Source organism: Paenibacillus sp. JJ-100 (assembly GCF_948329825.1).
In the GTDB taxonomy this organism is placed as follows: Bacteria; Bacillota; Bacilli; order Paenibacillales; family Paenibacillaceae; genus Paenibacillus.
On the sequence record NZ_CAOJCM010000001.1, the window covers coordinates 112,408 to 170,078 of the forward strand.

A 57,671-nucleotide genomic window follows, 5' to 3' on the forward strand; every position below is an offset into this window, starting at 1 on the left:
CCGGTTGACACATCCACGCTTTCTGAAAAAATACATTGAGCTATTGAATGCAAAAGGTCAGATTCATTTTAAGACGGACTCAGAGACCCTGTTTGAGTTTTCCTTGAACGCTATTGCTGATTTCGGCTTGCAGATGACCAATCTGTCATTGAATCTGCATCGCGATGGATTGAATGAAGAGCATGTGATGACTGAGTATGAGCAGAAGTTCATGGGCAAAGGCATGAATATTCACCGGGTTGAAGTGATCGTAGGGGAAGAAGCTTTGCGAGAGTATAACGAAATGCGTCTGGATAAGTATAAAGTGCGTGAAGCGACAGACGAGTCTGGAGATATTCAGGATCAGCAATAAAAACGGGAGTACATTCATACTTCATATAAGAAGAGCGACACGTGAGATGATGATATCTCAAATGTCGCTCTTTTTACATTATTTAATGATCACAAGGTTTGATGTACTGATATTAAAAATCATCCACCTTTTTTCTTACCTTCTTCCGAAATTTAAAGCCAAAACTATTGGTGTATATATCATTTTTGGCCAATAGTTTATATGCATCCATTAGAGCCGATGTGTGGACTGTAATGTAGATGCCAAGTGCAATCATTCCAATACAGACGGGGTAATAAGGTACCAAAAAATCGGAATCAATATACTTTTTTTCAATGCCAAAGGCTAAGAGTCCCGCAACAAATAAACAAAGACCTACTATATTAATAACGACATATCTTTTTTTAATGTTTTCATATCTGAGAATCAACTCTTTAAGATACTTTTCATCAAATAATAAAGGTTCTGCTTTTAGTACTTTATATTGATTTTCTTCCAAAAAAGATACGGACACAAACATACCTATTCCCAGTGTAGCTAAAATAATGGTTGGGATCATATATATAGCAGGATCTTGTTTAAAAATGAAATAAGGTATACAGGATAGAGCAATTAGAAAAAAACCTAATGCCGTAACCTTAGAAACTTTGTGTGCAGACAATAAATATCCCTCAGCTAATTCTTTGCTAACATAATATCCTGACTCTTTATCACGGTTAGTTTCGACAGATTCCTTTAACAAATAGTCCATAGAAACCCCGAAAATGTCCCCGATGATAAGTAGTTTTTCTGTTTCAGGATAACCTTGACCATTTTCCCATTTACTAATCGCCTGTCTTGTTGTGTTTACTTTTTCAGCTAATGCTTCCTGAGAAAGTCCTCTTTCCTTTCTCAATTGAAAAAGTTTCTCGCCAAATGTCATATTGTGTACTCCTTATCGTTACTAGCTATGTTCCCTTACTTATTGAAACTAATTAGTACGGTTAAACTTCCATATCCCATAATATCAATTTTTCATCATATCCACACTATGATCTACTTATTCTTTTTTCTAAGTTGAGATGCACCATAGAAAATAGCAAAAATGACGAACCCTATAAAGATAAGTATATTTGTAATTGGCTCATTGATTCGTGGTATGGAATCCTGAAAAACCTTTAAAAGAACTAATAATCCTACGGTTAAAATAATTCCAACGATCGATACTTGTTTCATCATTCATTTCCTCCATCTGTAGTCGTTTAATGTTACCTCTTTTGTGTTTCCGCACGATGTTCCGTGCAAATATGTCACCCTTTGCTTATGGCTATCTATATCTTAGTAAAACATTGCTCTACGCTCTACCATGTTGGGGTTGCGCTTTGTCAACTTAAGGTTGCAACTAGGTTATACACTGTATTTTTTGTCTGGAAAAATGAAATAGATGTAATCAGATTGGATATCCAACATGATAACTCAGATACCCCTAATGATGATTCAGAAATTCTCTGAATGGAGCTGTTTGCGACGATAATCATTCGGTGTCACACCGTTTAATTTCTTGAACATGCGATAGAAGTAGGAACTGTTGGTGAATCCGGTTCTCTCGGCAATATCGGCTACAGAGTTCTCTGTCTCAACAAGCAAATGCTGTGCTTTGGCAATGCGTGTCTCATTAATAACATCCGTGAGTCCTTTCAACGTGAGCTGTTTATATAGCCGGCTGACGTAGATCGGTGACATACTTAGTTCCTCTGCAATTGAGGTTAGACACAGATTTGGGTCAGCATAATCCCGCTCAACAATATCGTTGATTCTCCGAATGAGTTCCTCATGCTTGAGTGTGCGTTTTTCCTCTACCTTGGAACCGAGCTCATCAAACATCCGATAAAAATGTCCATGTACCTCGCTGAGATCCTCAGCATTTTTCACGGGAAGCATCAAGCTGCCTGTAACGGAATCGAGTGTAAGTTGATTGTTCTTCTTGAGCGTATTGCGAACATGATTAAGAGTCATCGTCAGATGGGACAGAGCGAGCTGAAAGACGGTGAATGGATAGGCTGCAGTTTCACTGACGATATCTGCGTAGATTAGCTTGGCTTCCTCAGTCTTGCCTGTCATCAAACACTCGATAAGCTGTCTTTCTTTACCTGCCGGGAAAGTGTATTCCTTGCTCTGATACGCCAGAATGTCTGAGGTATGAATCAGACATCCTGGCCCCAAGAACAGGCGATGAAGCGATGCTTCAGCGGAACGAGCATAACCTTCAATACATTCTGCAAGTGAATTTTCTTCTGGACCCAGCGTACAGGAGATGGAACACTTCAGATGAGTCATGACTGCGGCCTGCATCATGCGTAGCAATTCTTCTATTGGATGCGAAGTCCCATTGTCTGACAAAGAATTATTTTCTGATTTTTCATTAAACAGAAGCGTAATCAGGTCACCGCCCATATCCACAGCTTCCGCATAATAGTGAGGATCTGCAGTCTCTGTGCAAATGTTCATCATGGCGTATTTTACAAGTTGGGTATCTTCCCGGTATGTTTCGCAAAATTCTGTATACTGGTCGATGCGCAAAAGCACGAGTCTTGACGATTGGTGTACATCAACAGGAGAGCCGTAGAACCTCATTCGATCTTCAAGCATATTGCAGGTTATGGTTTCACGCCCTTGAAGTGCACCTCTTAAAAAGTCTTGTCTTAGCAGTTGTAGACTGCCCCGGCGTTCGGCTTCCATCACACGCATGCGGACGAGCACATTATTAATCGGACGATACAGCTTCCGGGATACAAGATAAGAAAGAATCAAACCCGCAGCCAATAACCCAAGGCAGAATAACAGGGTATGCATGCGCATATCGCGAATATCAGCTGTAATCACGTCATAGGGGGTAATTCGCACGTAACGCCATCCTAGGTTGTCTGGTGCGGTGTAAGTGATGAGCGAGTTTTCCCCATCCACTTGTTCGGTAAAATAAGCAGAATGCTCCGTATCCTGCATGATCGGCCGCATGAAAGCTTCATTGGAGAGATTGTTAAGCAGTGGGCGATCTCCAAAATTGGACAACAAGTCTCCTTGTTCATTTACAATAAAGGTTTTGCCTGGCTGGTCTGCTGCATTCATATTGGGACTAAGCCAATCATCCTTAATGTTGACGATAACAGCGTAATTGAGCTTGGCGTTGTCGTTGATGGTGTCATAGCAAAGATAAGTATAACTGTCTACCTCACTGGCTTCGGTTGAGCCAACCTTATAGGTACGCGGGATAGGAACAAAGGGTTTATAGTCATGGAAACGATCCAGAATATGTTTGATCCCTTGGTCATCGATCTCGGATATAGATTGCTGTCCATTGCGAACCCCATCGGAGCTGATAAAAAATTCATTGCTTTTGGAGTTATATACATAGATGGATTCAATAAAAGGAAGTGACATGCGGTAATTATCGAGCTGCTCCATAGCCGATGTAATCTGATAGATACTTGGTTTGGAGTAGAGCATCAGGGAAGAAATGGTGTAGTCCTGATAAATCTGATAGGAGAGTGATTTGGCGCTTTCAGTCATCTTGGCCACTTCACGGCTGGTCTGGGTGAGGCTATTCACATCTGTACGATAGACTTGACGTAGTGCAATTCGATTGTAGTTAACGTACAAAATGGCTGAGGCCACAAGTAGAGTTGCTGCAGTGCTGATAATAATACCCATCAGAATCCGCGCGAATACTTTCTGGCTTTCCTTTGAACGTTTGCGCATTCTTTTTCCCCCTCGAACCTCCTGATATGAGTGAACTTATGTATTTTTCATAAGAAAACTGAATTTCATATGTAGCCAGACAGAAGAGCAAGGTAACTTGAATTATATATTATGTATACGCTTACCTCAATGTGAGACAACCGTTTTGGTTCCTTTTCCCTAGATAAAGTTCAATTTTCGCGTGATTGTTCATAAGGTTGGAGCTATGCACGATATCAACTTTTGTGAACGTATATGTGTTCATTTCATAATTAGTACATATTGTTCACTTCTGATTTCGCAGTATCGTTCACGAATGGGCAGGAAGCTTCAGTATTCAGAAACGCAGAGGTCAGTCTACAATCAAATTCAGAGCTTCACCGCCATATTGGGAGGGATCGAGCCATGCTCAAAGAATTGAACAAAAACAAAATCATGTTTCTGATGCTGCTGCCCACGCTGATCTTTTTTCTCATTAACTCGTATTTTCCGATGGTCGGTATTTACTACGCATTTACCAGCTATGATTTTGCAGGCGGGTTATTTGGAAGCCCGTTTGTAGGGCTAGACAACTTTAAGTTCCTCTGGCAATCTGGCATGCTGTTGAAACTAACGACGAATACCGTAGGGTACAACCTGGCTTTCATTATACTGGGGAATGGTCTTGCGATCTTTTGTGCGATTATGCTCAGTGAAATCCGGGGAAAGTTGTTCAAAAAAATAACCCAATCCGTCATGTTTCTGCCGTACTTTATCTCGTTTGTTCTATTAAGCGTAATCGCTTACAACATGTTTAACTATGAATCCGGGTTTGTGAATACCGTGCTCAAACGTTTTGAGGCAGGGCCTGTTGATATCTACAATACACCATGGATTTGGGTGTTTCTGATCATTATCTTTTATCTGTGGAAAAATCTTGGATACAGCATGGTCATCTACTTGGCGGCAATAACAGGCATAAGTGATGAATATTATGAAGCGGCTCGCATTGATGGTGCGAACATCTTTCAGCGGATCTGGTACATTACAGTGCCGATGCTGAAACCAACGTTTGTGATTCTCCTGTTATTCTCCCTTGGCAGCATTATGAAAGGACAGTTTGATCTGTTCTATCAATTGATCGGAAATAACGGCGTGCTCTACAACGCTACGGATATCATTGACACGTATGTCTATCGTTCACTGAAAGTCACCTTTGATATTGGTATGGCAACAGCAGCTGGCTTGTATCAATCGTTATTCGGCTTCATCCTGATCATGACGGTCAACTACATCATTCGCAAAATAAACGAAGATTACGCTTTATTCTAGAATAAGCACGCCTTTAGGGCAGAAGGGAGAACCCTTATGAGCAACCAAATGCCAATGCAGACGCAAAGACGATTCCGAACCCGCACTCGTACCAAAGATTCTGAATTTAACCTGGCGTTTCAGATCATCGCTTACAGCGTCATCGTTGTTTTGTCATTAATGTGCCTGCTGCCATTTCTGCTTATCTTGTCGGGGTCATTCACCAGTAACGAGTCCATCGTGCGGGACGGCTATCATCTCTTTCCGACGCAGTTCTCGCTTGAAGGTTACAAAATGGTATTCAAATTCCCGACCCAAGTTTTGAAAGCGTATGGGGTAACGGTATTTACAACGGTAGTTGGCACGACGCTGGGCTTGTTTTTTATTACGATGGCGGGATTTGTCCTTCAGCGCAAAGATTTCAAATACCGGAACACGTTTTCCTTTTTCATCTACTTCACAACTTTGTTTGGCGGAGGTCTTGTGCCTTGGTACATTATGCTCGCGAACTACTTCAACCTGACAGATACGTATACCGTATTGATTTTTCCAGGGTTGATGACTCCATTTCTGATCATTCTGATGAAAAATTTTATTCGCTCCGCTGTACCGGATGAACTGATTGAATCGGCAAAGATTGACGGTGCCAACGATTTCCGGATCTATTGTAGCATTGTGTTGAAACTGGCGATGCCGGGCATAGCAACCGTTGGACTGTTTCTTGCCCTCGGATACTGGAATGACTGGTTTACATCTTCCTTGTTTATTAACAACCCGGATATGTATCAGCTGCAGTTTTATCTGTACAACACGATGAATACGATTACCTTCATTGACCAGATGGCCATTGGTACGGGCGTCACACTTAGTCAAGACGTTCCAACAGAGTCGACCAAGATGGCGATGGCGATTATCGTAACTGGCCCAATTTTGTTCCTGTATCCGTTCGTTCAACGGTATTTTGTCAAAGGACTCACGATCGGAGCAGTAAAAGGTTAGAACGTGCACACGCTGGGGACATCAGGCTACTAGGTATGTGGATGGTCTGATGCATAGCGGGTCTGCGCTAACATATAGGTTTAACACAAAAAGGGAGGATGCATATGCGTAATAAAATGATTCGGCACCTGTCTGTGGTACTTGTTATGATGTTATTTGCTGGCGTTCTGGCTGCATGTAATGGCGGCGGTTCAAGTGGGAATACACAAGGTAATGCTCAGGGAGGTTCATCGGTTAATAAAGGCGAAAAAGTAACTCTGCAATTTTACATGCTTGGAGATGCTCCGAAAGACCTACCTGTAATTGAGTCGGAGATTAACAAGCTTGCTGAAGCCGATCTGAATGTGAATGTAAAATTCAACTTCACGTCCTGGACGGATTGGGATCAAAAATATAAATTGCTGCTGTCTTCCGGACAGCCGATTGACTTAATTTTTACGGCCGACTGGACCAATTACCAGTCTTATGCCAAAAAAGGTGCTTTTTTACCGCTGGAAGAACTGTTGACAAAAACACCGAAGCTAAAGTCTCATGTCCCTGATGATATGTGGAATGCGGTTAAGATTAATGACAAAATCTACACTGTTCCATCGACATGGATTGAATACGTTACCGAGGGTATTGCATACCGCGAAGACTTGCGTGAGAAGTATAATCTGCCGAAGCCGGAATCGCTGGAAACGCTCGAAGCATACCTGGACGGGATCAAGGCGAACGAGCCAAATATGATTCCGATTGCAGACAGTAATGCGAATCACACACATGGAGTGCGTCAATTAACTTCCAAGCTGGTAAATACAGCTGGTCAGCTTCCATATGGCCTGGATATTATGTATGAAACACCGTCCACCGTGGCGTCCTACTGGGGATCATCGCAGCATCTAGAGGACCTGAAAACATACAAACGCTGGATGGATAAAGGCTTTTTCCCGAAAAACGTATTGAACGTGAAGGATACATCCAATTCCCTGTTGCAAAATGGTAAAGCTGCTGTCGTTCTTGCTGGGGAGAATCCGAACAAATTCAATTCCGATGTGATCAAGGTTCAGTCCACTCACCCGGACTGGAAGCTGGGTTATTTCCCATATCCGAATGCGAAAGGGTTTGCACAGCCGGTGCATCCGATTCATAACGGTTTTGCCATTCCGCGCAGCAGTAAAAACCCGGAAAGAGCACTGGAATTCTACGAGAAACTCGTGACCGACAAACGTTACAACTGGCTAACCGAGTATGGTGTGGAAGGGAAAAACTTTGAAGTAAAAGACGGCTACTATCATATGATCGGCGATGCACAAAGTAACGGATTCCCGCGTGAAGGTATGAATGGCTGGGCATGGCGTAATCCAGAATTTATGCTGTATGATAAGAGCTTTGATGATGTACTGGCTATGTTCAAAGACCTTGATCAGATCAAAAAGCCGGATATTTTCACTGGTTTTGCGGAAGATTGGACACCTTATCAGGCTGAGAAAGCGGCTTTGGAGCAAGTTGAGAAGCAATATCTGTATCCGCTTAACGTAGGTCTTGTTGCGGATGTAGAGGGTGGATTGAATACGTTTATGGAAAAAGCAAAACAGGCCGGTTTGGAGAAAATCCAGTCCGAGTATACAAAACAATGGCAGGAGTATCTGAAAACTGCTGGTTTACAATAGGCAGTGTGGTTCATCTGCAGACTTAAGATCAAGAAAAAAAGGTGCCTTCGGTTTCGAAGGCGCCTTTTCATTCATGAAGAAAGTTTATAAAGGACGATATTGCTCAGGTTAAGTTATTCGAATTAGACATGTGTTTCCTCTGAAGATAAGGGCTGCATATTTTGCAAAAGATTTATGATACACTGAGCGCTTTTCATCGGATGTACTTTGGCGATGTCGGACAGATGACGCTCTCGTTTTTTCACCACGTCTGGATAGTTATTAAGCAGTTTGTTCATCCATTTTACAACCACATCAACTGATGTAATGAGTTCGCCTAAGCCTCTGGCTGTGAAGTAATGAACATTTTCTTCTTCCTGTCCAGGAATCGGATTATGAAAAAGCATTGGAATTCCTTTGGCCAAACCTTCACTGCAAGTGATACCACCAGGCTTGGTGATCAGCAGATCGGAAACTTCCATTAACTTGTCAATCTCTGTTGTATATCCGATGATGTGGATATTTTCTTGCTGAAATAATGGGTCCTGTTCCATGCTATGGCGTACTTTGTCATTTCGTCCAAGACAGAAAATGATCTGAATATCCTCATGCCAGCCTGCGAGCAACTGATGCAGAACCTTGTCATTAAGCATACCCCAGCCGCCGCCCATGACAAGCACGGTTGGCATATTTTTAAGATTAAACCTAGTGCGGACCTCATCATGCCCAGGGTGCTCCCAGAAGTTCGGATGAACCGGGATACCCGTTACTTTAATTTTTTCTTCAGCTACGCCTCGGAGCATCAGTTTACCTTTTACTTCGTCCGAGGACACGAGATACAGATCCACCTCTTGACTAATCCACGTGCCGTGAGCGTCATAATCCGTTAGGACGTTACAGAGAGGAACCTTCGTACCTAAACGTTTTAAACGGGATATAACAGCACTTGGAATCGGGTGTGTGCACACGATGGCACTGGGATTGAGCTGACGAACGACGCTGCGGGTATGGGTGTAGAACAATTTGTGCAGTGCAAGAGTCGTCAGTCGATTCAGTGGCTTTTTATATTGCTGTTTATACATGTATCCGACAAGTTTCGGTTGAGTGGTCACCGTTTTTCTGTATGCATTAATAATTAGTGGTGCTACTTTAGGGTTAAGAAAGCTTCCTAGTTCAAGCACTTTCGTCTGAATATTAGGAGACAGCTTTCGTAAATGACTAGATAATGCATAAGCAGCTTGAGTGTGTCCAGCACCAAACCCCTCTGATAATAGTAAAATTCTCTTTTTTTCCACGCCTGCCTCACCTGTTCCTGCTAGGTATTCCTGAGTCTAACATATCGGCTTTAAGACCAGAATGCAACTGTAGCAAGTGCGACTAAGGTGCCGATTGTGGCACCCGCCAACACATCAGACGGATAGTGCAGCCCCAGATAGATTCGAGAAAATCCGACAATAACAGCCACGGGCAACAACGTTAGAAATAGAATGGGTTCAGCCGCCATAAAAGGCACTGTAACCGAAAAAATAGCAGTCGTATGCCCCGACGGGAACGAATGGTCCGTTAGAGGGTTGCGGAACGTGATAGTATCCGGTAAGGCCAAGTAAGGCCGAATGCGAGGATACAATCTTTTCGCTATGGCTACAGGGATGTGGCTAACAGCTAGAGCGATGCAGGCCTGAAGACCGACTGTGCTCCAAGGAGCCGGGGCGAGTAGCCAGATGAACAAAGATACAACAATGGAAGCAGTTGCTCCACCCAGATGGGTGAAATAGTATAGCCAGAAGTTCATAAAACGATTATGAAGTCGGCCGTTAATCCACATAAACAAATTACGATCATACTCCTGAAACTTTAAGAAAAAACGGCTCATAGTGGCCTCCTGCCAGTTGCGCCGCGACGGCGGCATATTTCCGGGAACTATAATCGGTGTCCGGTTTTCACCTAATTAGTATATAACCTGTATTTTAGGTGCTGAGGTTATTTCAGGTATATGTTTATCATATTTTTAAATGTTGTCCTTTTCAAGAAGAACACATGTAAAGAACGTAAAATTCATGTAAAAGAGTGGGTGAAAAACCAATAGACTTTTTGACTTTAATCCTCTATAAAAGATACAATGATTCAATATGGCTGAATTGAGGTAAAAAAATGTGAGCTTTATATCAAACTTTATTAGGCTTATTTACGTTATTTGAAGTAGAGGTACACTTCAGCTGTAGTAAGTCGGAGAAAAAAGAAGGGACTTTAGAAATAAAAATCAAGAAAAAGGCTGAAAATAAGATGTAACAGGCATTAATGCAAGGTTGTGGTATCGCACAGTGACTATTCAGCGTTTATAGTTCACATTTCTGCTTCAAGAAGTGGAATTGGGGTTTTGACAAATCGCTGAAAAGAATACAGAATCGATAAGGCGGCTAAATGGTCGCTGCCATGATTTGAAACATTGCCTGAAAATTGACGTAGTATACAAAAGCACAGGGTCATATTCTGCAAACATAAAAATAAATGCAGAATCAGGAAGAGAAAACTATAGTAACCTGGGTTTGAAAAAAAGGGGGTAACAGAGAACGATGTTGGACGCTATATTTGTCACGTTGCAGGTCATCTTGGCACTGCTGGCCGTGTACCAATTCACGTTTTCGTTGTTTGGTCTGTATAAGAAAAAGAAAAAGAATAATTATCCTGCTACAAAATCGTTTGCCGTGCTTGTTGCGGCTCACAATGAGGAGCAAGTGATCGGTGCGTTGATGGAGAACCTGAAACAACTCGATTATCCTAGAGATATGTACGACGTATTCGTCATCTGTGACAACTGTACGGATAGTACTGCAGATATCGTTCGCGAGCATGGGTGGAATGCATGTGTTCGTACGAATCCCGATTTAAGAGGTAAAGGTCACGCTATCGAGTGGATGCTTAAATATCTGTGGGATTTGCCACGCCAGTATGATGCGGTTGTTATGCTTGATGCTGATAATCTGGTGGAGCAAAACTTCTTAAGTGAAATGAACAATGATTTGTGCAATGGAGCACGTGTAATTCAGGGATACATTGATACGAAGAATCCTGAAGATTCATGGATTACTGCGGCTTATGGAGTATCATACTGGTACATTAACCGTCTGTGGCAGTTGTCCCGTCACAATCTAAACATGGCCAATTTCCTCGGGGGGACTGGCATGTGCTTCGAGACCAATTTGCTGAAAGAAATCGGTTGGGGAGCGACAAGTCTGGTTGAGGACTTGGAGTTTACGATGCGTAGTGTACAGCGTAATGTGTATCCTGTGTTTAATTATGATGCCAAAGTATTTGATGAGAAACCGTTGACTTTCAAAGCTTCTGCCAGACAACGTTTGCGCTGGATGCAAGGTCACTTTACCGTAGCGAGAAGATACTTTTTCCCATTGCTGTGGCAGGCTATCAAAGAAAGAAGCCTGGTGAAGTTTGATTTGGCGGTGTATGGTGCCAATGTGTATGTGGTGCTGCTTACTTTCTTGTTGACCGCAATGATGTCAATTGATATCTATGTGTTGGATGGCCCGCACATCGCCAACATTTATGGATATTTCCCATTATGGGTTGGATTCGTGGCCATCGGTATGAACGTGCTCACATTCCTATTGTCTATGGCGCTTGAAAAGGTTAAATTTGCCAAGGTATATCTGTATCTGATTCTATTCCCAATTTATTTGTTGTCTTGGTACCCAATCACGTTTTATGCGTTCTTCACGCAGAACAACAAACAGTGGAGCCACACGCAACATACACGAGTTGTGCGTCTGGACGAAGTGCAGAGCAAGCAAGGGTAGTTTTTGGTAGATCAATTCATAAAACGTATGGTTATAAGGGATGTCTTCTTTATTTAAAAAATACGTGTTGATGTGTTGACAACAACTATCTTGAGTGTTATAGTATTCAAGTGTGTTAAACAAATAGCAAGTGGAATCACAAGTAGAAGTCCGACTTCTCACCTGTCCGACATCAGTTGGCTGGTCAACGATCCCAATAATTTATGAAGTGTATACTCATGAAGAATTGTGTTGATTACAGGGATGTCGGTAGCTTAACCGGCATCCCTTTTATTTTTTTGTTACAAGATATTCAAAATGACCTGGAGGTGGACGGCTATTAGTAAAGATCACATGATTAATGACGAGATTCGGGCGAAGGAAGTACGCCTTGTCGGAGCTGAAGGAGAACAAATCGGGATTACTCCCATTCGTGAAGCACTTCAAATGGCAGTGGACCTGAACTTGGACCTAGTCAATGTGGCCCCACAGGCTAAACCGCCGGTGTGCCGCATCATGGACTACGGAAAATTCCGCTATGAGCAGCAAAAGAAAGAAAAAGAAGCCCGTAAGAACCAGAAAGTTGTCGACATTAAAGAAGTATGGTTCCGTTCCAATATTGAGGAGCACGATTATCAAACGAAGCTTCGTAATGTAATTAAGTTTTTGAAAGAAGGCGACAAAGTAAAATGCTCTGTTCGCTATCGCGGACGTGAGATTGCGCATGCCGCTATTGGTCAAAAGATTTTGGAACGCGTCAAGACTGAAGTTGAAGAACTTTGCTCCGTTGAGCGCCAACCAAAACTTGAAGGCCGCAGTATGATTATGATTCTGGCTCCTAAAGCCTGATAACATTGAAGGAGGAAACACAACATGCCTAAAATGAAAACACACAGCAGTTTAAAAGGACGCTTCAAAATTACCGGTTCTGGTAAAGTCCTTCGTTACAAAGCACACAAAAACCACTTGCTTTCCCACAAATCTAAACGTGCTAAGCGCGTTCTGAACGGTAACCCGGTAATGGCAGCAGGTGACGTAAGACGTTTGAAACAAGGTTTGGCTAACTTGAAATAGTACATCTGTATGGGGGATCGGCTCAGGCCGTACACATATTACGGATACATTTAATATTTATTTGGGAGGTTCTTAAATATGGCAAGAGTAAAAGGCGGTTTTGTAGTACGTCGTCGTCATAAAAAGGTTTTGAAACTGGCAAAGGGTTATTTCGGTTCCAAACACCGCATTTTTAAAACAGCTAATGAGCAAGTAATGAAATCTTTGGTTTACGCATACCGTGACCGTCGCAACACAAAACGTAACTTCCGCAGACTGTGGATCGTTCGTATCAATGCTGCAGCACGTCAAAACGGATTGTCTTACAACAAACTGATTCATGGATTGAAACTTGCTGGAGTAGACATGAACCGTAAAATGTTGGCTGATCTGGCCGTTAACGACATCAACGCGTTCAACTCTTTGGCAACTGTAGCTAAAGGTAAAATCAACGCTTAAATCTGTATTTGCAAGCCGCCGTACTATGGCGGCTTTTTTTACGGAATGAAGAATAAGAATTTCATAGATAGACATCCTAGGCAAAACGTAGCAGCTTGAAATGAAATCTGACTGTGACTGCCGTTTGGTGAATTAAAATCAATGCTAATACATAAAATACGAACGGTGAAATAGTGCAAACAAAATGAGACTCCGGATCAGAAAATGGGATTTTGAGTAATGTTTTTGTTACACAACTTCACACAACTGTGACGTTACCCTGTTAAAACGTTGAATTGTTAAGCGCTTTCGACAAAAAAACCGAAAAAATAAATGGGCTTTGGCGATTATATATCTGGATTTTAACACTGGTTGATTGTATAATCACCTCTAGTAGGTCAGTCCTAAATTTTTCTTTTCGGGTCATAATGTTCGGTTTTTCGACAGATAAACGGAAGTTGTGTAGATAAGAATGAGCTTTTCATTTCAATAACCCATACATTCTGCTTCTCACCTTACTTGCTATCTGTTGATCCTTACCATGCAGACAAGATTTGAAAGGGACATATTATTAAGGGGGAAAAAGAGAAATGAAGAAAATGCTTAGCATGTCTCTCGTGATGTTGCTGGCAGTATCGGTTATGCTCGCAGGATGCGGAAGCAAACCGAAAGAAGAAACGAATGCCGGAGGAGACAACGGTGGAACATCCACTGAAGCGAAATCCGACCTCAAAATCGGTATGGTTACTGACGTAGGCGGCGTTAACGACAAGTCCTTTAACCAATCCGCTTGGGAAGCTCATCAAGCAACGGAAGCTGAAGCAGGTGTAGAAGTTAAATACTTGCAAAGTAAATCCGACGAAGAGTACATTCCAAACCTAAACGAATTTGTTAAAAATGGATATGATCTGACTTGGGGTATCGGTTTCCAATTGGCAGATGCCATCAAAAAAGTAGCTGAGCAAAATCCTGATTCCAAACTGGCGATTATTGACAGTGTAGTGGATTTACCTAACGTAAAATCCGTAACATTCGCTGAAGAAGAAGGCTCTTTCTTGGTTGGCGTTGTTGCTGGCCTGACAACAAAAACAAACAAAGTTGGTTTCGTTGGTGGTATGGAAGGTCCGCTGATCAAAAAGTTTGAAGTAGGCTTCAGAGAGGGCGTTAAGGCAGTAAATCCTAATGCTGAATTCATCTCAAACTACACAGGTGCTTTCGATAAGCCTGACCTGGGTAAAGCAGCAGCAGCGACAATGTACAACAAAGGTGTAGACATCATATTCCACGCTTCCGGTGCAACGGGTAATGGTGTGTTCAACGAAGCAATTGCTCGTAAGAAGCAAGGTCAAGATATATGGGTAATCGGTGTAGACAAAGACCAATCTCTGGAGTTTGGTGATGATGTAACATTGACTTCCATGATCAAGAAAGTAGATGAAGCAGTTAAACGCGTGAACAAAGAAGTCGTTGACGGTTCCTTCAAAGGCGGTTCCGAGAATCTGACGCTGAAAGAAAACGGCGTAGGTATTGCAGAAACTTCTACTAAAAATGTGAAACCTGACGTTTTGACTAAAGTTGAAGAATATAAAGAAAAAATTATTAACGGCGAGATCAAAGTGCCTACAGAGTAATAACGTAGAAAAATTGAATCTGCTGTAAATCATCATTGGGCCGGTCTTGACCGGCCTTGTGATTGTAAACAAAGGAACATTTGATCAAGCTATCATAACATTTGTACAGGTAGGTAAATTGTGCAGTAACGCTCCGGTAGGAGCTTTTCTTTCGTTTGCGGAACCACATTATATCAGTTATAAGGGTGATTACATGGGTGCAGCAACCCCCGTCGTTGAGTTGAAACAAATAACGAAGCGTTTCCCAGGCATTGTTGCCAACGACGCTATCAGCCTTCAGCTTCGTAAAGGTGAGATTCATGCCTTACTGGGTGAAAACGGTGCTGGTAAGTCAACATTGATGAACATAGTTTTTGGTCTCTACCAGCCGGATGAAGGTTCCATTGAAGTGAATGGTAAACCTGTCATCATCGACAGCCCAAACCGGGCAATCGATCTTGGCATCGGTATGGTGCATCAGCACTTTAAGCTTGTACAGCCGTTTACGGTAACAGAGAACATTATTTTGGGATCCGAGCCTAAGAAGGGTCTTAATATTAACTATAAAAAGGCCGCTGCTGAAGTACAACGTTTGTCCGAGCAGTATGGACTCAAAGTCAATCCGCATGCTAAAATTCATGATATTTCCGTGGGTATGCAGCAGCGTGTTGAGATTGTCAAAACATTGTATCGCGGTGCAGACATTCTGATCTTTGATGAGCCAACAGCGGTGCTTACACCACAAGAGATCAAAGAACTGATGGTGATCATGAAAAAACTTGTAGCAGAGGGCAAGTCGATTATTCTGATTACGCATAAGTTGAAAGAAATTATGGAGATTTCGGATACAGTAACGATTATTCGTCGTGGTAAAGTCATTGATTCCGTCAAAACATCAGAAACAAACCCGAATGAACTGGCAGAAAAGATGGTTGGACGTACTGTTACGTTTAAAGTGGATAAGAAGCCTGCAACGCCTGAAGCGAACGTGCTTGAGGTGAGTAAGTTGACGGTCAAAAACAAAGAAGGCATCGCAGTTCTGAACAATTTGAACTTGAATGTGCGTGCTGGTGAGATTGTTGGCATTGCGGGCGTTGACGGAAATGGACAAAGTGAATTGATTGAAGCTCTTACAGGTCTACGCAAAGTGGACAGCGGATCGATTCGCTTGCAAGGCAATGAGCTCTCCAACCATTCCCCTCGACATATTTCAGAGGCGGGAATTGCTCACATTCCAGAAGATAGACATAAACATGGACTTGTACTGGATTTTTCAGTGAGCGAAAATATTGTTTTGGAATCTTATTATAAAGAACCTTACACTCGGAAGGGTTTCCTGAACTTTGATGCAATAAAAAAACAGGCCAAGCGGCTTGTTGAAGCATTCGACGTACGTACGCCTAGCATTGAAACTAAAGCGCGTTCTCTTTCAGGAGGGAATCAGCAGAAAGCAATTATCGCCCGTGAGGTGGATAAAAACCCTGAATTGCTGATTGCAGCCCAACCGACTCGTGGTTTGGACGTTGGAGCGATCGAGTTCGTGCAAAAGCAATTGATAGCGCAGCGTGATCAGGGTAAAGCTGTTCTGCTCATTTCATTTGAACTGGATGAGATCATGAATGTTTCGGACCGTATAGCGGTTATCTACGAAGGGCAGATCGTAGGTGAGGTGCTGCCGGAAGAAACCAATGACAGGGAGCTCGGCTTGATGATGGCGGGCAGCACCCAAAAGAGAGGTACTGCGCATGAATAAAGTTTTAAAATGGTTTACACGCGATTCATTTATCTTGCCGATTGTGGCGATTTTGATGGGTCTCGTTCTCGGCGGAATTGTTATGCTGGTCGGCGGTTATAACCCGCTCGAGGCATATAGCGCATTATTTAAAAAGGTATTTGGTGATATGTACAACTTCGGTGAAGCTGTAAGGGAAATGACTCCGCTCATTATGACGGGGCTTGCATTTGCCTTTGCTGCTCGCGCCGGACTGTTTAATATCGGGGGAGAAGGACAGTTTCTCGTAGGGATGACAGCGGCTACCTTTGTTGGTGTTAAATTTGCAGGTTTGCCAATCTATATTCACGCACCGCTAGCTTTAATTGCGGGAGCGGTATTTGGCGGGCTTTGGGCTGCGATTGCAGGTTATTTGAAGGCAACTCGTGGAGTAAACGAAGTCATCAGCAGTATTATGCTGAACTGGATCGGGTTATATTTAGCTAATCTGATTGTTAGGCAGTTTCTTCTGCTGCAGGGTGAAAATCGCTCTGTAAATATTAGCGACTCTGCTTCGATCAGTCTGACTTGGCTTTCTGAATTGATGGGTAATTCCCGAGTTCACTTGGGAACTTTGATTGCAATTGTTATAGCTGTACTGTTTTATATTTACATGTGGAAAACCAAACAGGGCTTCGAGATTCGTGCTGTAGGTTATAACCCGAATGCAGCAGAATATGCGGGTATGCATGTTAACCGGAATATTGTCAAAGCGATGTTTATAAGTGGTATGCTTGCAGGTCTCGGCGGGGCGTTCCAGGTACTTGGAGTGTTTCAATACCAAACGGTAATGTCAGGCTCGCCAGGTACTGGTTTTGACGGTATTGCGGTTGCCTTGATCGGTCTGAATCATCCGTTTGGAGTGCTGCTCGGTGCGCTGCTCTTTGGTACGCTCACATACGGTTCAGCAGGTATGAGCTTTGCTGCGGATGTACCACCTGAGATTATTCGGATTGTCATCGGTTCGATTATCTTCTTCATTGCTGCACAAGGCATCGTGCGCTGGGTACTTAAACCGTTCTATTCCAAGCGCAAGAAAGAGAAGGTGTTGTAGATGGACTTGTTGACAATCGGGCAAATTATCAATACGACGCTTGTCTTTGCTACGGCATTGATTTTTGCTTCCCTCGGCGGGATTTTCTCGGAAAAATCAGGGGTGACGAACCTCGGACTTGAAGGTTTCATGGTGTTTGGTGCTTTTGCAGCAGGTATCGGTGCTCACTATGCGCAAGAAGCGGGTATGGATGGTACAACATCAGCCTGGATGGGGGTATTGCTTGCGATTGTTCTTGGTGTGCTTGTTTCACTTATCCATGCTGTGGCATCCATTACGTTTAAAGCGGATCAGATTATCAGTGGTATCGTAATTAACTTTTTGGCAGCAGGAAGTACATTGTATCTTGTAAAACTGCTGTTCGAAGGTTCGGGTGATTCACCTTTGGTACAGGGATTCAACAAATTTAATGTGCCGTTTCTGGAAGATATTCCGTTGCTTGGAGAAGCATTTTTCAAAAATATGTATCCAACAACCTATCTGGCTATTTTGTTTGTTTTCCTGACCTATTACATTTTGTTTAAAACACCGTTTGGCTTGCGTCTACGCTCTGTTGGTGAACATCCAAGTGCGGCAGATTCAGTGGGTGTTAAAGTGCGTCGTTATCGTTATGTTGCGGTTATGATCAGTGGTGCGCTTGCAGCTATTGGTGGTGCAGCAATTACACTAACAACGACTGGCACATTCTCACACAATACGGTTTCCGGTCAAGGTTATATCGCCATTGCAGCAATGATCTTTGGTAAATGGAATCCGATCGGTGCTTTTGGTGCAGCTGTATTCTTCGGTTTCTCTCAAGCAATTCGGAACTATGTGCAGCTGTTCGAATGGACACAAAGTATTCCCCAGGAAATTATCTACATGCTGCCTTATTTACTGACCCTTATTGTACTTGTAGCCGCTGTGGGACGCTCTTCTGCTCCTTCTGCACTCGGTGAACCGTATGATCCTGGTAAAAGATAATAAAAGAATACTACAATTTCGTATGAACAAATGTTACTTAAAAGGTCCGCATCTATGCGGGCCTTTTTTGTTTTTCTCCGCTCAAAGTACCCAACTTTTTCGGTAGGGACAAAGAAACAGGCCAATCGAGTGGTGGACGAATACACTGTTTTGAATGATCCGAGGAGGAGGGATACAATGAGAAAGCATGTTACGCGTACAGAAGCGATGAAACTTATAGGGAAAAATATTGTGGCGTTTAAAAAAGATGGTACTCGGGTTACGGGGAAGTTATTGAAAGTATCAGGTGACAAACTGGTTCTCAAACGAATTGGCGGGAAAAAAGTACGTACCAAAGCAATTTTACCTCTAGTATTGTTTGACCTGCTAGCGATTGCCACATTGCCTTACGCCTACGGGCCAGGCCCGGGATTTGGCCCAGGTTATGGCCCAGGTCCGAAACATGGATATGGCCCAGGATATAGCCCGGGTTATGGTCCTGGACCAGGATACGGCCCAGGGCCAGGATACGGTCCTTATGGTCCTGGACCGCGACCTCCAGGATTTTTCTAGAAGTAGCTAGAGTCTTTTTTCCATTTCATAGCAACGGCTGACCATAATATATCTGAGTACTTGATATCCATTTTTTTGATAAAATTCCGTTCCTTTGATGTTTCCTTCATCTACCATGACTTTGGACTTTTTGCAGCCCCGGGATACTGCGAAACTCTCTGCTCTCTGCAATAATGTCTGTCCGTGACGTTTGCGCTGCTCTCTCGTACTCACGGCCATCATATCCACATAGAGCAGCTCACCATGCATGAGAAAATGAATGAATGCGATAGCAGCTTGATCAGGCTCCGGTGAGATTACAAAAGTCATGCCCCTGTTCATCCGCAGGGGTATTTCTTTGCGTATTTTATGGATTTCTTTCTCACTCATATGGGATAAAGGAACAAGCTGCGTGTCAATCAGTCTCATAATTGCACTGTCATCAAGTTTGGATGAACGCTGCCGAATAATCATGCGGAGCCTCCTTTCAGGACCGGTCGTGCGGCCTGTATATCCTATGCCTGAAGCGAGATAAAAGGTGACTAGATGAAGGTCTGGGACTTGAGCAATTATAGATTGCAACGTTCAGTTAGAAGTTGCTCTGCACATTTTTATAAAAAACAGGTATTGACTTATCGGTTAGAGGAATCATATAATGTTCCTAACATTTAACGAGAATATTATATCGGCTATGAAGAGGACGAAGTTTTAAGGGCTCTTTTGCTCAGAGAGTGGATGGATTTGCTGAGACCACCACCATTACCCCTTATATACGAGCTCACCTCGGAGCTGTTTTCCTGAAAAGCACGAATCGTCAAATTCATGCGTATTAGGGAAAATCGCAAGTCTGCGTTATAGACAACAGGTATGGGAGACGACTATGTTCGTTTGGACATCGTTTTGTTATACCTGGTAAGGTCCGTGATTGCGAAATTTCGGACAAAGTTGGGTGGTACCACGGAAGCGATAACCTTTCGTCCCTCGCAAGCATGAACTTGTTTGCAGGGATGGAAGGTTTTTTTTGTAACTTTGAATGTCAGAATGGTGTAAATTCCGAGGGGAGGATGACTGATGGGAACTCAAATTCCAGAGGTACGATCGACAGATGAATTACGTGAAAAATGGATGAAGCCGGAGGTCATTAGCGGTTCCGAGATTCTGCTGAGAAGTTTGTTGCTTGAAGGTGTGGACTGTGTCTTCGGTTATCCAGGCGGTGCGGTGCTCTACATTTACGATGCGATGTATGGTTTTGATGATTTCAAACACGTATTGACTCGTCACGAGCAAGGTGCCATTCACGCAGCTGATGGTTATGCACGTGCGAGTGGTAAAGTAGGAGTTTGTATCGCAACTTCTGGTCCGGGTGCAACAAACCTTGTTACAGGGATCGCAACTGCGTATATGGATTCCGTACCATTGGTTGTTATTACAGGTAATGTCGTATCAAGCCTTATTGGTTCGGATGCTTTTCAGGAAGCAGATATTACGGGGATCACCATGCCGATCACTAAACATAGTTATCTCGTAAAAGATGTAAAAGATCTGCCGGGAATCATCCATGAAGCATTTCACATTGCAAATACCGGACGTAAAGGACCTGTACTGATCGATATTCCAAAAGATGTATCGGCAAATAAAACGTTGTTTGAACCGAGCACTGAACCTGTTATATTGAGAGGGTACAATCCAACAACAGTTCCTAACAAATTACAGATAGATCGTCTGGCACAGGCGATTCAGGAAGCGGAACGTCCAATGATCATCGCAGGTGGCGGTGTCGTATACTCGGGCGGACACGAAGCACTCTTCGAGTTTGTTGAGAAAACAGGCATTCCGATTACGACGACTCTTCTTGGACTTGGCGCTTTTCCGAGTGGTCATGAACTTTGGACAGGGATGCCGGGAATGCATGGAACATACACTTCCAATATGGCAATTCAAAAATCGGATCTGTTGATTAACATTGGAGCACGATTCGATGACCGGGTTACAGGCAAGCTTGACGGTTTTGCACCGAATGCAAAAATCGTTCATATCGATATCGATCCTGCAGAGATTGGCAAAAATATTGCAACAGATATTCCAATTGTTGGTGATGTGAAAACAGTGCTAGAGATTGCCAACCAGGAAGTTCAGCGTGCTGAACGTGCTGATGCATGGCGCGATCAGATCAAACAATGGAAACAAGAGAAACCATACAGCTACACCGATTCAGACGATGTGTTGAAACCACAGTGGGTCGTTGAACTATTGAACGATACAACCAAGGGGGAAGCCATTGTAACAACTGATGTTGGTCAACATCAGATGTGGGCGGCTCAATACTACAAGTTCAATCAACCACGCTCCTGGGTCACTTCAGGTGGACTTGGCACAATGGGATTCGGATTCCCTTCAGCAATCGGTGCACAAATGGCTAATCCGGATCGACTGGTTATCTCTATCAACGGTGACGGTGGAATGCAGATGTGTTCACAGGAACTAGCGATCTGTGCGATTAATAACATTCCGGTCAAAATCGTAATTATTAACAATGAAGTGCTAGGCATGGTTCGCCAGTGGCAGGAACTTATTTACGAAAATCGCTATAGTCACATCGATTTGGCTGGAAGTCCTGACTTTGTGAAATTGGCTGAAGCTTATGGCGTTAAGGGACTTCGGGCGACTAACAAAGAAGAAGCAGAGCGTGTATGGCAGGAGGCTTTGGATACTCCGGGACCTGTCGTTGTAGAATTTGTTGTACGCAAGGATGAAAATGTATATCCAATGGTTCCACAAGGTGCAACTATCGATCAAATGCTGATGGGGGATGCTGAAGAATGATAAGACATACCATTTCAATATTAGTTAATGACCAGCCAGGCGTCCTCCAGCGAGTATCCGGATTGTTTGGTCGACGTGGATATAACATCGAGAGTATTACGGTGGGTCAATCTGAAGAGCCTGGACTTTCCCGTATGGTTATTGTTACGATTGGTGACGACAAAACGGTGGAACAGATTGAGAAACAACTGTACAAAATTATCGATGTCATCAAGGTAGTTGACTTTAGTCTGAAACCGATGGTTGCACGAGAACTTGCACTGATCAAGGTGAAAGCTGAACCCTCCGAACGCCCGGAAATTTTGGGTGTGGTGGAAACATTCCGTGCATCGGTTGTCGATGTAGGCCCGGCAAGTTTGATGGTACAGGCGGTTGGTGATACGGATAAAATCGATGCAATGATCGAATTGCTCAAGCCATATGGCATTCGTGAATTGTCTCGTACAGGTGTAACTGCATTAGTACGGGGAAACGCATAGAGTTATAATGAAACCATGATGGGCCATAAACATGAACGCAATGATAGACTTGTGATAATGTACAGTTATCGTAAGTTAATTGTTAAGTGAATGGAAAGTGTCAGTCCTATAACTGCTATAAAGTAACATTTTAGTGATGTAACGCTTGAAAAGAAAGCCACATCCCCGCATTAACGAGCGGGTGTCTGAACGGATTGGAACATGTGCAGCGGTATCAGCATCGATCAGCTGTTTTCTTACCAATATGCGGTAAATATCTCAGTCCATTGAGACACCCGCTCATTAATGAAGGGTTCTTTACAATACAAAGGAGGACTTATAACATGCCAGTAACTACTTATTATGAACAGGATGCAGAGCTTAGCGTATTGAAAGGAAAAACGATCGCGGTGATCGGATATGGTAGCCAAGGTCATGCTCAAGCACAAAACTTGCGTGACAGTGGATTAAACGTAGTCATCGGACTTCGCGAAGGTAAATCGTTTGACGCAGCTAAAAATGATGGGTTTGAAGTATTGTCACCGGCTGAAGCAACTAGCCGTGCAGATGTTGTTCAAATCTTGCTGCCTGACGAAACACAAGCTTCTGTATACAAGAACGAAATCGAACCAAATCTGAAAGAAGGCGCAGCATTGCTCTTCTCACACGGTTTCAACGTTCATTTCGGACAAATCGTTCCTCCAAAAAACAGCGATGTATTGCTGGTAGCTCCTAAGTCTCCTGGTCACATGGTACGTCGTACCTACGTGGAAGGATTCGGTGTTCCTGGTCTGATCGCAATCGAGCAGGATGCAACAGGCAAAGCGAAAGAAATTGGTTTGGCTTATGCAAAAGGTATCGGTTGTACTCGCGCGGGCGTTATCGAAACTTCCTTCCGTGAAGAAACAGAAACAGACTTGTTCGGTGAGCAAGCGGTTCTGTGTGGCGGTGTAAGTGCCCTCGTTAAAGCTGGCTTCGAAACGTTGACTGAAGCTGGTTATGCTCCAGAAATGGCATATTTTGAGTGTCTGCACGAATTGAAACTGATCGTTGACATGATGTATGAAGGCGGTCTTGCAAGTATGCGTGATTCGATCAGTAACACAGCGGAGTACGGTGACTATGTAACTGGACCACGCGTAGTAACTGAAGATACGAAGAAAGCAATGAAAGAAGTGTTGACGGATATCCAGCAAGGTAAATTCGCACGTGACTTTATCCTGGAAAACCAATCTGGTCGTGCATTCCTGACTGCAACACGCCGCAACGAAGCTGAACACCCAATCGAAGTGGTTGGCGGACAATTGCGTGAAATGATGCACTGGATCAAGAAGTAAGTAACAACTTACAGCGTGAATTGGAAATAGCGGCCGTGCTTATGCGTGAGCCGCTATTCTGATATTCAGGGACCAATAATGAGCAGGAGGTGCGAGGAATGCGTAAAATCTATGTGTTTGACACAACACTGCGTGATGGAGAGCAATCTCCAGGAGTCAATCTGAACACTCGAGAAAAGGTGGAGATTGCCCATCAATTAGAGCGACTTGGCATTGACCGGATGGAAGCAGGTTTTCCAGCGGCATCTCCAGGGGACTTGGCAGCAGTCAACGCTGTAGCGAAAGCGGTAAAAAATATAACGGTAATTGGCTTGTCCCGCTCCAGAGAGCAGGATATTGATGCGGTGAAGGAAGCTCTGAAGGGTGCACAGGATCCGTGTATTCATGTATTTTTGGCCACTTCACCAATTCATCGTCAGCACAAGCTGCGTATGGACAAAGGACAGGTGCTGGATACGGCACGCTCTGCAATCCGTTATGCCAAAAAGACGTTTTCGAAGATCGAGTTTTCTTTGGAGGATGCGGGACGTACCGAATATGATTTCCTTGTGGAAATGGTGAATATGGCGGTTGAAGAAGGTGCTTCAGTTGTTAATATTCCGGATACAGTTGGCTATCTGAGCCCGTATGAATACGGTAATATTTTCAAACACTTGAAAGAAAATGTTCACAACATTGATAAAGTTCAGCTGAGTGCACACTGTCATAATGATCTTGGCATGGCGACAGCCAATACACTGGCGGCTATACTGAACGGTGCCGATCAGATTGAAGGAACGATCAATGGTATTGGAGAACGCGCAGGCAATACAGCTATTGAAGAAATTGCGATGGCACTGGAGACACGTCAGGAGTTTTTCCAGGCGAAAACCACATTGCAATTGTCAGAGATCGCTCGTACCAGCCGTTTGGTTAGCCGTTTGACGGGGATGGTTGTCCCTGGGAACAAAGCGATTGTTGGTGCAAATGCCTTCGCTCATGAATCGGGTATTCACCAAGATGGTATGTTGAAGGAAAAAACAACCTACGAGATTATGACTCCAGAAACGATCGGTCTGAAAGAGAGCAAGCTGGTGCTTGGTAAACATTCTGGACGCCATGCATTCCGGGAGCGCTTAATTGACCTCGGCTATGAACTGGAAGAAGAGGCATTGAACCGGGCTTTTGCTCAATTTAAAGATTTAGCAGACAAGAAAAAAGAAGTTACCGATGATGATCTGCTTGCCGTAATTGAAGAAAAATTGCAGGACGCACCTGAAGTGTATAAACTGGAATCCATCTTTGTAACGTATGGTGATGAATCGGTGCCTACAGCTAAGGTCCGCATTGCCAAACTGGATGGGGAAACGGTGGAAAAACAGGCTGAAGGTAACGGTTCAGTAGATGCGATCTATAATGCTATTGATCAGGTTAGCGGGGAAGAGGTCACGCTGTCAGACTATTCCATTAAATCGGTAACACACGGAAAAGATGCGCTTGGTGAAGTACATGTCGTACTTACACAGAATCAAGTTTCGGTTCAAGGACGTGGTGTAAGCACAGATATTCTTGGTGCGAGTGCTCGTGCGTATGTAGACGGTCTCAACCAATTGATTGAGAAACGCAAAACCTACACAAACCGTGTAAATGTTAATTTGTAGATAAACACGGCGTGTTAGTAGAACTAATTCTTAAACATGCGAACATACTAACTAGTCCGAGATCCTAAATTTGCACCACTTAAAAAGTCTGACCCCTTAAAATGAACTGCCGATGTAGTGTGGATAATGTAACAGCTCTATACTACACGGATCGTTCAGAAGGAGTCAGACTTTTTCATTTTTAAGTAATGGTATTTTTCTCTACCACGCGTATGCGTTAGGAGCGTGTCCACCAGGACCCGGGAATATCTCATCCAAACGTCGGAGTGTGGATTCATCCAGCGTAAGGTCGAGGCATTTCAATGCAGTCTCGAATTGCTCCAATGTACGTGGACCAATGATGGGTGCAGTTACAGCTGGGTTGGCAGCTACCCAGGCAAGGGCAACCGTATCCTGCGGCTCACCAAGATCACGGCAAAGCGAAGCAAAATCTTCAAGCTGAGCCTGATGGCGCTCAATTCGCTCTGCGATTCCTCCACTGCGCGTTCCTTCCATTTTCTGCAATGCATTACGTCCCAACAATCCACCATCCAGCGGGCTCCATGGAATGATACCGAGTCCCAGCGCTTGAGCAGCTGGCAATACTTCCAGTTCAGGGAGACGGCAGTTAAGGCTATATTTGTGCTGCTCGGATACTAGGCCAAGGAAATGACGATTTTTTGCTTCACTCTGGGCTATGGCGATCTGCCAAGCTGCAAAATTGCTGGAGCCGACATATCCGATTTTTCCTTGATGTACTGCATGTTCGAAGGCCCCCCACAGCTCGTCCCACGTTACGGCTGGATCGACATGGTGCATCTGGTACAACTCGATATGATCCGTTTGAAGACGCTGTAGAGAACCATCCAGGTGACGTCTGATTTTATATGCGGAGAGACCTGCTTCGTTATTCGGGCCATCTTTTTCATCATGCATGGAACCATAGACTTTCGTGGCGAGTACAACTTTTTCGCGCCGGCCGCCGCCTTGTTTGAACCAGCGACCTATGATCTCCTCTGTTAAACCGGAATTTTCACCCCAGCCGTAAATGTTAGCGGTATCAAAAAAGTTTACGCCAGCATCCAGAGCTGCATCCATAATGCGAAACGCCTCTTTCTCATCCGTAGCCGGTCCAAAATTCATCGTTCCAAGACAAATGCGACTGACTTTAAGTCCAGATTTACCCAAATACGAATATTGCATGGTCAACATCCCTCCAGCATATCTGATTTAATTTCAGGTATATTTTACCTTAACAAGCTTTAACGAACAACTCGAAAGGCTTGGGCTTTTCCGCTTATAGGTAAAAACTATCAAAGTCATAGATTGTATATCTTGGTCAAATGACCTTGGAATATGATACAAAGAAGAGAGTTATTGATGAGACGATGCTTTTCGCACAAACATCCAAATTAGCAGTGAAGTATAGAGTGAAGATGAGGAGTGGACAACCAATGGCAGACGTGAAAAAAATTGCAGTTATCGCAGGTGATGGAATCGGTCCTGAAGTTGTGGCTGAGGCAGAGAAAGTATTGAAACGTACGGAAGAAGTATTCGGTTATCGATTCGAAACCGAGCATGCACTCTTTGGGGGTATTGCGATTGACGAGAAGGGAACACCGCTTCCAGACGAAACATTGACTGTATGTAAGAATGCAGATGCAGTATTGCTTGGCGCAGTAGGTGGACCAAAATGGGACAACAATAGCAAAGAGCTGCGTCCTGAAACAGGGTTGCTCGGTATTCGCAAAGCGCTTGGGTTATTCTCTAACCTGCGCCCAGCTGTTGTGTTTGATTGTCTGAAAGACGCATCTACACTTAAACCGGAAGTGCTTGAAGGTACAGACCTTATGGTTGTTCGTGAACTGACAGGCGGCATTTATTTTGGAGAGAAGTTCAGACGTGAAAGTGCTCAGGGTGAAGAGGCTGTTGATACTTGTGCTTACAATGTAGCAGAAGTAGAGCGCATCGTGCGCCAAGCGTTCGAGATTGCTCAGGGACGCCGCAAGAAATTGGCTTCCGTTGACAAAGCTAACGTGCTGGAAACGTCCCGCCTCTGGCGTGAGGTAGTGAATCGCGTAGCTCCGGATTACCCGGATGTCGAACTGGAGCATGTACTTGTAGACAATTGCGCGATGCAATTGCTACGTCGTCCGGCAAGCTTTGATGTCATTGTAACGGAAAATATGTTTGGTGACATTCTGAGTGATGAAGCAGCAATGCTGACAGGTTCCATCGGTATGCTGGCTTCTGCATCACTGGGTGAAGGCAGCTTCGGCTTGTACGAACCTGTACACGGGTCTGCACCGGATATTGCCGGTCAAGGATTGGCCAACCCGATTGCGACTATTCTCTCGTTGGCATTGATGTTCCGTACAACATTTGGATATGCGGAAGGTGCTGATGCGATTGAAGAGGCGGTAGCAAATGTCCTGAATGCAGGACACCGTACAAGTGATATCGCTGTTGACAAGAGTACAGCGATCAGCACTACTGAGATGGGCGATTTGATCGTCGCTGCCATTCAGAAAAAGGCATAAATTCTAGTTACTATCTTCATATATTAACGATCACGGATTATAACTCCCTGTGATTGCATAAGAAACAGCCCTTTGATGCCCATAGTTGACCGTCTCGTGGTTTCTATAGTGCAAGATACAGAGGGCTGTTTTATGTTATTTTGACAATAAAATTTCTTATTTATAATAATTATAAAAAAATAATCTTTATAATCTTGACTTTGCGAAGTGTGGATGATAACATTTTATTAGTACTTGAGAACAAGTATCAAATTGTTTAATGACAGGACAAGCACTAGTGTGTATCCTGATGATGAGCAATCCATATGGTTGCTTACATAATCTCAAAGGAGGAATTTTTAGTTATGGCAGAACGTTTGGTTGGTAGACCAGCACCAGATTTCGCAATGGAAACAGTATCAGGAGATGGACAAGATTTTGGTTCCGTTAAGCTGTCGGATTACCGTGGAAAATGGCTCGTATTCTTCTTTTATCCTTTGGACTTCACTTTTGTGTGCCCAACTGAAATCACAGCTTTGAGCGATGCTGCTGAGCAATTCAAAGCTTTGGATACAGAAATTCTTGGCGTGAGCGTAGACTCCGTGCACAGCCACAAAGCATGGATCAACACACCAAAAGACAGCAACGGTCTTGGACAATTGAACTTCCCACTCGCTTCTGATATCACGAAGCAAGTGGCTAAAGATTATGGCGTTCTGATCGAAGAAGAGGGCGTAGCATTGCGCGGTCTGTTCATCATCGATCCAGAAGGCGAATTGAAATACCAAGTAGTCAACCACAACGATGTAGGTCGCAGTGTTGAAGAGACACTTCGTGTACTGCAAGCACTTCAATCCGGCGGATTGTGTGCAATGAACTGGAAACCAGGCGACAGCAACCTGTAAGGTCGGGTTTACTTGAACGGTTGATGTTTAAGCCCTCATCCCATTCGGGATGAGGGCTTTTTGCAACCTTTTACCATAAAAAGACGTTTACTTAGTATAGGTGTTTGAACAAGCTCTGAGGCGTGTTAATAATGTATTAGAAGAATGCATTCTTTTTTTATAAGAGGAAAAAGGAATTGAAGGCTTGTAAGGCGAATAGGGTATGGGAACCCGGTAAATATTACGCGGTGATCCACATTTATATTTTGGTTATGAATATGATACAATGTCTGAACGATTCCCTTTCGGAAGTTTTGAAGTGCACGGGATATGGAATGGATACATCCTGGCACCTAATAAGGAGGGTGAACAAAAATGAGTTACTGTTGTGGGGCAAGTATGGTAGGAACGAAGGGAACGCTGAAGCATTACCGCACCCAGGTTCATAATGTTCCCCTGCTGTTTTGTCCGGTATGTCACCGGGTTGAGGTGCATTACAAGGTCGAAAATGAATACGAGATTCTTGCAGAGTATGCACATGGTGATGGGGCTTCTGAAATTGATTTTCAAGATTATGTGACTGAAGACGAGGATGCCATCTTCGAAAACTGCATCAATCGCGAAAGTGAAGATGCGATGGTGATCGTCCAACGTCAGATCGACATGTCACTGGATTTGCTAAGACTCGCCAAAGAAATGAAAGATGAGAAATGGGAGAGCGAATTGAAACGCCGACTTGCTGTCATGAGTCAACGAAAATTGAAAATTCAGCATAACAAGACGGGGCTATAGATTGCAGTTAAGATGTTCGATACAAACGAAAATTACTAAAAATTACTAAACGAAGCTGATTCTTCATTAGGATGAGGAGGCTTCGTTTTTTTATATATTTTAAACATTTTTTTGTATTTTTTGCAAAAAAATTTCCATTCGACACTTTCTCTGATTGACTCACTTCCCTAAACTTGTCTATGATAAAAACAGACTTGCAAAAGAGGCGGAGCAAAGTAAAGGGTTTTCGTTTGGGAATTGGACAAGGTTAGCAAGGAACAAAACGTATATGATTTTTCCGGACTCGCTGTTTCTGAATTATCCGGATTAGGCCAGCTTGCGTTCCGGATACACCATCCATATTTTCGGCTCAGCCCCCTAATGAAAGGGAACCGGTAAGCAACAATATAATCGGCCCTTCCTGTTTCTGTGATGATATGATGTCCGAACGGCAAAGTTTATCATTTACGTGAAAAGGAGGAACCTGAAGTGATTAGTGAATTTCAGGATACAGCGCCTCAACGAACGGATGTGCTTTCACATGTGCATCTGGATAACAATAAGTATGAGAACGTGCTGGAACACATGGATAGTGGGATCATGCTGTTTGACAATCACGGTATCTTGACGTTTATTAACGTTCAGATGGCTAAACTGCTGGAACTACCCAGAAATTTGGTGAGTGGCTGCACATTAATGAAGCTTCTGCGTTTGCCACAGATGAGTCGATTCAAGAAAAAGAAAATTTTACGCATTTATCGGGAAACCATTTTCCATCGTAAGCGTTACCATGAGTTGATGGACGAAAACGGAAGGCATTGGTTAGTTACGGTTACTTATGGTGATCAGATGGATGGTGATTTTCTGTTTAGTGTCAAGGATGTCTCGGATTACAAGCAGATCGAACAGACTGCCTATCAAAACGATAAACTTGCTATGCTCGGGCGGATCTCCGCATCCATTGCCCATGAGATTCGTAATCCGTTAACGGCCATTCGTGGATTTATTCAGCTACTTCGCCCTCATCTGCTGCAGCTCGGCAAAGACGAGTATGCACGGATCATTTTAACAGAGATTGATAGGGCCAATGACATTATCTATGAATTTCTGAATTCCTCCAAACCTTCGGCTCCGCAAAAAACAGTCATGAAGGTAGAGTCTCTGCTTAAAGAGGTCGTTCTGCTAACAGAGAGTGAAGGATTAATGAAAGGGTGCGAAATCCTGCTGGAGGTGGAAGATACTCCACTTAATGTGTCCATCGATGTAAAACAGATCAAACAGGTCATTCTGAATATGGTCAAGAATGCAATGGACGCGATCGAAGAAGTTGGTGAAGAATATACAGGTATGATTCGGATCAAGACAACTACCGAGAATAAATTTGTGCAGATTACCATCGCTGATAATGGTCGTGGGATGGATCACAATACATTAGTGCGTCTATTTGATCCTTTTTTTACCACTAAAGAGAGTGGAACAGGCCTAGGGCTTTCTGTAAGCTACCGTATTATAAAAAATCATGGAGGCACGATCTCTGTCAATAGCCAGAAGGGTGAAGGCACCAGCTTTATGATCAAGCTTCCGTTGGTGTACTGATACAAATGATGTTAGAAGGGATCGGTATCTCGCCGATTCCTTTGTTTTTGTTGGTACGATTAGGGTTATAGTTAGAAGTGAAAGCGAATACATATGCATCGCGGGAGGATGGGATAACGATGAATGTTAAGGATATGGAAAGCATGAACGAACGATTGATAGAGCATGTAGGCAATGTGATTGTGGGTAAAGCTCGTACAATGGAACTGATGTTGACTGCGATTATCGCGTCAGGTCATGTCCTATTGGAAGATGTTCCTGGTACAGGAAAGACCATGCTTGCCAAATCCATGGCTTCTTCGCTAGACTGCACATTTCAACGGATACAGTTCACACCTGACTTGTTGCCTTCCGATTTAACGGGCATTCATTTTTTTAATCAAAAATCAGGAGATTTTGAATTCAGACCTGGCCCTCTGTTTGCAAATCTTGTACTAGCAGATGAGATTAACCGTGCAACACCGCGGACGCAGTCCAGCTTGCTCGAATGTATGGAAGAACGTCAGATTAGCATTGATGGTTCAACGAGACAGCTTGAAAGCCCATTTATTGTTATCGCCACCCAAAACCCGATAGATAATCAGGGAACATTCCCATTACCGGAAGCACAGATGGACCGATTTATGATGAAGATTGGCATGGGGTACCCAACCGGAGAAGAGAGTGTGGAGATCCTGAGAAGAACGGTTGCTAATCGCTCTATCGAGGATCTATCTATGATTATCTCTCGTGAACAGCTTTTGAAAGCACAGGAAACGTACAGAAATGTCGTTGTAAACGAAGATCTCATGCGTTATATCGTTCAGCTGACTGAAGCGACCAGACAACATGCTGAAGTGTCACTTGGCGTGAGTCCACGCGGTGCACAAGCTCTTTTAAAAGCTGCTCAGGCCTGGGCTGCACTTCATGGGAGAGATTATGTTGTACCGGATGATATTAAAACACTGGCAGAACCTGTGCTGGCTCACCGTCTAGTATTCCGTAATCGGATCAGACAACAGGAAGGACTAGCGGAACAGATCATTCAACAGATTCTGAGCCAAATCGAGGTACCAACCGAGACACTGACGACAGGCGGGCGTTAGGCTTATGGCACTTTTATGGCTTGTCGTTGTTGGGAGCTTGGTCATTGTACTACATGGTATATGGTTTGGCCGTCCGGTGTTACGGAAGCTCAAGTACAGTAGACAGTTCAGTAAGACACGGTGTTACGCTGGTGAGGAATTAGAGATGATTGAGACGATATCCAATGAGAAGCGAGTATCCGTTCCCTGGCTCAGACTTGAGGCCATGATGCCTGCGTCATTTGTGTTTCGCTCGGGCTCCGGCATGGATATCAGTCAAGGTAATATTTATCAGAACCATAAAAGTGTGTTTACTTTAAAACCCTATAATCGAATTACGCGTACACATCCGTTCGTGTGCTCCAAGCGTGGCGTATATACGATGGATACAGCTACCATGACCGGGGGAGACTTGTTTGGTGTATGGCGTTCAACGAAGCTGGTACCCGTGCAGATGTCGATGATCGTGTATCCTTCATTGGTGAACATCGATGATATGCCTGCGATATATCAGATCTGGCAAGGAGAAGTGGAGGTTACCCGTTGGATTGTAGAGGACCCATTTCTCATTCTGGGCGTGCGGCCTTATGGAGCAGGTGATCCGATGAATCGAATTCATTGGAAAGCAAGCGCGCGAACAGGAGAACTTCAGGTGTACAAGCAAGGTTGGACGGCAGATCCGCAGTCCTGGATTGTGGTTAATGTACAGGACTCAGCCGAGATGTGGAGTGTAGTGACTAAGCCTGAGCTGATTGAAAAGGCGCTTCGCTACGCTGCTACTGTAGCTGTGGATACGATTGGCAGAGGACTACCTGCTGGATTTGCACATAACGGCTACCGTGCAGGGGCAGGTCGTGAAGTGCTTCGCATTGAACCGGATTACGGTAAACCTCATCTGGAACGAATACTGGAAGCTATGGCTGAGACCGAGTTGAAATGTTTGGTGCCTATGGAACAGTTTTTGCAAGATGAAGTACGATTGAATGAGGCAGAGCAACAGATCCGCAGTTATTTGTTGATTACCTCATATGTCTCTACAGCCATGGAACATGAGATTGGTCGATTACATGATCAAGGACACCGTGTAACTATTTTACCTGTAGAGCAGCTGAAACGGAGTGTAGGGGTGGTGGGGGCATGAGTGAAAATGAAAACGATGAAATGAAGCGAACTCCTGTCTTTTCGATACTAGCTGTTCCGTTCATTGCTATATATCTGTTTCCGATCTTCACGATGACATCGCTATATTCCAAGATGTATTTTCCATATCTTTTATTCGGGTTATTTGTACTGGCAGGTTGGTTTGGTCAATGGATTCGGCTTCGATTGACAAGCTTCGTAGAGAAAAGCACATTTTCTAGAGGTCTGACAGCCATTGTTGCTGGCATTTTGTTCGCAATGGTTCTCGGTCTATGGATGACTCTTTCAATTCCAGAGATTATTACGATTGGAGCTGGAGGATGCATTGCGACGCATATAAGCCTGAATTTTGATCCTGCTATGCGTACTATAAGTCTATGGCGTCTACAGATTACAGGAACAATGAGTGCTATTGTGCTTACGATTGTGCCAACTCAGATCGAATTTATGCAATCGATGGAAGTGTATTCATTCTATATTTATGCTGCTGGTGCCATTAGTTTTTGGTTTTGGATTGTCGGTCAATACAGGGCACAACTGGATCGGGCAGTGCTTAACGATGGTAAACGCAGGCTTGTGCTAAAACAATTTACACAGGCCAATCATCGGCGGATCACTTGGATGTTGATTATTATCGCGGGTATCGGTGCTTTTCCCAGTCTTGCTGCCTGGCTTGCGCCGTTGCGAGATCGTCTGCTTGCGTGGATCAGAGGCTTATTTGATGTTTCTCCAGTAGAGTCGCCACTTACTCCTGAGATGCCCAATGAGCCAATGAGCTTGCCAGATGAGTTAAGAGCAGAGCCCTCGGAGCCTTCTGTATTATGGGACATCCTCGGCTGGATTGTTTTGGGTGCAGCAGCGGCTTTAATCCTGTGGCTTCTGATCAGGCTGGGTAGAACAATCATGGACAAACTAACGGAGCGGTTCAAGGAGATGTTACGGCCGGTGCAGAAGAAGCAAGAACCGAGATCAGAGTATGTGGATATTAGTGAAACACTGGAAGTGCCAACCAAAGTCCGTAAGCGTTGGTTTCGAAAAAAGGAGCCGGTGCCAGCTCAAGCTGCAGACCGTATTCGATATTACTATCGAACCTGGGTGAGCTTTGCTATGAAGCGTGGATCTCAGATTGAAAAATCGGATACACCATTAGAAGTAGCAGAGACAATTAAGGAAGTTTTTGGAAAACAGAAGGAGCTTGCTGAGGCAGAACTGGCTAGAATTCTTCCTATAGCATATAACGCTGCGCGCTATGGTGAGAAAGTTGATGATCCGGATGTGGTTGAGATGGACCGAATCTGGAAATCTTACCGTAAATAAGCCCGGAATCCCTTTACTTTTCTTGTCACGTTCAAGTATCATGAGAGGAATACACAAGTTGGTCAGAAAAGGAGCAGACATTAATGAAGACAAATCATTGCAAAATTGTAGATTGTACTATCCGTGATGGTGGGCTGGTGAATAATTGGGATTTTAGCGTCGAATTTGTTCAAAAGCTGTATGCAGGACTGAACGAAGCTGGCGTTGATTATATGGAAATTGGCTACAAAAACTCGCCGAAGTTGCTGAAAGGCTCTGAAGATGCAGGACCATGGCGCTTTCTGAATGATGATTTTCTTCGTAAAGTGATTCCGCAAAAAGGCAATACGAAATTGTCTGCACTTGTTGATGTAGGACGTGTAGACGAGAATGATATTTTGCCACGCAGTGAGAGTATGCTCGATCTGATTCGCGTAGCTTGTTATAGCAAAGACGTGGACAAGGCGCTTGCCCTGGTTCAAACATTCCATGATCGTGGTTATGAAACAACACTGAATATTATGGCTCTCTCTAATGTTATGGAGAATGAATTGTTAGAAGCTTTTGAATTAATTAAAGAAAGTTCAGTAGATGTGGTATACATTGTAGATTCCTATGGTAGCTTGGATCATAACGATGTAAAATATCTAGTGGAGAAGTTCAAGACACATCTTCCGAACAAACGTCTTGGGGTGCACACGCATAACAACATGCAGCTTGCATTCTCCAATACACTGGTGGCAGCTGAGCTAGGCGTAGAATTACTCGATGCGTCTGTATATGGCATGGGACGCGCGGCAGGAAACTGTCCGACGGAGTTGCTGGTAGCTCATTTGAAAGGGACAAAATATAACTTGCGTCCGGTTCTCGACGTATTGGAACAACTTATGGTTCCTCTCAGAGAAAAAGAAGAGTGGGGTTACATTCTGCCTTATATGATTACAGGTGCATTGGACGAGCATCCACGTTCGGCGATGGCTCTTCGCTCGTCAGAAGACAAAGACAAAGTTGTTGATTTCTATGATAAACTGACAACCCCAGAAGTAAACTTCGATAAATAAACATAGTCTGATATACGAATATATATTTTAGAAAACATGGTCTCTTACTCAGAGGCCATGTTTTTAGTTCTTTGTACCTTCTTTTTAATCAATACTGTGATCATATATTCCTAGGGGGGACTAATTTTCAGTTCACTAATACGGGTTTAAATGTTATTATGTACCAGAAAGCACATGGTTGAAACGGAATTAACCAGTGGTCAATGTATATATTTGTCGAAATGTGTAATATACTTTGGTGACATATTGAACATAATCTGGAGTTACACGTATTTGGATAGCAATCCCAGGAAGGAAAACGTGGTATGAAGGTTAAAATGCAAGGTCAGAGTCAAATAGGTTTGGTCGCCATCGTTGGTGTACTATTATTTCTTACAAGTCAGTGGTTTCGTTCTTATTCAGGCTCTGATCTGTTCATTTCGAGCTACCCGGTTATAACGCTTATCGGCGGATTCGCTGCAACAGCTGCCTGTATTGGGATCTATAATCAAAGCTGGTTGTTTCAAACTCAAAAGTTGACATTGCGCAGAGTGTTATTAACAACACTCTTCTTGATCATAGGTTTATTTGAATTAGTACATATCATCGCATTCGCAGAGGAAGTTCCCCATAAAGCGTTGATGGAATCCAATTTTTCCTTAATGATGTCAACGATGGGGTCAATGGTTTGTTCGCTGGGTCTGTTAATAATATATTCTTTGAAAGAGAAACAAGTTGCATTACCGCGTAAATTTTTTCTCTTCAGCACTACAATTGGTATTTTTCTGATTTTGTACATCTGTTCGATCCAACAGTGGGGGATCATGCCTGATCTGTTAGATGGTCATCTGCTCGGCAAGGTATTCACTCGTATGCATTTGATAGCAGGTGTGTTATATATTTTCGGGATTTTAATTCTACATATGCAGTGGAAAAAAACAAAGAACGCTGATCTACCGCCCATATTATGTGGTTTACTCTGTTTTTTGTTTAGTCAAAGTTATTTCGTAGCCTCAACTACAGTGGATGATCTTAATCTATTGTTTGGAATGCTTAGCAAGTGTATGGGATACTTTTTTGTCCAAAAAGGGCTTTACGCTTCTGTAATTGATACACCTTTTCGACAGCAACAGGCGGCTGAAGCCAAAATGAATTATATTGCGCATCATGATGATGTTACGGGGCTTCCGAATCGCCGCCGCCTTAGCCAGCGGCTCCAACTCATGATGGATGATGCTACCGTAGACGAAAAGCTCGTTGGCGTACTGGTGCTGAATATCAACCGTTTCAAAACCATTAATGATTCACTTGGACAACAAGCAGCTAACCGAGTTCTGCGGCAGGTTGGGCGACGACTGGATCAATCCTCTCTTCCGGGAGAAGAAGTGTTTGGGCTGGGGAGAGACGAGTTTGCGCTGACCATGACCGATTTTCACAACACAGATATCGCGCTGCGCCGAACGAGGACAATTTTGCAACTTTTTGAAAAACCGGTGTTGGTCGATGGAAGCGAGTATCACCTCACTCTCGGCATCGGCATGGCGATCTTCCCTTATGACGGGGAGACTCCACAAGAGATCATCCAGAATGCAGACACGGCTCTGCATAATGCGAAAGAACAGGGAATCGAACTGAATCGGTACGCGCATGCCATGCAGATGAAAGCCCAGGAACGCTTGCAACTTGAAAATGATCTCCGTAAAGCACTCACTCGGGGCCAGTTTTATCTGGTATATCAACCTCAGGTGAATTTGCAAAGTGGCCTAGTTGTGGGGATGGAAGCTCTGGTGAGGTGGCAGCATCCGCTAAGGGGATCGGTGTCTCCGGCAGAGTTTATCCCACTGGCTGAGGAGAGTGGACTGATTGTCCCTCTTGGGGAATGGGTGCTACGTCAGGCGTGTACACAGAACAAGCTATGGCAGGAAGCCGGGTATCGCAAGTTGTGTGTGTCTGTCAACCTTTCAATGAGACAGCTCAGACACTCTCATCTCCTCGATAGTATTAACACGATCCTCAGAGAAACGGGACTCGAACCGGCTTGGCTGGAACTGGAGATTACCGAAAGCATGACGTTCGACAAGGACCGTGCTTTTGAGCAACTTCATAAAATCAAGGAGATTGGTGTACATATCAGTATCGATGACTTTGGCACAGGGTACAGTTCATTACATTACCTCAAAGATTTGCCGATTGACAGGCTCAAGATTGACCGTTCATTCGTCAATGAAATTATGGAAGACAGTAATAACGCGGCCATTGTATCAACAATCACGTCGATGGCGCACCATCTGCAATTAAAAGTTACCGCTGAGGGAGTAGAAAACGAAGAACAATTGACGTTCCTGCGCAAGCAGCATTGTCATGAGGCACAAGGGTTCTTTTTTAGCAAACCGATTGAGGCGTTAGACTTTGAAAGAAAGTTTCTGGCAGATGTAGATAAACCCACGGGATAACGGCAGCAGGGGCGCGAGAGCGTTCCTGCTTTTTTTGACATCTTCGTTTATGGGAAAAAAACGCAATTATAACTTGCGCGCTAGTGCAAATCATGGTATATTATTTTTTGTAAAATCACTGTTAACTTCCACTGGAATTTAACGGGACGTAGCTCAGCTTGGTAGAGCACCTGGTTTGGGACCAGGGGGTCGCATGTTCAAATCGTGTCGTCCCGATCGTTAATCATGCGGGTGTAGTTCAATGGTAGAACTTTAGCCTTCCAAGCTAATAGCGTGGGTTCGATTCCCATCACCCGCTTAACCGTAGTACCCGAAACCCTTGTCTCAAGGGTTTTTCTTTTTGTCTGAATTAAAGATGCCAGGATTGTTGCATACTGACTTTGCTTTTTTTGAAAGATCTGGTACAATAACGGAGAATTGATACTACACATGAATGAGAGGTAACCATACGTCCCATGGAGTAAGACACATGAAGTGAACCCCAGTGAACTGCAGATTGATATTGACGCAGTCAGCCGAGCGGCTGAGCAATGAGGGGATTCGTGTGTCCAAATTCAGTTATGGGAAAAGTATGGAACTGGCAGGCTTTACAGCTTGTAAGTACCCTTATTAGGGTTTCTTTGTTCATGCTATGTTTAATCTCATACCTGTATTCTGAACGCTTGAAATCCATAACAATTGCTAAATCGCCGGCTGATGCCAGCGATTTTTTTGTTTTTTGTTCAGGAAAGGATGAGGACTCATGATGACATTGGTACGCTTGCATGAAGTATCAAAAGAATGGAACGGTATTGAATTGTTCGCAGGATTGAACCTGGAAATTAACGAAGGCGAACGACTCGCCATTTTAGGCCGTAATGGATGCGGCAAAACAACACTTTTACGCATGATACTTGGCGAAGAGCAAGGTGGTGGACGTATTGACCGTCATCTTCCGTTACCCGAGTGGGGGTTCATGCGACAACGTTCAGAGGTGCCAAGTGGATTAAAGGTACTGGATGCAGTACGTCAGGAGAGTGGGCGTATGGACGAGATTAAGCGAAAATTGGATGAATTAGAGCGCCGATTGAGCGATGCTGATGCTGCCGGAAATGCCAACTTACTTGACGAGTATGCCCGTTCATTGGAAGAATATGAGCAATTGAATGGATACATGTGGGAAACCGAGGTGGAGAAGGTATTGACCCGTCTGGGGTTAACCGCAGAACACTGGAGCATGCCATATCACTCACTCAGCGGCGGTCAGAAAACGAAAGCCAGGCTTGCTGGACTGTTGGTTAGCAAGCCCAAGTTCCTGATCCTGGATGAACCGACCAACCATCTGGACGAGGAGAGCATGCGCTGGCTGGAAAACTGGTTATCAGCATACGAAGGGACGGTCTTGTTTGTATCCCATGACCGAACATTTATTGATCGGGTAGCGACTAGTGTGATTGAATTCAGCCCTGACCAATTGAAAAAATATAAAGGCGGATATACAGATTATAAAGCGCATAAAGAGCGAGAGCTAAAGGAACAGGAGACACTCTATCGTAAACAGCAGTTGGAGCGAAAAGCTCTGGAGGAAACGATTCGCAATTACCAAGAGTGGTTTCATAAGGCCCACAAAGCTGCACCTGATCAGGAAGTGAAGATCACTCAGAGTTTTTACAAGGCCAGAGCCAACAAAAATATTTCACGTTACCATGCCAAACAGAAGCAGCTGGAACGACTGGAGAATGAGCGGGTGGATAAACCGCGTGAAGCCGCCAAATTGAACATGGAACTCCAGATGAGCTCAATCGGGGCTAGGCAGCTTCTTGCGCTGGAAGAAGTAAGTTTCTCGTATAATCCTGCGCAGTCATTTCTTTGCGATTTGCGAATTGCCGTAGAGCGCGGGGATCGGCTCGCGGTTCGCGGACCGAATGGAACGGGGAAGAGCACGCTGCTGAAATTAATGATTGGTGAGCTCCAGCCTTCGCAGGGAAAGGTGAGTCGCCATCCACAGCTCAACATCGGTTACTTCTCACAAGAGCTTGAAGGTTTGCCAGAGGAAGCAACGTTGCTAGACAGCTTACTGGTTCTTCCTTCCATGACACAGAGTGCTGCACGGACTATTCTGGGATGTTTTTTATTTTCGAGAGAAGATGTGTTCAAACGTATTGGCGACTTGAGTATGGGGGAGAAGTGTCGCGTTGCTTTCCTTAGACTGTATTTCGGCGGTGCCAATCTGCTAGTGCTGGATGAGCCAACCAATTACTTGGACATTGATACCCAAGAAGTGATGGAGAATGTGTTAAAAGAGGCTTCTGGCGCACTGGTTATTGTATCCCACGACCGGATGCTGATTCGATCTCTGGCGAATCGCCTATGTGACTTGAAGCCGGACGGAACGATATCACTCTTCGAGGGCGGTGTGGCAGATTGGGAGCAATCTGTGAAGCTACGGGAGTCTGCACTGGATACTCGTGATTCGGATGACGAACGTCTGCGGCTGGAGATGCGACTGTCCGAATTGCTTTCTCCGGTGAGCGGTGCGGGGACAGAACGTGAACGTCTTGTGGTCGCTGAGTCCGCGGCAGAGAGAGAGGCGGAAGCAGCCGAGATTCGTGCAATTCAGCAGCGATTGAAAGAGCTGAAGAAGCAAGGTGCATCTTCAACATAGCCTGATGACATGCTTGCTATTTTGCCGTGTTTTGCATATAATAATGAACGATCATCGATCATTAGTATCGATAAAGGTTTGAATTGAACAAACGTATTGATGGAGACAAGTAAGCAGTGCCTCTGGACAGGGAGGAAGCGCCGTAGATTGAGAGCGTTTCTGTAGAACCAGGCTGCTGAAATTCACTCCGGAGCGGTTCCCTGAACTTGATGATGTGTGTACACACAGCGAAGACAGTAGGGGCAAACGGTTAACGGTCGTTATTCCGTACAGAGTGAGACAGAACGTGTTGCATTGCATGATACGATGTGACATCGGGAGTCTAACAAGGGTGGTACCACGGTCTTTTCGTCCCTTTTGGGGAGAAAAGGCCTTTTTTTGTTGCAATTACAGCACATTAAGGAGGCAATTACACATGAAAGAACGTTTAGAAGCTTTGAAGATCGAAGCGCTAGAACAGTTGTCTGGCGTGAACGATCCGCAGGCGCTTGGTGATCTGCGTGTAAAGTATTTGGGAAAAAAGGGTGCGTTAACTGAGATTTTGCGCGGTATGGGTGCGCTGAGTGCTGAGGAGCGTCCAGTCATTGGGCAAGTAGCCAACGATGTTCGTGGAGCGATTGAAGAAGTCATCGACCGCAAGCAGGAGCAGTTCCAGAAGGAAGAGACTGCGAAGCGACTTCAATCGGAGAAGATTGACGTGACTTTGCCGGGACGTCGCGGACGTCAAGGCGGACTGCATCCACTGACGAAAGTGGTGCAGGAGATCGAAGATATTTTCATCGGTATGGGATACCGTGTTGCGGAAGGTCCTGAGGTAGAAATGGACTATTATAACTTTGAGGCGCTGAATCTGCCAAAGAATCACCCGGCCCGGGATATGCAGGATTCCTTCTATGTTACTGAAGATCTGCTGATGCGCACACATACTTCTCCAGTACAGGTACGTACGATGCAAAGTATGAAGGGTGAAGTGCCAGTCAAGGTCATCTGTCCAGGTAAAGTATACCGCCGTGATGACGATGATGCGACGCACTCCTTCCAGTTCCACCAGGTAGAAGGCCTCGTTATTAGCGAGAATATTCGGATGAGTGACCTGAAAGGAACGTTGCTGCAGTTTGTACGTGAGATGTTCGGGGCCCACACGGAGATTCGTCTGCGTCCAAGCTTCTTCCCGTTCACCGAGCCAAGCGCAGAAGTGGATGTAACTTGTGTACAATGCGGTGGCAGCGGCTGCCGGGTTTGCAAACAAACAGGCTGGCTTGAAATTTTGGGCGGTGGCATGGTTCACCCGAAAGTGCTTGAGATGGGCGGATATGATCCGGAGAAATACAGTGGTTTCGCCTTCGGTATGGGGGTAGAGCGGATCGCAATGCTGAAGTACGGCATTGATGACATTCGTCATTTCTACAACAGTGACCTGACTTTCCTGAAACAATTCGGACGGTTGTAATTAGATTGAGCGCTACACTAATAAATAGATTAAGGAAGTGAACGTGCATGAGAGTATCGACAGATTGGCTGTCTGATTATATTGCCCTTGAAGGTGTCACACCGCAGGAGCTGGCTGAGAAAATTACGCGTGCAGGGATTGAAATTGATGTAGTGGAGAACCGCAACCAGGGTGTAAACAAGGTCGTTGTCGGTTATGTGAAGAGTAAGGAGAAGCACCCGGATGCGGACAAACTGAATGTCTGTGTGATTGATGCAGGCCAAGAGGAAGAGTTACAGATCGTCTGCGGAGCGAAAAATGTGGATGCGGGTCAAAAGGTAGCAGTAGCCCTCGTAGGCGCGAAACTCCCTGGTGGGCTGGATATCAAAAAGGCTAAGCTGCGCGGCGTGGTATCGCTCGGTATGATCTGCTCCGCCAAAGAGCTCGGCATGAACGATAAATTGCTGCCTAAAGATCAACAAGAAGGTATCCTTGTTCTGCCGGAAAACACAGAGATCGGCACACCAATCAGCCAGGTACTGGGTCTGGACGATCATGTGCTGGAGCTGGATCTGACACCGAACCGTTCCGACGCTTTGAGTATGCGTGGTGTAGCATACGAAGTGGGAGCGATTCTGGGACGTGAAGTGACGTTGCCGAATCCGAAAGATCAGCTAGTCGAAGCTGGCGATGAAGCGGCTAATCATATTTCTGTAGCGATCAAAGCACAGGAGCAATGTAGCCACTATGCAGCTCGTTATGTGACTGGAATCAAGCTTGGCGCTTCCCCGCTCTGGATGCAAAACCGTCTTATGGCAGCAGGTGTGCGTCCGATTAATAATATCGTAGATATTACGAATTATGTCATGCTTGAATACGGTCAGCCGCTGCATGCGTTTGATGCAGATAAGCTGGAGAATGGCCGCATTGAAGTACGCATGGCCCATGAAGGCGAAACGATTGTGACGTTGGATGGTCAGGAGCGCAAACTGGAGCCGCATATGCTGCTCATTACCGATGGCGTGAAGCCTGTCGCCATCGCTGGGGTTATGGGCGGTGAAAACTCCGAGGTATCGGAAAGCACCGTGAATCTTTTGCTGGAGTCCGCCAAGTTCGATGGCGGAACTGTTCGGAAGACGTCGCGCCAACTGGGGCTGCGTTCCGAAGCAAGCTTGCGTTTTGAAAAAGAGGTAGACCCGGGGGCGGTTATTACCGCTCTGGATCGTGCGGCTGAACTCATTCAGCGTTATGCGTCTGGCCAAGTACACCAAGGCATTGTTCAGGCTGGCGTCGAAGCTTCCGAGAAGCGTGTCATTCAACTGTCTCTGAACAGACTGAATCGTTATCTGGGAACGGATCTGTCTTTGCTTGAGGTGAAAACGATCTTCTCACGATTGCATTTTACTTATGGTGATGGGGAGCAGGGCGTTCTCGATGTTGAAGTGCCAACGCGCAGAGGAGATATCACACTAGATGTCGATTTGTTCGAAGAGGTTGCGCGGTTGTACGGATACGACAACATTCCAACCACATGGATTGAAGGTCCAACTACACCAGGGGCATACACGCGTCCTCAGGCCATTCGTCGTACGATCCGTGGAGTGATGTCGGGTAGCGGCTGGCAGGAGATGATCAGTTATTCCTTTGTCCATCCGGACAAAGCTGTGCTGTTCCCTGCATTGACTCAAGGAAGCAAAGCCGTTAAATTGGCTATGCCGATGAGCGAGGATCGCAGTGTGCTGCGTACGAGTATTTTGCCACAGATGCTGGATGCTGCTGTATACAACATGAATCGGAAACAGGATTCACTCGCTGCGTTTGAAATCGGAAGTGTATTCTTCACAGAGGAAGAAAAACTGACCAAGCAACCACATGAAATTCCAGTACTGGCACTGCTCCTTACAGGTAACCGTGCAGCGCAGCAATGGAATGTTGGAGCAGAGGAAGTAGATTTCTTTGACATCAAAGGTGCACTTGAGAACTTGTTTGCATACTTGGGGCTGGAGCAGCGAATTCGTTTCGTAGCGAACAGTCCGGAAGGGTTCCATCCAGGGCGTTCTGCCTCCGTATATCTGGATGGCAAAGAGGGCAACGAAGGTACATTGATTGGTACTCTTGGTCAATTGCATCCAGAACTACAACAGCAATATGATCTGAACGATGTTTATGTTGCCGAAATCGCTCTTGAAGCAATCTATGAGGAAGCGGATGCGGATATCCGTTATCGCGAGCTTCCACGCTTCCCGGCAGTGGAGCGGGATATTGCGGTAGTCGTTAACAAGGAGATTGAGGCGGGTGATATGCTTCGCGCCATCCGTGAATCCGCAGGTGAACTGTTACAGACGGTACAGGTATTCGATGTATTCACAGGTAGCAAATTAGGTGAAGACAAGAAAAGTGTGGCCATGGCTCTGGTATATCGGAATCGTGAGCGCACACTGACCGATGAAGAGATTACTGAAGTCCATGCCCGTGTGGTAGCACGTCTGGAAGAGCAATTTAACGCAGAATTGCGTAAATAGGACGGAAGTCAATTTTTTGAACAAAGATTAGCAGGAATTGCTTGAAGTCACATCGAATCCTTAGCATTAGAGGATCGATGTGACTTTTTTGTCATGACAGCTTAGAATCAACATACAGACTTGAAGGAGGGCACAACTGTGACTACACCTGATCGTACACGCGTCACCGTAGAGATCTACGGGACTTCCTATAAACTGGTTGGCAGCAGTGCCGACTATATGAAACAAGTAGCTAATCTGGTAGATGAGCGCATGAGCGCTATCTCCAAAAGTCATTCACGTTTGGATACACCGCGCATTGCTGTACTTGCGGCTGTACATATGGCTGAACAGTCTCTTCAGACGCAAGAAATCCGAAACGAACTTAAAATGCTCACTGGAGAACGAACAGAACTACGAAATGAAATTAATCGGTTAAACGCCATTCAGAGTGAACATCAAAAAGAATTGCAGCAACGCGACCAGTTGATCGCCGAGGTGAAGCAGCAGAAAAATGAGGTGGAGCAGGCTTTGCAGAAGCTTGCCTCTGAGAAACAGGCTGAAATCTCGAAGCTGAATCGTTTATTGGAGCAGGAGCGCAGCCAGATGAAAGAGCAAATGCAGAAACTGCAAGCTCAAACGGCTGCACAACTTAAAGAGGCAGAAGCCAAAGGCGCAGCACGTGTAAAAGAAGCAGAAGACAAGGCGGCAAGTCAGCTCAAGCAGCTACAGGCGCAGTCTGCTGCGCAGCTTAAAGAAGCCCAGCAACATGCTGCAAGAGAGCTGCAACAGGTGCAGGCCAAAGCGGCTGCCCAATATAAAGAATTGCAGGACAGAAGCGCAGCGCAATTGAAAGAGGTAGAGCGTAAGGCTGTTGCTGAACGTCAAAAAGTGGAAGCTCAGGCAGCGGAGCAAGTACAGGCAGCCAGAGAAGAAGCTGAATCGACAATTTTGTCCGAACTGGAGCAGGCTGAAGACAAATTGAAGCAGGTGCAGAAGGAGGCAACTCTTCAATATGATAAGCTGCAGGAACAGATGAATCAGCGTTTGGAACAAGCGCAGCAAGAGAGGGACGCGCTTGCAGCTCAAGCGAAGCAGGAGCAAGAAATGTTGCAGCTTGAAGCAGAGCAGAAGCTTCAAACCGCCATGGAACAGCTACAAGCGGAATTCACAGCCCGCTCAGAACAATCCGAACTGGAATGGATGGAGAAAGAGTCAATACTTGAAGAACAACTAAAAGCAGAGCAAGAGGCGTCTACTTCCCGTGCCGCGGAGATCGAAGCTGTTGCTGAGGAACGCCTTAAGCAAGAGCAGGACAAGTTGAAGCGTCAGCTCGAGCATGAACGTGCACAAGCATCTGCTCGACTTGCAGAGATCAATGAACAGTTGGTAGAGGTTCGTCAACAACTCAAACAGGCGCAAGAGACGGTTTCCGAACAGGAACAGCTGCTGCAGGCAGAGCGTACTCAAGTGGAGTCGTTGCAACAGGAGCAGAAGGCTCGCACACAGGAGCTGGAGATGCAAACGCGTCGCATTGCTGAGCTCCAGCAGCAGCTCGATCAGCTGAAAGAAGACAGCATGGAGCTTCAAAACAAACTTCGCGAAACGGAGCAGTCGTTGAATCAGGCTCGTGAGTCCCAGCAGCAGTGGCAAGATCAGTACAATGAAGCGGTGGATCGTGAAACGGCGATCACAGCTCAGCTTCACAAACTTCAAGAACAGCATGCCCAGCTTGAGCAGGATGCACAGCATCTCCTTGAGGCAGAAGCTAAGTCTGAAGAGGAACAGCGTAGACTGCAAAAAGTTCTTGAGCAAGCTCATGCCGCAGTACGCACTTTGCAAAATGAAATCACTGCCCTCACTGAGAGTGAACAATCTTGGAAAGAACTTGCTGAACAGCGACTGGCTGACATTGGTGATCTGGAGAATCAGATTTTGGAAGCAACCGAACAGAATGAGACATTGGAAGCGGGTGTTCAGTCCCTGCATGATGAACTCACAGTCGTGAAGGAAGAAGCAAGACTGTACAATGAAGAGGCCGTTCGATATGAGAAGGAAACGGAGATTCTGGAAGAGAAGCGACAACAACTGGTCGAGGAACTTCAGGGCACTCGTCATGAGTTGAATGACACTCGGGATGAATTGCAAGGGGCTCAAGAGGAGTTGAGCCGTCTGCAAGAACAGTATAAGCAGATTCGTAACGATTACAGTGATGCTCTGCAACGTGAAGAAAACGTTGGCTCCCGGATGAGTGAACTGGAAGTGGAGAAACAAAACCTGGAAGAGGCACTTAATGAAGCAAGACAATCGGCAGAGCAGCTTGCCAAACGCTATGCGGAGCAAGCGAATCAGCTCGCACAGACAGAAGAGGAAGCACTCGAATGGCAAATCAAACATGAGGATCTCTCTGCTAGTCAAGCCGAGTTATCTTCCCGTATTCAACAGCTGACGACACGAGAACAAGAGCTGCGAGCACAATTGGAAGAGGCAGTGCATGCCGCAGAGCAGAAGGAACAGGTCTGGCAGCAACGTGCGGATGATTGGTCGGCGCAGGAGCAAGTTTGGCAGGAACGATGGACAGCGCTGGAGGAAGAGCTGACAACGTGGCAACGTGAAAGCGCGGCAAGCTCGGAGAAGCTGGATGAACTGACGCAGGAACGAGAGCAGTTGTTGAAAGAACAGACACAGCGAGAGCAGCTATTGACCGAAGCTGATGAAGAGAAGCGGATTATGGAGAATGAACTGCGAGAAATTAGTGAACGTTATGAGTTAGCCGCTAACCAGCTTCGTCTGCTGCAAGTTGAGCGGGAAATGGAGCAGGAGAAAGCGGAGAAGCTAAACACAGAGTATCGTCAGCTACATGATGAATATACGAAATTACAGACGGAATATAACGAATGGATTGAATTGATTGAGCAGGACCAAACGTAGCGGATCGCTTTTTCGTTCGTTGAGGTTTTGACCAGCGAACGCTTGCACAATTTGTTATAATACAAAAGAGCTCCCGTCGCTACGGGGGCTCCTTGTTTTGAAGTTTATTCTTCTACAATAATTTTGGAGATCATGCTACTATGACCTGAACCGCAAAAAACGGAACAAGACATCTCAAACTCACCGGTTTTCTCAGGGGTAATTACTTTGGAGCTTTTCTGAGTATCCAGCTGAAGATTCAGCTCAGGTACCAGGAGACCGTGATTTCCGTTGACGTTTTCATAAACAATCTTGACCGGGACACCTTTTTTTAGTCGGTATTCAGGTTGATCGAACTCGTAGTTGCTCGCCTTGATCACCAATTGTTCACTGGCAGTAGCCTCCGGTTCGGATGCTTGAGAATCGTTGTTGCTTCCGCACGCAGCAAGAACAAGAATTAACATACAGGCGGCAAGCCATGTCATACCTTTCTTCATCATTTGCCTCCTTACGTGTGAGTTGTATAAAATTTGAATCATTACTCCAGTCATCATACCTCAATTTGACAATGCCTGTACATGTCGGGTATGTCGTTTTTTTGAAATTTGATCGAATGCACGTTCTGTGGATGTTTCAAATATGAAAAAACTCTCAAATATGAAAAAAACCTCTTCAGGCCACTGGCCTTCCGAGGTTGATACGTCTTCGTAACGAGAGGTAAGTCATTTCAAGTGTTAGCTTTTGGAGCTACGTCCAGCATCAAACGGGGTAGACACCGGAATAAACAGATCGATAATCCCGATGACCAGAGCGGCTAGAATGGCACCGAGAAGGCTGACCTCAACGTGATCAACGACATATTGACCCAGCCAAATCACAAGCGCACTGACGATAAAGCCGACGATTCCCCGGCCAAAAGGATTCACTCTTTTACCAAAGACTCCCTCAATAATCCAGCCTAGCAAAGCGATGACCAGAGCAAGCATCAATGCGCTCCAGAAACCGCCAACGGCGAAACCGGGAACGATCCAGCTGACCACCACTAATACGATAGCTGCGATAATAAATCGTACGACATGGCCCAGAAATTTCATGGGGGTGACCTCCTTTGTTCAGATTGGATTGATAATTAGCATGTCATCTCTTAGCGAGCCGCATGATAGCACAATCCTGACTGTCGTAGTGTGTGGCATTGGGCTTGAAGTTATGTGTGGAAGGATTCGTTAAATAGCATGACAAACGTTCTTTCGTTATAATACAGATATAGTTGGAAGGAGTTGTACATTTGGACACGAAAATATTACACACGCTGGAATATCGCAAAATTTTAAATACATTGATTAGCTTTGCTCAAACGTCTATGGGTAAGAAAAAAGCAGACCAACTTGAGCCAGTTAGTGATCTGGAAGAAGTAAAACGCCTGCTTCAGCAAACGGATGAAGCCTTTACCTTTGAAAGGCTGAAAGGGTCGCCGTCATTTGGGGGGATCGTAGACATCACTGCTTCCGTAAAACGAGCTGAGATTGGCGGTACACTCAATCCTCATGAGCTGCTCAGCATTGCCACGACAACGCAAGCAGCCAGACGCTTGAAACGTCAGATTGCAGCGCTTCATGAAGATGAGCCGATGGAGTCTCTCTTCTTTATTAGTGATCAGTTATCGGAGCAAAAGGAACTTGAAGACGCGATTCGTGTTTGTATCGATGATAATGCCGAAGTTGCAGATAGTGCGAGTGTGACGCTAGCTCAGATTCGGCGTGAATTACGCGGGGGAGAAGCACGTATACGTGAAAAACTGGATTCCATGATCCGTTCGTCTACGGTATCCAAAATGTTGCAGGATCAGCTCATAACGATTCGAGGAGACCGCTTTGTTATTCCGGTTAAAGCGGAGTACCGTTCGTATTTCGGTGGTATCGTGCATGATCAGTCAGGTTCAGGAGCAACACTCTTTATAGAGCCGGAATCCATTGTGGCGATGAACAACAAATTACGTGAAACTCGGATACGGGAAGAACGTGAAATCGAAATCATTTTGCAGAAATTGACGGCACTTGTCAGTGAGCAAGGTGAATGGCTAATCTATGATGTCGATTTGTTAGCATCGCTGGATTTTATTTTTGCTAAAGCTCGCCTAGCCCGTGAACTGAAAGCGACATTGCCTCGTATGAACGACCGTGGTTTCCTGAAGTTGAAAAAGGGACGTCATCCGCTGATTCCCATTGAACATGTTGTTCCCATTGATGTGGAACTCGGTAACAATTACACCTCTATTATTGTGACCGGACCCAATACGGGTGGTAAGACCGTAACCTTGAAAACAATTGGTCTATTGAGCTTGATGGCGATGTCGGGTCTGTTTGTTCCCGCCGAAGATGGCAGTCAGTTATGTGTATTTGATGCCATTTATGCTGACATTGGAGACGAGCAGAGTATTGAACAGAATCTGAGTACGTTCTCCAGTCATATGACCAACATTATTCGCATTCTGAAACATATGACCCCGAAAAGTCTTATCCTGCTGGATGAGCTTGGAGCAGGAACAGACCCGGCGGAAGGTTCTGCACTCGCGATTTCTATGCTCGAGCATATGCATCGGACAGGTTGCCGTATGGTTGCAACAACTCACTATAGTGAGTTAAAAGCTTACGCGTATGAGCGAAAAGGTGTAATTAACGCCAGCATGGAATTTGATATCAACACGCTTAGTCCGACCTATCGTCTTCTTGTTGGTGTACCTGGACGCAGTAACGCATTTGCAATTGCAGAGCGACTAGGCCTTCCAGGGTACATTCTGGACTATGCTCGTGGTGAAGTGAAGGAAGAAGATCAGCGCATTGAGCATATGATCGCCTCTCTTGAAGAGAATCGCCTTACGGCTGAACAAGAACGCGAGAAGGCAGAGACCCTTCGTCAAGATATGGAGAAATTGCGCAGCCGTCACCAAGCTGAACTAGAAAAGCTGGAACAGCAGCGAGACCGCCGAATCGAAAAAGCGGAGGAAGATGCGCGGAACATTATAGACAAAGCTCGTGCTGAAGCAGAAAAAATTATTGCTGATCTCCGTCAGCTTGCGTTGGAAGAAGGCGCTTCTGTAAAAGAGCACAAATTGATAGCAGCCCGCAAACAGCTAGATGAAGCTGAGCCGGAGAAACGGAAAAAAACGATTAAAAAGGCAGCCGCTCCGAAAACCCGTGCCATCGGGCCAGGTGATGAAGTGCTTGTCTACAGTCTCAACCAGAAGGGGCATGTTGTAGAGATGGCAGGCAGCAAAGATGCCGTTGTACAACTCGGAATTATGAAGATGAAGGTGTCACTTGATGATCTGGAACTGCAACAACCTGCCCCAGCCATCAAACAGCCGAAGCAAAAACCAGTCACAGGTGTGAAGCGTACTCGTGACGATAATGTAAAGAGTGAGCTGGACTTGAGAGGTGCCAATCTGGAAGAGGCATTAATGGAAACGGACCGTTTCATCGATGAAGCCTTCCTTGCGAATCTGGGTCAAGTGTATATTATTCATGGTAAAGGGACGGGAATTTTGCGTTCTGGTATTCAAGATTACTTGCGTAAGCATAAGCATGTAAAAAGTTATCGTCTGGGTAATTACGGAGAAGGCGGCAATGGTGTAACTGTCGCTGAACTGGAATAGCCCGAAGATGAATGATTAAATCTGCTGTTCAGATGCCTGGATAACAGATTTTGGGGAGGAGAATGGGGAGTGAAAGAAGTGATTGATGGACTGCTGTCTCATCCTTTGGGGATGGTCCTCGGTTTCTTCTCGGTAGCCATTATGGAGCTGCTCGTCTTTCTGGCATGCTTCGAACTGGTGACGAAATATAAATGCTGGACGGAGATCAAACAAGGTAACGTGGCTGTGGCAATGGCTACGGGTGGCAAAATCTTTGGAATTTGCAATGTGCTCCGTTTTTGCATTCAGGCAAAATCTTCGGTATATGAAGCGATGACCTGGTCCATTGTTGGATTCGTATTGTTGCTCGTTGCTTATTTTTTGTTTGAATTCCTGACGCCAGTGTTTTCAATTGACCGGGAGATTGAAGCGGATAACCGAGCAGTCGGATTGATATCGATGATCATTTCTGTCTCACTATCCTATGTTATTGGTGCAAGCATTATCTAGGGGGATCGATGATGAAAATATTGATACGGATTTTGTTTGCAGCATCGATTGTATTTTTTGCCATCGGTGTAATCTATGTTTTGAATACGTGATTTTTGAGAAGAAAGGTTGATACACGATGGAAACTACAGTATGCCCTTGGTGTCAAACAGAGATTGTTTGGGATGAGGAACTCGGACCGGAAGAAGAGTGCCCATATTGTCACAATGAATTAAAGGGTTATCGTACATTAAACATTAACATTGGCGACGAGAACGATGACAGCGATGAGGAGTTTCAAGCCGAGGATATTGCTAATGATAAAGAGCAGGTGTCAGACCTGACGTCACTCTGGGGTGATGAAGTGGAATTGAAGTTGCCCGAGCTGCGTACATTGAACAAATATGCAGATGAAGGTAATGATCTGATTCTGTATGAGCAAGGTGTGGAGAAACAGTTAGATCAGCAAGAGGAAGTACCGGAGTGTCCACATTGCCGGGAATTCATGATTCTAGCTGGATCGCAAGCAGCTAGCCAAGATACGTTTACGCCGGTTGCTAATGCGGCTTCAGGTAAAGGCTCCGTGTTATCACCTCCGTTTACGGTCCTGACCTATGTATGCTCTGGTTGTTTTCAGGTTCAATACAGTTTGTCTGAGGATGACCGCTTGAAGTTGATCCAGAATCTGAGTACACATTGACATCTCTGAATTAAACGGAATACAACTTAAATAAAAAAGTAAAGATTCATTATGTTTTCCTCCGGCTTGGGGTACGCTAACGCTTAAGAGTCACCTGTTCACGTAAGTCTGTATCAGGTGATGAAGGAGGAGCAGATGAAGATTACTTTGGGAAAACAATCCATTCTGCTTTTGGGCGTGAATGGATTGTTTGCGTTAGCGGGAGCATTGTCCGGTACATTTCTAAATGTGTTTCTCTGGAAGAGTCGTCCCGATTACGCGATGCTCGGCTGGTTCACGATAAGTCAGCAACTGGCGATCGGAGTCACATTTTGGCTTGCTGGCAAATGGGTGAAAGAACATAATAAAATGAGTGCGCTGAGGCTGGGAATCGCCTTAACCGGAATATTCTACATGCTTGTTCTGTGGACAGGCACACGTGCTGTGGATTGGATCTGGCCCCTTGGACTACTCCTAGGCTGTGCACTTGGACTCTTCTGGCTCGCATTTAATGTAGTGTACTTTGAGGTTACGGATCGGGAAAACAGAGACTTATTTAATGGCTGGGTTGGCTTGCTTGGTTCCATGACAGGCATTATCGGACCGTGGTTCTCTGGTCTCCTTATTACACGAATGACGGCCAATACCGGATATCGGCTGATCTTTACGGTGTCGCTTGTCATTTATATCATCGCCGTGTTCTTTAGTTTTTTTCTGAAAAAGCGAAAGGTCAGCGGTACATACCGCTGGTCAGAACCGATCCATCAACTGTCCACGCCCAACAGTCCTTGGCGACCGCTAGCGATGGGATTATTTGCACAAGGGGCTCGAGAAGGTGTGTTTGCTTTTCTCATTGCATTGCTTGTCTATCTGGCAACAACTCAGGAATACAAGCTCGGACAGTTCTCCCTGGTTACTTCAGCAGTAGCTCTAACCAGTTATTGGGCTGCTGGAAAATGGTTCAAACCTCATTATAGATCCAAAGGAATGTTAACGGGCTCCGTTCTGTTGCTATTGGTGTTGCTGCCCCTTCTCTGGAAAGTATCCTACGGTACGCTGTTATTCATGGGGATTGGGAGTGCAATAGCGATGCCACTTTATATTTTGCCGATGATCTCTGCAGGTTTCGACATGATGGGCACGAGCGGCGAAAATGTGGAGAAAAGGGTTGAACTTGTCGTATTAAGAGAATTGTGTCTAATGTCTGGACGTCTGTTTGGTTTGGCGATATTTATGATCGCTGTTGTCAATTCTCATGCGCAACAAGTGATTATTTGGCTCATCATCACACTAGGTGCTTTTCCTTTACTTGGCTGGATTTTTATGCGAAAGCAATTGAACAAGGCGGCTTCGTGATTCCAGCCATAGATTGATAAAATGATTTGAAAAGGGTACAACAAGGAAAAGATGTAATCTTTCCATGTGTTGTACCCTTTTATGGTAATGACAACCGTAAGGTTGTATTTTAAACCATGTTCACTTTTATACTGGAGAAGGCTTGCTGGTTCTCGTCAGAGAGAATAGCTTCATATCTTCATTCTCAACACCACTGATGGCATCTGCTATCAGGGAAGCAGCAATCATGCTATATACCGTTCCGTTCCCCCCGTAGCCCTCGACAAAGTAAGAGTGTGGATATTCTGGATGTGTTCCAATGAGGGGGAGGCCATCATGTGTATTGCCAAACACTGCACCCCAGACGTAGTCAATTTCAAGTGCATCAAGTGGGAAATAGGATCTGACTTCTTCCAGCAGAACATCGCCTTGATTTTTGGCACGCAGTTCACGCTGATCCTGATCAGGTATTTCTTCATCCAGTCCTCCCGCTATGATTCGATGGTCTGGCGTGGTACGCATATATAGATAAGGACGCGCTGTCTCCCAAATCATGGCTTCCTCATACCAACTGCTCAGATCAGGGAGTGGTTTGGTTGTGATCGCATATGTCGATTTCAGATATGCTCCTCTGTCTTTCTTAATCTCCTGAGTTTCATAACCGGCAGCGTAGACAACCTTTTTCGCTCGAATTTTACCCTTAGGGGTGTAACACCACACACCTTCATCGTCATAGTCACAATGAATCATTTCCGTCTGTTCGTAGATTCGTGCTCCATGTTGAATGGCTGATTCAAATAGGGCTTGAACAAAGCGGTACGGGTTGACTTCAGCATCACCCTTGGTGTACAGTGCAGCCGGTTTCTCAAATGGAAAATGGTTTTTTATCTGATCTGCATCCCACAGCTCTGCTTCGAAACCATATTTTTGTAAGGTTCGATATTCTTCCTCAAGCAGAGCAACATCTTCCTCAACACTGGCAAAACAAAAGCTGTTTCGCGGAATAAACCAAGGATCCGTCTTCAGACTTCCTGCAATCTCTGCAAGGTGCAGCATGGCTTCACGGCACAACTGATAAAAGCGGACGCCTTTATCTTCGCCAAATGTGTTTATACACGAAGTCAACGTTTTGTCATTAGTATACTGCAGCAACCCCGTATTTGCTGAACTGCTACCATGAGCGATCTTCCGTTTATCAATTACAACGGTATCGAAACCGCGCTGTGAAAGCAATTTGGAAGTAAGTGCACCTCCCATACCACCTCCTATTATCAGGCAGTCACATGAAATATCCGTTTCTAGAGAGGAGTAACCCACATCCGGTTTATAAGTAGAAGGCCAGTAAGGTTTGCCATAAACGAGGTCCATCTGAAACATCTCCTTTGTCATCACATTGGTATAGTTTTGCAATTCGAGGTCATAATAAGCTCGCATAAACTTTAGATCAAGGAGGTAAGATGTACATGCAGAATTCACAGATGCAAGCACTGAGTCCCAAGGAACTGAACTATATTGCCGATTCCATCTCGAACGAGGAGATGCTGATCAAACAATGTGCAGCCACAGCATCCATTTCCACCCATCCTGCTATCCAGCAGGCATTGAATCAGTATGCCCGCTCCCATGAGCAGCACTTGAATACATTGATCCAGACATTGCACCAGCATCAATCCCTTGCCCCATCCCAATCTCATTAATTCACAACTAGCCGTATGCATTATCAGCGTATAGGAGGAGAACACATGTACAATCAAACCGGTAATTTCATGCAGGAACAGGATTTGTTAAAAAGCATTCTCGCTGATCTAAGACGCACTTCGCGAGAGTACACAACAGCAACAACGGAAGCTTCTTGCCCAACGGTTCGCAGCATGTTCAATAATTTGACGAATGATACGCTCCGGTTGCAAGGTGAACTGTTCAACCTGATGCAACAGAACAATATGTATTCGGCTTCTGCCAAAGCACCACGGCAGGATTTGGATAAGCAGATCCAGTCTGCACACCAGGCACAACAGAAATGTCAGCAATTTGTGCAGGAGAAACAAGTGCAAAACAGCCCGTACAGCCAGATTTCAAATGTGACTCCGCGTCAGCCGAATTACGGTAACCCTTATTACATGTAACCAATGGATAGGGGGGGTGAAGCATATCCCTGAGACCATACCACCGCTTGCCTGAATTGAGGGCAGGCGGTCTTTTGTCTATGCATTGACGTTAAATTCATGTAATATAAGTATTAATTCATTTTAGGAGCCTGGATGATGCTGGAGGGAAAAACGATGAAAGATTTGGATGATCTGCAACTCAAGGTTCTGGATCTATTGAAAGAAGATGCGAGAAGAACTCCTGCTCTGCTGTCAACAATGTTGGGGGAGTCAGAAGATAAGATCAAAGCGGCTGTAGCACAGCTTGAACAAGATCATGTCATCGTGAAATATGCCACTGTTGTGAACTGGAGCAAGATTGACGATGAGAAAGTAACAGCCTTGATTGAGGTGCAAATTACGCCAGAGCGCGGCCGGGGTTTCGAAGGAATCGCCGAGCGTGTTTATCTCTATCCACAAGTGAAATCCGTTTACCTCATGTCAGGTGCATATGATCTGCTTGTTGAAGTAGAGGGTGGCAACCTACGTGAAGTCGCTAATTTTGTATCGGAGAAGCTCTCTCCTATTGACTCAGTACTTTCAACCAAGACCAATTTTATTCTTAAAAAATATAAGCAGGACGGGATTATTTTTGAAGACCATCAGGAAGATAACCGTCTCATGATCTCGCCGTAAAGGAAGATGTGTCATGATAGTGAATGAACAAACAACCGGAAATAACAAAACAATGTCCTCGTATCTGGCTCCACTTGTCAAGGAGATCCCACCATCCGGAATTCGTAAGTTTTTTGACCTGGTGGGTGACAACAAAGATATCATCACGCTTGGTGTAGGGGAACCGGATTTCATAACACCGTGGCATATGCGTGAAGCTTGCGTTTATTCACTTGAAAGAGGCATGACCAGTTATACATCCAATGCTGGTATGCCGAAGCTGCGTGAAGCGATCAGCAATTATCTGTGCAAACAGTTTGATACATCATATGATCCTAAAGATGAGATTATTGTCACTGTGGGCGGGAGTGAAGCGATCGACCTGGCTTTGCGTGCACTGATTGTACCCGGTGATGAAATCCTTATTCCGGAGCCCTCTTATGTGGCTTACTCCCCAATTGCATCGATTGGCGGTGGTATTCCAGTTGGGGTAGACACGTATGCGAAGGATCAGTTCAAGCTAACGGCTGAAGCGCTGGAAGCGAGCATCACGCCGAAGTCAAAGGTCGTTATTTTGTGTTATCCAAGCAACCCTACAGGGGCGATTATGACGTATGAAGACTGGCTGCCTATCGCAGAAGTTATCAAAAAACATGATCTGATCGTGATTGCTGACGAAATCTATGCTGAACTGACGTATAATCAAAAACATGTCAGCTTTCCTTCAATTCCAGATATGAAAGACCGCACGATTTTGGTAAGTGGTTTTTCTAAGGCATTTGCAATGACGGGCTGGCGGATCGGGTATATGTGCGGACATCCCGAACTCATTGCAGCGATGCTTAAGATTCACCAGTATACTGTAATGTGTGCACCAGCAATGGGTCAGGTCGCGGCCCTTGAAGCGTTGACGAACGGACTGGGCGAAAAAGATCGAATGGTCGAATCCTATAATCAGCGGAGACGTTTGATTGTGCAAGGATTCCGTGATATCGGTCTGGATTGTCATGAACCTCAGGGAGCATTCTATGCTTTTCCGAGTGTTCAGAAGACGGGGCTAAGTTCCGATATATTTGCTGAGCGTTTGTTAACGGAGAACAAGGTGGCTGCTGTGC

General features: G+C 44.9%; 49 protein-coding genes and 2 tRNA genes (2 of these 51 only partly in view). 41 read left to right on the forward strand and 10 right to left on the reverse strand.

Going from position 1 to position 57,671, the window contains the following annotated elements; genetic code table 11:
* Positions 1–352, forward strand: the 3' portion of a protein-coding gene (gene trmB / locus PQG66_RS00635) for a tRNA (guanosine(46)-N7)-methyltransferase TrmB (protein ID WP_272033992.1). Its footprint begins 404 nt before the window's first position; the window shows 352 of its 756 coding nt (coding positions 405–756); its start codon lies off the left edge, out of view; it ends in the stop codon at positions 350–352.
* Between the two features lie 112 nt (positions 353–464).
* Here the strand turns inward: trmB and PQG66_RS00640 are convergent, their stop codons facing one another.
* From PQG66_RS00640 to PQG66_RS00650, 3 genes are all read right to left on the reverse strand, one after another.
* Entirely contained in the window at positions 465–1,253 is a 789-nt protein-coding gene (locus PQG66_RS00640; RefSeq protein WP_272033995.1) for a helix-turn-helix domain-containing protein, read from the reverse strand.
* A gap of 113 nt (positions 1,254–1,366) precedes the next feature.
* Complete coding sequence (locus tag PQG66_RS00645) at positions 1,367–1,549, reverse strand: hypothetical protein (RefSeq protein WP_272033996.1); 183 nt, start codon at positions 1,547–1,549, stop codon at positions 1,367–1,369.
* 258 nt (positions 1,550–1,807) lie between these two features.
* Positions 1,808–4,066, reverse strand: a complete 2,259-nt coding sequence (locus PQG66_RS00650; protein ID WP_272033997.1) for an AraC family transcriptional regulator — start codon at positions 4,064–4,066, stop codon at positions 1,808–1,810.
* A 384-nt stretch (positions 4,067–4,450) separates the two neighbouring features.
* Here PQG66_RS00650 and PQG66_RS00655 point away from each other — a divergent pair, with 384 nt between their 5' ends.
* The 3 genes from PQG66_RS00655 (at position 4,451) to PQG66_RS00665 (ending at position 7,986) form a co-directional block, all read left to right on the forward strand.
* Entirely contained in the window at positions 4,451–5,356 is a 906-nt protein-coding gene (locus PQG66_RS00655; protein WP_090922181.1) for an ABC transporter permease, read from the forward strand.
* Positions 5,357–5,392: 36 nt separating this feature from the next.
* Complete coding sequence (locus PQG66_RS00660) at positions 5,393–6,334, forward strand: carbohydrate ABC transporter permease (protein ID WP_272034002.1); 942 nt, start codon at positions 5,393–5,395, stop codon at positions 6,332–6,334.
* Between the two features lie 98 nt (positions 6,335–6,432).
* Positions 6,433–7,986, forward strand: a complete 1,554-nt coding sequence (locus PQG66_RS00665) for an ABC transporter substrate-binding protein (RefSeq protein ID WP_442954985.1) — start codon at positions 6,433–6,435, stop codon at positions 7,984–7,986.
* 122 nt (positions 7,987–8,108) lie between these two features.
* Here PQG66_RS00665 and PQG66_RS00670 read toward each other — a convergent pair whose 3' ends face one another.
* Complete coding sequence (locus PQG66_RS00670; RefSeq protein ID WP_272034007.1) at positions 8,109–9,260, reverse strand: MGDG synthase family glycosyltransferase; 1,152 nt, start codon at positions 9,258–9,260, stop codon at positions 8,109–8,111.
* 50 nt (positions 9,261–9,310) lie between these two features.
* Positions 9,311–9,838 carry a phosphatase PAP2 family protein gene (locus PQG66_RS00675; RefSeq protein WP_272034009.1) on the reverse strand — a complete coding sequence of 176 codons (528 nt, stop codon included), beginning with the start codon at positions 9,836–9,838 and terminating at the stop codon, positions 9,311–9,313.
* Positions 9,839–10,538: 700 nt separating this feature from the next.
* On the opposite strand from PQG66_RS00675, the gene PQG66_RS00680 reads away from it, so the two are divergent.
* The 9 genes from PQG66_RS00680 to PQG66_RS00720 all read left to right on the forward strand — a co-directional run bounded on the left by PQG66_RS00680 (position 10,539) and on the right by PQG66_RS00720 (position 19,197).
* Positions 10,539–11,777, forward strand: a complete 1,239-nt coding sequence (locus PQG66_RS00680; RefSeq protein WP_272034011.1) for a glycosyltransferase family 2 protein — start codon at positions 10,539–10,541, stop codon at positions 11,775–11,777.
* Between the two features lie 333 nt (positions 11,778–12,110).
* Entirely contained in the window at positions 12,111–12,605 is a 495-nt protein-coding gene (gene infC / locus PQG66_RS00685; protein ID WP_272036385.1) for a translation initiation factor IF-3, read from the forward strand.
* 24 nt (positions 12,606–12,629) lie between these two features.
* Entirely contained in the window at positions 12,630–12,830 is a 201-nt protein-coding gene (gene rpmI, locus PQG66_RS00690) for a 50S ribosomal protein L35 (RefSeq protein WP_062320217.1), read from the forward strand.
* A 78-nt stretch (positions 12,831–12,908) separates the two neighbouring features.
* A complete protein-coding gene (rplT, locus tag PQG66_RS00695) occupies positions 12,909–13,268 on the forward strand; it encodes a 50S ribosomal protein L20 (protein ID WP_272034022.1) in 360 nt (119 codons plus the stop codon).
* A gap of 569 nt (positions 13,269–13,837) precedes the next feature.
* Positions 13,838–14,878: a BMP family ABC transporter substrate-binding protein gene (locus PQG66_RS00700; RefSeq protein ID WP_272034023.1), complete on the forward strand. Its 1,041-nt coding sequence runs from the start codon at positions 13,838–13,840 to the stop codon at positions 14,876–14,878.
* A gap of 193 nt (positions 14,879–15,071) precedes the next feature.
* Positions 15,072–16,610 (forward strand): ABC transporter ATP-binding protein, encoded by a 1,539-nt coding sequence (locus PQG66_RS00705; protein ID WP_272036387.1) that lies wholly within the window; start codon positions 15,072–15,074, stop codon positions 16,608–16,610.
* Positions 16,603–17,682, forward strand: coding sequence for an ABC transporter permease (locus PQG66_RS00710; RefSeq protein WP_272034025.1), 1,080 nt, complete (start codon positions 16,603–16,605; stop codon positions 17,680–17,682). Before PQG66_RS00705 ends, PQG66_RS00710 begins: the two co-directional genes overlap by 8 nt.
* A complete protein-coding gene (locus tag PQG66_RS00715; protein WP_272034027.1) occupies positions 17,683–18,645 on the forward strand; it encodes an ABC transporter permease in 963 nt (320 codons plus the stop codon).
* A gap of 177 nt (positions 18,646–18,822) precedes the next feature.
* On the forward strand, positions 18,823–19,197 hold the full coding sequence (locus tag PQG66_RS00720) for a hypothetical protein (RefSeq protein WP_272034029.1): 375 nt from the start codon (positions 18,823–18,825) through the stop codon (positions 19,195–19,197).
* A gap of 6 nt (positions 19,198–19,203) precedes the next feature.
* Here the strand turns inward: PQG66_RS00720 and PQG66_RS00725 are convergent, their stop codons facing one another.
* The gene (locus PQG66_RS00725; protein ID WP_442955023.1) at positions 19,204–19,647 is read right to left on the reverse strand and encodes a GNAT family N-acetyltransferase; all 444 of its coding nucleotides are present in this window, start codon (positions 19,645–19,647) and stop codon (positions 19,204–19,206) included.
* A 600-nt stretch (positions 19,648–20,247) separates the two neighbouring features.
* On the opposite strand from PQG66_RS00725, the gene ilvB reads away from it, so the two are divergent.
* The 4 genes from ilvB to PQG66_RS00745 all read left to right on the forward strand — a co-directional run bounded on the left by ilvB (position 20,248) and on the right by PQG66_RS00745 (position 25,434).
* Positions 20,248–21,999 carry a biosynthetic-type acetolactate synthase large subunit gene (ilvB, locus tag PQG66_RS00730; protein WP_272034033.1) on the forward strand — a complete coding sequence of 584 codons (1,752 nt, stop codon included), beginning with the start codon at positions 20,248–20,250 and terminating at the stop codon, positions 21,997–21,999.
* Positions 21,996–22,478: an acetolactate synthase small subunit gene (ilvN, locus tag PQG66_RS00735; RefSeq protein ID WP_272034035.1), complete on the forward strand. Its 483-nt coding sequence runs from the start codon at positions 21,996–21,998 to the stop codon at positions 22,476–22,478. The genes ilvB and ilvN overlap by 4 nt, the downstream gene beginning before the upstream one ends.
* Before the next feature lie 323 nt (positions 22,479–22,801).
* Positions 22,802–23,794, forward strand: a complete 993-nt coding sequence (gene ilvC / locus PQG66_RS00740; protein ID WP_272034038.1) for a ketol-acid reductoisomerase — start codon at positions 22,802–22,804, stop codon at positions 23,792–23,794.
* 98 nt (positions 23,795–23,892) lie between these two features.
* Positions 23,893–25,434: a 2-isopropylmalate synthase gene (locus PQG66_RS00745; protein ID WP_272034040.1), complete on the forward strand. Its 1,542-nt coding sequence runs from the start codon at positions 23,893–23,895 to the stop codon at positions 25,432–25,434.
* 201 nt (positions 25,435–25,635) lie between these two features.
* Here PQG66_RS00745 and PQG66_RS00750 read toward each other — a convergent pair whose 3' ends face one another.
* The gene (locus tag PQG66_RS00750) at positions 25,636–26,616 is read right to left on the reverse strand and encodes an aldo/keto reductase (RefSeq protein WP_272034043.1); all 981 of its coding nucleotides are present in this window, start codon (positions 26,614–26,616) and stop codon (positions 25,636–25,638) included.
* 251 nt (positions 26,617–26,867) lie between these two features.
* On the opposite strand from PQG66_RS00750, the gene leuB reads away from it, so the two are divergent.
* The 16 genes from leuB (at position 26,868) to PQG66_RS00830 (ending at position 47,681) form a co-directional block, all read left to right on the forward strand.
* Positions 26,868–27,953: a 3-isopropylmalate dehydrogenase gene (leuB, locus tag PQG66_RS00755; protein WP_272034045.1), complete on the forward strand. Its 1,086-nt coding sequence runs from the start codon at positions 26,868–26,870 to the stop codon at positions 27,951–27,953.
* A 344-nt stretch (positions 27,954–28,297) separates the two neighbouring features.
* Positions 28,298–28,837 (forward strand): peroxiredoxin, encoded by a 540-nt coding sequence (locus PQG66_RS00760; RefSeq protein WP_272034047.1) that lies wholly within the window; start codon positions 28,298–28,300, stop codon positions 28,835–28,837.
* A 354-nt stretch (positions 28,838–29,191) separates the two neighbouring features.
* The gene (locus PQG66_RS00765) at positions 29,192–29,608 is read left to right on the forward strand and encodes a hypothetical protein (RefSeq protein ID WP_272034049.1); all 417 of its coding nucleotides are present in this window, start codon (positions 29,192–29,194) and stop codon (positions 29,606–29,608) included.
* A gap of 468 nt (positions 29,609–30,076) precedes the next feature.
* On the forward strand, positions 30,077–31,183 hold the full coding sequence (locus PQG66_RS00770; RefSeq protein ID WP_442954986.1) for an ATP-binding protein: 1,107 nt from the start codon (positions 30,077–30,079) through the stop codon (positions 31,181–31,183).
* Positions 31,184–31,302: 119 nt separating this feature from the next.
* Positions 31,303–32,268, forward strand: a complete 966-nt coding sequence (locus tag PQG66_RS00775; RefSeq protein WP_272034054.1) for an AAA family ATPase — start codon at positions 31,303–31,305, stop codon at positions 32,266–32,268.
* Positions 32,269–32,272: 4 nt separating this feature from the next.
* Positions 32,273–33,388: a DUF58 domain-containing protein gene (locus tag PQG66_RS00780; protein WP_272034058.1), complete on the forward strand. Its 1,116-nt coding sequence runs from the start codon at positions 32,273–32,275 to the stop codon at positions 33,386–33,388.
* Positions 33,385–34,704 carry a hypothetical protein gene (locus PQG66_RS00785; RefSeq protein ID WP_272034060.1) on the forward strand — a complete coding sequence of 440 codons (1,320 nt, stop codon included), beginning with the start codon at positions 33,385–33,387 and terminating at the stop codon, positions 34,702–34,704. The genes PQG66_RS00780 and PQG66_RS00785 overlap by 4 nt, the downstream gene beginning before the upstream one ends.
* Positions 34,705–34,787: 83 nt before the next feature.
* On the forward strand, positions 34,788–35,744 hold the full coding sequence (locus PQG66_RS00790) for an aldolase catalytic domain-containing protein (protein WP_272034062.1): 957 nt from the start codon (positions 34,788–34,790) through the stop codon (positions 35,742–35,744).
* A gap of 305 nt (positions 35,745–36,049) precedes the next feature.
* Entirely contained in the window at positions 36,050–38,176 is a 2,127-nt protein-coding gene (locus tag PQG66_RS00795) for a bifunctional diguanylate cyclase/phosphodiesterase (RefSeq protein WP_272034064.1), read from the forward strand.
* A 142-nt stretch (positions 38,177–38,318) separates the two neighbouring features.
* Positions 38,319–38,392, forward strand: a tRNA-Pro gene (locus PQG66_RS00800).
* A gap of 11 nt (positions 38,393–38,403) precedes the next feature.
* Positions 38,404–38,474 (forward strand) — tRNA-Gly (locus PQG66_RS00805).
* Positions 38,475–38,660: 186 nt separating this feature from the next.
* The gene (locus PQG66_RS00810) at positions 38,661–38,789 is read left to right on the forward strand and encodes a hypothetical protein (protein ID WP_272034066.1); all 129 of its coding nucleotides are present in this window, start codon (positions 38,661–38,663) and stop codon (positions 38,787–38,789) included.
* Positions 38,790–38,918: 129 nt separating this feature from the next.
* Positions 38,919–40,820: a ribosomal protection-like ABC-F family protein gene (gene abc-f / locus PQG66_RS00815; protein WP_272034068.1), complete on the forward strand. Its 1,902-nt coding sequence runs from the start codon at positions 38,919–38,921 to the stop codon at positions 40,818–40,820.
* Positions 40,821–41,235: 415 nt separating this feature from the next.
* The gene (gene pheS / locus PQG66_RS00820; RefSeq protein ID WP_272034070.1) at positions 41,236–42,270 is read left to right on the forward strand and encodes a phenylalanine--tRNA ligase subunit alpha; all 1,035 of its coding nucleotides are present in this window, start codon (positions 41,236–41,238) and stop codon (positions 42,268–42,270) included.
* A 47-nt stretch (positions 42,271–42,317) separates the two neighbouring features.
* Positions 42,318–44,771 (forward strand): phenylalanine--tRNA ligase subunit beta, encoded by a 2,454-nt coding sequence (gene pheT, locus PQG66_RS00825; protein WP_272034072.1) that lies wholly within the window; start codon positions 42,318–42,320, stop codon positions 44,769–44,771.
* 138 nt (positions 44,772–44,909) lie between these two features.
* Positions 44,910–47,681 carry a hypothetical protein gene (locus PQG66_RS00830; protein ID WP_272034073.1) on the forward strand — a complete coding sequence of 924 codons (2,772 nt, stop codon included), beginning with the start codon at positions 44,910–44,912 and terminating at the stop codon, positions 47,679–47,681.
* Positions 47,682–47,785: 104 nt separating this feature from the next.
* Here PQG66_RS00830 and PQG66_RS00835 read toward each other — a convergent pair whose 3' ends face one another.
* Positions 47,786–48,160, reverse strand: a complete 375-nt coding sequence (locus tag PQG66_RS00835; protein WP_334220746.1) for a cytochrome C oxidase subunit II — start codon at positions 48,158–48,160, stop codon at positions 47,786–47,788.
* Positions 48,161–48,394: 234 nt separating this feature from the next.
* Positions 48,395–48,754, reverse strand: coding sequence for a phage holin family protein (locus tag PQG66_RS00840; RefSeq protein WP_272034075.1), 360 nt, complete (start codon positions 48,752–48,754; stop codon positions 48,395–48,397).
* A 191-nt stretch (positions 48,755–48,945) separates the two neighbouring features.
* Here PQG66_RS00840 and PQG66_RS00845 point away from each other — a divergent pair, with 191 nt between their 5' ends.
* The 4 genes from PQG66_RS00845 to PQG66_RS00860 all read left to right on the forward strand — a co-directional run bounded on the left by PQG66_RS00845 (position 48,946) and on the right by PQG66_RS00860 (position 53,815).
* Positions 48,946–51,312 carry an endonuclease MutS2 gene (locus PQG66_RS00845; RefSeq protein ID WP_272034077.1) on the forward strand — a complete coding sequence of 789 codons (2,367 nt, stop codon included), beginning with the start codon at positions 48,946–48,948 and terminating at the stop codon, positions 51,310–51,312.
* A 111-nt stretch (positions 51,313–51,423) separates the two neighbouring features.
* On the forward strand, positions 51,424–51,801 hold the full coding sequence (locus PQG66_RS00850; RefSeq protein WP_442955024.1) for a DUF350 domain-containing protein: 378 nt from the start codon (positions 51,424–51,426) through the stop codon (positions 51,799–51,801).
* 118 nt (positions 51,802–51,919) lie between these two features.
* The gene (locus PQG66_RS00855) at positions 51,920–52,480 is read left to right on the forward strand and encodes a hypothetical protein (protein WP_272034081.1); all 561 of its coding nucleotides are present in this window, start codon (positions 51,920–51,922) and stop codon (positions 52,478–52,480) included.
* 135 nt (positions 52,481–52,615) lie between these two features.
* Complete coding sequence (locus tag PQG66_RS00860; protein ID WP_272034083.1) at positions 52,616–53,815, forward strand: MFS transporter; 1,200 nt, start codon at positions 52,616–52,618, stop codon at positions 53,813–53,815.
* A 126-nt stretch (positions 53,816–53,941) separates the two neighbouring features.
* Here PQG66_RS00860 and PQG66_RS00865 read toward each other — a convergent pair whose 3' ends face one another.
* Complete coding sequence (locus tag PQG66_RS00865) at positions 53,942–55,162, reverse strand: NAD(P)/FAD-dependent oxidoreductase (protein ID WP_272036393.1); 1,221 nt, start codon at positions 55,160–55,162, stop codon at positions 53,942–53,944.
* 95 nt (positions 55,163–55,257) lie between these two features.
* Here PQG66_RS00865 and PQG66_RS00870 point away from each other — a divergent pair, with 95 nt between their 5' ends.
* From PQG66_RS00870 to PQG66_RS00885, 4 genes are all read left to right on the forward strand, one after another.
* Positions 55,258–55,491, forward strand: coding sequence for a hypothetical protein (locus PQG66_RS00870; RefSeq protein WP_272034085.1), 234 nt, complete (start codon positions 55,258–55,260; stop codon positions 55,489–55,491).
* Positions 55,492–55,536: 45 nt separating this feature from the next.
* Positions 55,537–55,920, forward strand: a complete 384-nt coding sequence (locus PQG66_RS00875) for a spore coat protein (RefSeq protein ID WP_272034087.1) — start codon at positions 55,537–55,539, stop codon at positions 55,918–55,920.
* Positions 55,921–56,076: 156 nt separating this feature from the next.
* Positions 56,077–56,577 (forward strand): Lrp/AsnC family transcriptional regulator, encoded by a 501-nt coding sequence (locus PQG66_RS00880; RefSeq protein WP_272034089.1) that lies wholly within the window; start codon positions 56,077–56,079, stop codon positions 56,575–56,577.
* A gap of 13 nt (positions 56,578–56,590) precedes the next feature.
* Positions 56,591–57,671, forward strand: the 5' portion of a protein-coding gene (locus PQG66_RS00885; RefSeq protein ID WP_272034091.1) for an aminotransferase class I/II-fold pyridoxal phosphate-dependent enzyme. It continues 128 nt past the right edge of the window; only the first 1,081 of its 1,209 coding nucleotides appear in the window; the start codon lies at positions 56,591–56,593; its stop codon lies beyond the right edge, outside the window.

Excerpts from the sequence above, each read along its gene's own strand:
- PQG66_RS00640 (WP_272033995.1), bottom strand. The coding sequence starts at position 1,253 with ATGACATTTGGCGAGAAACTTTTTCAATTGAGAAAGGAAAGAGGACTT.
- PQG66_RS00645 (WP_272033996.1), bottom strand. The coding sequence starts at position 1,549 with ATGATGAAACAAGTATCGATCGTTGGAATTATTTTAACCGTAGGATTA.
- PQG66_RS00650 (WP_272033997.1), bottom strand. The coding sequence starts at position 4,066 with ATGCGCAAACGTTCAAAGGAAAGCCAGAAAGTATTCGCGCGGATTCTG.
- PQG66_RS00655 (WP_090922181.1), top strand. The coding sequence starts at position 4,451 with ATGCTCAAAGAATTGAACAAAAACAAAATCATGTTTCTGATGCTGCTG.
- PQG66_RS00660 (WP_272034002.1), top strand. The coding sequence starts at position 5,393 with ATGAGCAACCAAATGCCAATGCAGACGCAAAGACGATTCCGAACCCGC.
- PQG66_RS00665 (WP_442954985.1), top strand. The coding sequence starts at position 6,433 with ATGCATATGCGTAATAAAATGATTCGGCACCTGTCTGTGGTACTTGTT.
- PQG66_RS00675 (WP_272034009.1), bottom strand. The coding sequence starts at position 9,838 with ATGAGCCGTTTTTTCTTAAAGTTTCAGGAGTATGATCGTAATTTGTTT.
- PQG66_RS00680 (WP_272034011.1), top strand. The coding sequence starts at position 10,539 with ATGTTGGACGCTATATTTGTCACGTTGCAGGTCATCTTGGCACTGCTG.
- infC (WP_272036385.1), top strand. The coding sequence starts at position 12,111 with ATGATTAATGACGAGATTCGGGCGAAGGAAGTACGCCTTGTCGGAGCT.
- rpmI (WP_062320217.1), top strand. The coding sequence starts at position 12,630 with ATGCCTAAAATGAAAACACACAGCAGTTTAAAAGGACGCTTCAAAATT.
- rplT (WP_272034022.1), top strand. The coding sequence starts at position 12,909 with ATGGCAAGAGTAAAAGGCGGTTTTGTAGTACGTCGTCGTCATAAAAAG.
- PQG66_RS00700 (WP_272034023.1), top strand. The coding sequence starts at position 13,838 with ATGAAGAAAATGCTTAGCATGTCTCTCGTGATGTTGCTGGCAGTATCG.
- PQG66_RS00705 (WP_272036387.1), top strand. The coding sequence starts at position 15,072 with ATGGGTGCAGCAACCCCCGTCGTTGAGTTGAAACAAATAACGAAGCGT.
- PQG66_RS00710 (WP_272034025.1), top strand. The coding sequence starts at position 16,603 with ATGAATAAAGTTTTAAAATGGTTTACACGCGATTCATTTATCTTGCCG.
- PQG66_RS00715 (WP_272034027.1), top strand. The coding sequence starts at position 17,683 with ATGGACTTGTTGACAATCGGGCAAATTATCAATACGACGCTTGTCTTT.
- PQG66_RS00720 (WP_272034029.1), top strand. The coding sequence starts at position 18,823 with ATGAGAAAGCATGTTACGCGTACAGAAGCGATGAAACTTATAGGGAAA.
- ilvB (WP_272034033.1), top strand. The coding sequence starts at position 20,248 with ATGGGAACTCAAATTCCAGAGGTACGATCGACAGATGAATTACGTGAA.
- ilvN (WP_272034035.1), top strand. The coding sequence starts at position 21,996 with ATGATAAGACATACCATTTCAATATTAGTTAATGACCAGCCAGGCGTC.
- ilvC (WP_272034038.1), top strand. The coding sequence starts at position 22,802 with ATGCCAGTAACTACTTATTATGAACAGGATGCAGAGCTTAGCGTATTG.
- PQG66_RS00745 (WP_272034040.1), top strand. The coding sequence starts at position 23,893 with ATGCGTAAAATCTATGTGTTTGACACAACACTGCGTGATGGAGAGCAA.
- PQG66_RS00750 (WP_272034043.1), bottom strand. The coding sequence starts at position 26,616 with ATGCAATATTCGTATTTGGGTAAATCTGGACTTAAAGTCAGTCGCATT.
- leuB (WP_272034045.1), top strand. The coding sequence starts at position 26,868 with ATGGCAGACGTGAAAAAAATTGCAGTTATCGCAGGTGATGGAATCGGT.
- PQG66_RS00760 (WP_272034047.1), top strand. The coding sequence starts at position 28,298 with ATGGCAGAACGTTTGGTTGGTAGACCAGCACCAGATTTCGCAATGGAA.
- PQG66_RS00765 (WP_272034049.1), top strand. The coding sequence starts at position 29,192 with ATGAGTTACTGTTGTGGGGCAAGTATGGTAGGAACGAAGGGAACGCTG.
- PQG66_RS00775 (WP_272034054.1), top strand. The coding sequence starts at position 31,303 with ATGAATGTTAAGGATATGGAAAGCATGAACGAACGATTGATAGAGCAT.
- PQG66_RS00780 (WP_272034058.1), top strand. The coding sequence starts at position 32,273 with ATGGCACTTTTATGGCTTGTCGTTGTTGGGAGCTTGGTCATTGTACTA.
- PQG66_RS00785 (WP_272034060.1), top strand. The coding sequence starts at position 33,385 with ATGAGTGAAAATGAAAACGATGAAATGAAGCGAACTCCTGTCTTTTCG.
- PQG66_RS00790 (WP_272034062.1), top strand. The coding sequence starts at position 34,788 with ATGAAGACAAATCATTGCAAAATTGTAGATTGTACTATCCGTGATGGT.
- PQG66_RS00795 (WP_272034064.1), top strand. The coding sequence starts at position 36,050 with ATGAAGGTTAAAATGCAAGGTCAGAGTCAAATAGGTTTGGTCGCCATC.
- abc-f (WP_272034068.1), top strand. The coding sequence starts at position 38,919 with ATGATGACATTGGTACGCTTGCATGAAGTATCAAAAGAATGGAACGGT.
- pheS (WP_272034070.1), top strand. The coding sequence starts at position 41,236 with ATGAAAGAACGTTTAGAAGCTTTGAAGATCGAAGCGCTAGAACAGTTG.
- pheT (WP_272034072.1), top strand. The coding sequence starts at position 42,318 with ATGAGAGTATCGACAGATTGGCTGTCTGATTATATTGCCCTTGAAGGT.
- PQG66_RS00835 (WP_334220746.1), bottom strand. The coding sequence starts at position 48,160 with ATGATGAAGAAAGGTATGACATGGCTTGCCGCCTGTATGTTAATTCTT.
- PQG66_RS00840 (WP_272034075.1), bottom strand. The coding sequence starts at position 48,754 with ATGAAATTTCTGGGCCATGTCGTACGATTTATTATCGCAGCTATCGTA.
- PQG66_RS00850 (WP_442955024.1), top strand. The coding sequence starts at position 51,424 with ATGGTCCTCGGTTTCTTCTCGGTAGCCATTATGGAGCTGCTCGTCTTT.
- PQG66_RS00855 (WP_272034081.1), top strand. The coding sequence starts at position 51,920 with ATGGAAACTACAGTATGCCCTTGGTGTCAAACAGAGATTGTTTGGGAT.
- PQG66_RS00860 (WP_272034083.1), top strand. The coding sequence starts at position 52,616 with ATGAAGATTACTTTGGGAAAACAATCCATTCTGCTTTTGGGCGTGAAT.
- PQG66_RS00865 (WP_272036393.1), bottom strand. The coding sequence starts at position 55,162 with ATGGACCTCGTTTATGGCAAACCTTACTGGCCTTCTACTTATAAACCG.
- PQG66_RS00870 (WP_272034085.1), top strand. The coding sequence starts at position 55,258 with ATGCAGAATTCACAGATGCAAGCACTGAGTCCCAAGGAACTGAACTAT.
- PQG66_RS00875 (WP_272034087.1), top strand. The coding sequence starts at position 55,537 with ATGTACAATCAAACCGGTAATTTCATGCAGGAACAGGATTTGTTAAAA.
- PQG66_RS00880 (WP_272034089.1), top strand. The coding sequence starts at position 56,077 with ATGAAAGATTTGGATGATCTGCAACTCAAGGTTCTGGATCTATTGAAA.